At 70.4% G+C, this 55,315-nt stretch carries 52 protein-coding genes (2 of these 52 only partly in view); 31 read left to right on the top strand and 21 right to left on the bottom strand.

What is annotated here, in order from left to right; translation table 11 throughout:
- Nucleotides 1-1,096, bottom strand: partial view of a xanthine dehydrogenase small subunit gene (xdhA, locus tag NYP07_RS14410; protein WP_268151615.1) — the 5' portion only. It extends 383 nt beyond the left edge of the window; the window shows 1,096 of its 1,479 coding nt (coding positions 1-1,096); it begins with the start codon at nt 1,094-1,096; its stop codon lies beyond the left edge, outside the window.
- Between the two features lie 39 nt (nt 1,097-1,135).
- Here xdhA and guaD point away from each other — a divergent pair, with 39 nt between their 5' ends.
- The gene (gene guaD, locus NYP07_RS14405; protein WP_268151613.1) at nt 1,136-2,455 is read left to right on the top strand and encodes a guanine deaminase; all 1,320 of its coding nucleotides are present in this window, start codon (nt 1,136-1,138) and stop codon (nt 2,453-2,455) included.
- A 99-nt stretch (nt 2,456-2,554) separates the two neighbouring features.
- Complete coding sequence (locus NYP07_RS14400; RefSeq protein ID WP_268151611.1) at nt 2,555-2,752, top strand: hypothetical protein; 198 nt, start codon at nt 2,555-2,557, stop codon at nt 2,750-2,752.
- On the opposite strand, the gene NYP07_RS14395 is transcribed toward NYP07_RS14400, so the two are convergent.
- Complete coding sequence (locus NYP07_RS14395; protein ID WP_268151609.1) at nt 2,749-3,519, bottom strand: substrate-binding periplasmic protein; 771 nt, start codon at nt 3,517-3,519, stop codon at nt 2,749-2,751. The genes NYP07_RS14400 and NYP07_RS14395 overlap by 4 nt on opposite strands.
- Nucleotides 3,520-3,575: 56 nt before the next feature.
- On the bottom strand, nt 3,576-4,124 hold the full coding sequence (locus NYP07_RS14390) for an NUDIX hydrolase (protein WP_268151607.1): 549 nt from the start codon (nt 4,122-4,124) through the stop codon (nt 3,576-3,578).
- Between the two features lie 31 nt (nt 4,125-4,155).
- Between NYP07_RS14390 and maiA the strand changes: the two genes are divergently transcribed.
- On the top strand, nt 4,156-4,791 hold the full coding sequence (gene maiA / locus NYP07_RS14385; RefSeq protein WP_268151751.1) for a maleylacetoacetate isomerase: 636 nt from the start codon (nt 4,156-4,158) through the stop codon (nt 4,789-4,791).
- A complete protein-coding gene (locus NYP07_RS14380) occupies nt 4,781-5,509 on the top strand; it encodes a purine nucleoside phosphorylase YfiH/LACC1 family protein (RefSeq protein ID WP_268151605.1) in 729 nt (242 codons plus the stop codon). The genes maiA and NYP07_RS14380 overlap by 11 nt, the downstream gene beginning before the upstream one ends.
- Here the strand turns inward: NYP07_RS14380 and NYP07_RS14375 are convergent.
- Nucleotides 5,429-5,695 carry a hypothetical protein gene (locus tag NYP07_RS14375; protein ID WP_268151603.1) on the bottom strand — a complete coding sequence of 89 codons (267 nt, stop codon included), beginning with the start codon at nt 5,693-5,695 and terminating at the stop codon, nt 5,429-5,431. The two genes, NYP07_RS14380 and NYP07_RS14375, sit on opposite strands and share 81 nt — an antisense overlap.
- Nucleotides 5,696-5,821: 126 nt before the next feature.
- On the opposite strand from NYP07_RS14375, the gene phaC reads away from it, so the two are divergent.
- The 4 genes from phaC to NYP07_RS14355 all read left to right on the top strand — a co-directional run bounded on the left by phaC (nt 5,822) and on the right by NYP07_RS14355 (nt 10,070).
- A complete protein-coding gene (gene phaC / locus NYP07_RS14370) occupies nt 5,822-7,507 on the top strand; it encodes a class I poly(R)-hydroxyalkanoic acid synthase (RefSeq protein WP_378990090.1) in 1,686 nt (561 codons plus the stop codon).
- 14 nt (nt 7,508-7,521) lie between these two features.
- Entirely contained in the window at nt 7,522-8,706 is a 1,185-nt protein-coding gene (locus NYP07_RS14365) for an acetyl-CoA C-acetyltransferase (protein WP_268151601.1), read from the top strand.
- 31 nt (nt 8,707-8,737) lie between these two features.
- Nucleotides 8,738-9,475: an acetoacetyl-CoA reductase gene (phbB, locus tag NYP07_RS14360; RefSeq protein WP_268151599.1), complete on the top strand. Its 738-nt coding sequence runs from the start codon at nt 8,738-8,740 to the stop codon at nt 9,473-9,475.
- A 136-nt stretch (nt 9,476-9,611) separates the two neighbouring features.
- Nucleotides 9,612-10,070 (top strand): hypothetical protein, encoded by a 459-nt coding sequence (locus NYP07_RS14355; RefSeq protein ID WP_268151597.1) that lies wholly within the window; start codon nt 9,612-9,614, stop codon nt 10,068-10,070.
- 28 nt (nt 10,071-10,098) lie between these two features.
- Here NYP07_RS14355 and NYP07_RS14350 read toward each other — a convergent pair whose 3' ends face one another.
- Nucleotides 10,099-10,707 carry a helix-turn-helix transcriptional regulator gene (locus NYP07_RS14350; protein ID WP_268151595.1) on the bottom strand — a complete coding sequence of 203 codons (609 nt, stop codon included), beginning with the start codon at nt 10,705-10,707 and terminating at the stop codon, nt 10,099-10,101.
- 104 nt (nt 10,708-10,811) lie between these two features.
- Here NYP07_RS14350 and NYP07_RS14345 point away from each other — a divergent pair, with 104 nt between their 5' ends.
- Nucleotides 10,812-13,523, top strand: coding sequence for an ATP-binding protein (locus NYP07_RS14345; RefSeq protein WP_268151593.1), 2,712 nt, complete (start codon nt 10,812-10,814; stop codon nt 13,521-13,523).
- A gap of 11 nt (nt 13,524-13,534) precedes the next feature.
- On the opposite strand, the gene NYP07_RS14340 is transcribed toward NYP07_RS14345, so the two are convergent.
- Entirely contained in the window at nt 13,535-16,204 is a 2,670-nt protein-coding gene (locus NYP07_RS14340) for a tetratricopeptide repeat-containing sensor histidine kinase (RefSeq protein ID WP_268151591.1), read from the bottom strand.
- Between the two features lie 218 nt (nt 16,205-16,422).
- On the opposite strand from NYP07_RS14340, the gene NYP07_RS14335 reads away from it, so the two are divergent.
- From NYP07_RS14335 to ntrC, 9 genes are all read left to right on the top strand, one after another.
- Nucleotides 16,423-17,409 (top strand): YncE family protein, encoded by a 987-nt coding sequence (locus NYP07_RS14335; RefSeq protein ID WP_268151589.1) that lies wholly within the window; start codon nt 16,423-16,425, stop codon nt 17,407-17,409.
- The gene (locus NYP07_RS14330; RefSeq protein ID WP_268151587.1) at nt 17,406-18,197 is read left to right on the top strand and encodes a polysaccharide deacetylase family protein; all 792 of its coding nucleotides are present in this window, start codon (nt 17,406-17,408) and stop codon (nt 18,195-18,197) included. Before NYP07_RS14335 ends, NYP07_RS14330 begins: the two co-directional genes overlap by 4 nt.
- On the top strand, nt 18,194-19,171 hold the full coding sequence (locus NYP07_RS14325; RefSeq protein ID WP_268151585.1) for a sterol desaturase family protein: 978 nt from the start codon (nt 18,194-18,196) through the stop codon (nt 19,169-19,171). Before NYP07_RS14330 ends, NYP07_RS14325 begins: the two co-directional genes overlap by 4 nt.
- The gene (locus tag NYP07_RS14320) at nt 19,171-20,001 is read left to right on the top strand and encodes an EI24 domain-containing protein (RefSeq protein ID WP_268151583.1); all 831 of its coding nucleotides are present in this window, start codon (nt 19,171-19,173) and stop codon (nt 19,999-20,001) included. The genes NYP07_RS14325 and NYP07_RS14320 overlap by 1 nt, the downstream gene beginning before the upstream one ends.
- A gap of 3 nt (nt 20,002-20,004) precedes the next feature.
- Nucleotides 20,005-20,796, top strand: a complete 792-nt coding sequence (locus tag NYP07_RS14315) for a competence/damage-inducible protein A (protein ID WP_268151581.1) — start codon at nt 20,005-20,007, stop codon at nt 20,794-20,796.
- A gap of 165 nt (nt 20,797-20,961) precedes the next feature.
- Nucleotides 20,962-22,377 carry a type I glutamate--ammonia ligase gene (gene glnA, locus NYP07_RS14310; RefSeq protein WP_268151579.1) on the top strand — a complete coding sequence of 472 codons (1,416 nt, stop codon included), beginning with the start codon at nt 20,962-20,964 and terminating at the stop codon, nt 22,375-22,377.
- Between the two features lie 99 nt (nt 22,378-22,476).
- Nucleotides 22,477-22,965, top strand: a complete 489-nt coding sequence (locus NYP07_RS14305) for a hypothetical protein (RefSeq protein WP_268151577.1) — start codon at nt 22,477-22,479, stop codon at nt 22,963-22,965.
- A 26-nt stretch (nt 22,966-22,991) separates the two neighbouring features.
- Nucleotides 22,992-24,098 (top strand): nitrogen regulation protein NR(II), encoded by a 1,107-nt coding sequence (gene glnL / locus NYP07_RS14300; RefSeq protein WP_268151575.1) that lies wholly within the window; start codon nt 22,992-22,994, stop codon nt 24,096-24,098.
- A 33-nt stretch (nt 24,099-24,131) separates the two neighbouring features.
- Nucleotides 24,132-25,613, top strand: coding sequence for a nitrogen regulation protein NR(I) (ntrC, locus tag NYP07_RS14295; protein ID WP_268151573.1), 1,482 nt, complete (start codon nt 24,132-24,134; stop codon nt 25,611-25,613).
- An 81-nt stretch (nt 25,614-25,694) separates the two neighbouring features.
- Here ntrC and NYP07_RS14290 read toward each other — a convergent pair whose 3' ends face one another.
- The 5 genes from NYP07_RS14290 to NYP07_RS14270 form a co-directional block, all read right to left on the bottom strand.
- Nucleotides 25,695-26,921 carry a PP2C family protein-serine/threonine phosphatase gene (locus tag NYP07_RS14290; protein WP_268151572.1) on the bottom strand — a complete coding sequence of 409 codons (1,227 nt, stop codon included), beginning with the start codon at nt 26,919-26,921 and terminating at the stop codon, nt 25,695-25,697.
- 130 nt (nt 26,922-27,051) lie between these two features.
- Nucleotides 27,052-27,483, bottom strand: coding sequence for a formate/nitrite transporter family protein (locus NYP07_RS14285; RefSeq protein WP_268151570.1), 432 nt, complete (start codon nt 27,481-27,483; stop codon nt 27,052-27,054).
- Nucleotides 27,484-27,502: 19 nt separating this feature from the next.
- Entirely contained in the window at nt 27,503-27,826 is a 324-nt protein-coding gene (gene nirD / locus NYP07_RS14280; RefSeq protein ID WP_268151568.1) for a nitrite reductase small subunit NirD, read from the bottom strand.
- A 14-nt stretch (nt 27,827-27,840) separates the two neighbouring features.
- Nucleotides 27,841-30,360 carry a nitrite reductase large subunit NirB gene (nirB, locus tag NYP07_RS14275; protein WP_268151566.1) on the bottom strand — a complete coding sequence of 840 codons (2,520 nt, stop codon included), beginning with the start codon at nt 30,358-30,360 and terminating at the stop codon, nt 27,841-27,843.
- Between the two features lie 267 nt (nt 30,361-30,627).
- The gene (locus tag NYP07_RS14270) at nt 30,628-31,584 is read right to left on the bottom strand and encodes an MBL fold metallo-hydrolase (protein WP_268151564.1); all 957 of its coding nucleotides are present in this window, start codon (nt 31,582-31,584) and stop codon (nt 30,628-30,630) included.
- Nucleotides 31,585-31,632: 48 nt separating this feature from the next.
- Between NYP07_RS14270 and def the strand changes: the two genes are divergently transcribed.
- Together def and NYP07_RS14260 are read left to right on the top strand one after the other, a co-directional pair.
- Nucleotides 31,633-32,169 (top strand): peptide deformylase, encoded by a 537-nt coding sequence (gene def, locus NYP07_RS14265; RefSeq protein WP_268151562.1) that lies wholly within the window; start codon nt 31,633-31,635, stop codon nt 32,167-32,169.
- 69 nt (nt 32,170-32,238) lie between these two features.
- Nucleotides 32,239-34,128, top strand: a complete 1,890-nt coding sequence (locus NYP07_RS14260; protein WP_268151560.1) for a DUF6600 domain-containing protein — start codon at nt 32,239-32,241, stop codon at nt 34,126-34,128.
- A 3-nt stretch (nt 34,129-34,131) separates the two neighbouring features.
- Here the strand turns inward: NYP07_RS14260 and NYP07_RS14255 are convergent, their stop codons facing one another.
- Nucleotides 34,132-34,779: an arylesterase gene (locus NYP07_RS14255; RefSeq protein WP_268151558.1), complete on the bottom strand. Its 648-nt coding sequence runs from the start codon at nt 34,777-34,779 to the stop codon at nt 34,132-34,134.
- On the opposite strand from NYP07_RS14255, the gene NYP07_RS14250 reads away from it, so the two are divergent.
- Nucleotides 34,778-35,449 (top strand): ABC transporter ATP-binding protein, encoded by a 672-nt coding sequence (locus NYP07_RS14250; protein ID WP_268151556.1) that lies wholly within the window; start codon nt 34,778-34,780, stop codon nt 35,447-35,449. The genes NYP07_RS14255 and NYP07_RS14250 overlap by 2 nt on opposite strands.
- 152 nt (nt 35,450-35,601) lie before the next feature.
- Here the strand turns inward: NYP07_RS14250 and NYP07_RS14245 are convergent, their stop codons facing one another.
- From NYP07_RS14245 to NYP07_RS14225, 5 genes are all read right to left on the bottom strand, one after another.
- Nucleotides 35,602-36,405: a foldase protein PrsA gene (locus tag NYP07_RS14245; RefSeq protein WP_268151554.1), complete on the bottom strand. Its 804-nt coding sequence runs from the start codon at nt 36,403-36,405 to the stop codon at nt 35,602-35,604.
- 67 nt (nt 36,406-36,472) lie between these two features.
- On the bottom strand, nt 36,473-36,733 hold the full coding sequence (locus NYP07_RS14240) for a BolA family protein (protein ID WP_268151552.1): 261 nt from the start codon (nt 36,731-36,733) through the stop codon (nt 36,473-36,475).
- Entirely contained in the window at nt 36,730-37,368 is a 639-nt protein-coding gene (locus NYP07_RS14235) for a septation protein A (protein ID WP_268151550.1), read from the bottom strand. The genes NYP07_RS14240 and NYP07_RS14235 overlap by 4 nt, the downstream gene beginning before the upstream one ends.
- Nucleotides 37,369-37,483: 115 nt before the next feature.
- A complete protein-coding gene (gene msrB, locus NYP07_RS14230; RefSeq protein ID WP_268151548.1) occupies nt 37,484-37,900 on the bottom strand; it encodes a peptide-methionine (R)-S-oxide reductase MsrB in 417 nt (138 codons plus the stop codon).
- A complete protein-coding gene (locus NYP07_RS14225; RefSeq protein WP_268151546.1) occupies nt 37,897-39,357 on the bottom strand; it encodes a protein adenylyltransferase SelO in 1,461 nt (486 codons plus the stop codon). The genes msrB and NYP07_RS14225 overlap by 4 nt, the downstream gene beginning before the upstream one ends.
- A gap of 135 nt (nt 39,358-39,492) precedes the next feature.
- On the opposite strand from NYP07_RS14225, the gene NYP07_RS14220 reads away from it, so the two are divergent.
- The 6 genes from NYP07_RS14220 (at nt 39,493) to NYP07_RS14195 (ending at nt 46,344) form a co-directional block, all read left to right on the top strand.
- Complete coding sequence (locus NYP07_RS14220; protein ID WP_268151544.1) at nt 39,493-41,139, top strand: 3-(methylthio)propionyl-CoA ligase; 1,647 nt, start codon at nt 39,493-39,495, stop codon at nt 41,137-41,139.
- Nucleotides 41,140-41,225: 86 nt separating this feature from the next.
- Entirely contained in the window at nt 41,226-42,479 is a 1,254-nt protein-coding gene (locus NYP07_RS14215; RefSeq protein ID WP_268151542.1) for a branched-chain amino acid ABC transporter substrate-binding protein, read from the top strand.
- A gap of 130 nt (nt 42,480-42,609) precedes the next feature.
- Nucleotides 42,610-43,569, top strand: coding sequence for a branched-chain amino acid ABC transporter permease (locus NYP07_RS14210; protein ID WP_378990124.1), 960 nt, complete (start codon nt 42,610-42,612; stop codon nt 43,567-43,569).
- Nucleotides 43,569-44,864 carry a branched-chain amino acid ABC transporter permease gene (locus tag NYP07_RS14205; RefSeq protein ID WP_268151538.1) on the top strand — a complete coding sequence of 432 codons (1,296 nt, stop codon included), beginning with the start codon at nt 43,569-43,571 and terminating at the stop codon, nt 44,862-44,864. Before NYP07_RS14210 ends, NYP07_RS14205 begins: the two co-directional genes overlap by 1 nt.
- Nucleotides 44,861-45,637: an ABC transporter ATP-binding protein gene (locus NYP07_RS14200; RefSeq protein WP_268151536.1), complete on the top strand. Its 777-nt coding sequence runs from the start codon at nt 44,861-44,863 to the stop codon at nt 45,635-45,637. The genes NYP07_RS14205 and NYP07_RS14200 overlap by 4 nt, the downstream gene beginning before the upstream one ends.
- A complete protein-coding gene (locus NYP07_RS14195) occupies nt 45,634-46,344 on the top strand; it encodes an ABC transporter ATP-binding protein (RefSeq protein WP_268151534.1) in 711 nt (236 codons plus the stop codon). Before NYP07_RS14200 ends, NYP07_RS14195 begins: the two co-directional genes overlap by 4 nt.
- On the opposite strand, the gene NYP07_RS14190 is transcribed toward NYP07_RS14195, so the two are convergent.
- The gene (locus NYP07_RS14190) at nt 46,341-46,895 is read right to left on the bottom strand and encodes a diguanylate cyclase domain-containing protein (protein WP_268151532.1); all 555 of its coding nucleotides are present in this window, start codon (nt 46,893-46,895) and stop codon (nt 46,341-46,343) included. The two genes, NYP07_RS14195 and NYP07_RS14190, sit on opposite strands and share 4 nt — an antisense overlap.
- Before the next feature lie 228 nt (nt 46,896-47,123).
- On the opposite strand from NYP07_RS14190, the gene NYP07_RS14185 reads away from it, so the two are divergent.
- Genes NYP07_RS14185 through NYP07_RS14175 form a run of 3 tightly spaced genes read left to right on the top strand, consistent with a single transcriptional unit; the run spans nt 47,124 to nt 50,763 of the window.
- Complete coding sequence (locus tag NYP07_RS14185; protein ID WP_268151530.1) at nt 47,124-47,678, top strand: ECF-type sigma factor; 555 nt, start codon at nt 47,124-47,126, stop codon at nt 47,676-47,678.
- A gap of 13 nt (nt 47,679-47,691) precedes the next feature.
- Nucleotides 47,692-50,319 (top strand): serine/threonine-protein kinase, encoded by a 2,628-nt coding sequence (locus tag NYP07_RS14180; protein ID WP_268151528.1) that lies wholly within the window; start codon nt 47,692-47,694, stop codon nt 50,317-50,319.
- A 30-nt stretch (nt 50,320-50,349) separates the two neighbouring features.
- Nucleotides 50,350-50,763 carry a hypothetical protein gene (locus NYP07_RS14175; RefSeq protein WP_268151526.1) on the top strand — a complete coding sequence of 138 codons (414 nt, stop codon included), beginning with the start codon at nt 50,350-50,352 and terminating at the stop codon, nt 50,761-50,763.
- 7 nt (nt 50,764-50,770) lie between these two features.
- Here NYP07_RS14175 and NYP07_RS14170 read toward each other — a convergent pair whose 3' ends face one another.
- Together NYP07_RS14170 and NYP07_RS14165 are read right to left on the bottom strand one after the other, a co-directional pair.
- On the bottom strand, nt 50,771-51,607 hold the full coding sequence (locus NYP07_RS14170) for a J domain-containing protein (protein ID WP_268151524.1): 837 nt from the start codon (nt 51,605-51,607) through the stop codon (nt 50,771-50,773).
- 84 nt (nt 51,608-51,691) lie between these two features.
- Entirely contained in the window at nt 51,692-53,872 is a 2,181-nt protein-coding gene (locus NYP07_RS14165) for a sodium-translocating pyrophosphatase (protein ID WP_268151522.1), read from the bottom strand.
- A 150-nt stretch (nt 53,873-54,022) separates the two neighbouring features.
- Here NYP07_RS14165 and ppa point away from each other — a divergent pair, with 150 nt between their 5' ends.
- Nucleotides 54,023-54,553, top strand: coding sequence for an inorganic diphosphatase (ppa, locus tag NYP07_RS14160; RefSeq protein WP_268151520.1), 531 nt, complete (start codon nt 54,023-54,025; stop codon nt 54,551-54,553).
- Nucleotides 54,554-54,571: 18 nt separating this feature from the next.
- On the opposite strand, the gene NYP07_RS14155 is transcribed toward ppa, so the two are convergent.
- A protein-coding gene (locus NYP07_RS14155) for a GNAT family N-acetyltransferase (RefSeq protein ID WP_277583801.1) crosses the window boundary here: on the bottom strand, nt 54,572-55,315 show its 3' portion. Its footprint extends 462 nt past the window's final position; only the last 744 of its 1,206 coding nucleotides appear in the window; its start codon lies beyond the right edge, outside the window; the stop codon is at nt 54,572-54,574.

The following is a 55,315-nucleotide window of genomic DNA, read 5'->3' as shown; positions in this document are numbered from 1 at the left end:
GCACGTGCATCGCCTCGACGAACTCGCCGGGCTGCAGATCCTTCTTCATGTAGTCCAGATAGAAGTCCTGCAGCGGCAGGCGGCGCTGTCGGGCGCCGCGGCGCAGCACGAGCTCGGCGCCCAGCGCGATCAGGGCCGGCGCGCCGTCGCCGATGGGCGAGCCGTTGGCGATATTGCCGCCGAGCGTGCCGGCATGCCGCACCGGCGGCGCCGCGAAGCGCCGCCACAGCTCGGCCAGCGACGGCGCCAGCGCGGCGAGCGCGGCCCAGGCCTCCTCCAGCGACGCCGCGGCGCCTATCCACAGGCCGGGCTGGCCGCCCAGCGGCTCGGGCCGGATCTCGCGCAGCGCGGCGACGCGGCCGGTGTAGATCAGCCGGGGCAGCACGCGGAACTGCTTGTTGACCCACAGGCCGATGTCGGTGGAGCCGGCCAGCAGCGTCGCATCCGGGTGGGCCTCAAGCAGCCGGGCCAGCTCGGCCAGGGTCTGCGGCGCATGGAAGTGCTGGCCGGCGTGCTCATAGGCCAGTGCCGCGTCGGCGGCCAGAGCGCGCAGCGCGGCGGCGATGGGCTCGCGGTCCAGCGGGCGGGCCGGCGCGTCGAACATCTGCTCGCCGGCATCCAGGATGGGGCGGTAGCCGGTGCAGCGGCACAGGTTGCCGGCGAGCTCGTCGGCCAGCTGCTGGCGGTCGGGCCGCGTGCCGGCCTGCTGGTGGCGCTCGTAGCAGGCGGTCAGCGTCATGACGAAGCCAGGCGTGCAGAAACCGCATTGCGAGCCGTGGCAGGCCACCAGGGCCTGCTGCACGGGGCTGAGCCGCGCGGGGCCGCCGAGGTCTTCCACGGTCAGCAGCGCGCGGCCGTCCAGCGTCGGCAGGAACTGGGTGCAGGCGTTGACGTTGCGCAGCTGCAGCTGGCCGCTGGCATCCAGCTCGCCCTGGATGACCGTGCAGGCGCCGCAGTCGCCCTCGGCGCAGCCTTCCTTGGTGCCGGTGCAGCCGGCATGCTCGCGCAGGTATTGCAGCACCGTCGTGGTCGGCGGCAGGCCGGCCACCGCCACGACCGCGCCGCGGTGGAAGAAACGGATGGGGCGGGTATTCATGCTGGCCTCGATTGTCCGACCTTGCCTCAGAATTGCCATATGAGTTTTACTAACAAGGAAAAATTCTCGGATGCCCCGCGCCGATGGGCGCTGCGTGGCGACCTGCTCGATTTCACGGCCGCACCGGCCTGGGGCGATGCCGAGTCGCCGGCGGTGCGTTTCGACCGCGACCACTGGCTGCTGATCGAGGACGGCCGCATCGTCGGCCGCCAGGCCGCCGAGCCCGACGAGAGCTGGGCGCGCGACGACCATGCCGGCCGGCTCGTGCTGCCGGGCTTCATCGACACCCATGTCCATTGCCCGCAGCTGGAGGTCATCGCCTCCTATGGCAGCGAGCTGCTGGACTGGCTCGAGCGCTACACCTTCCCGGCCGAGGCGGCCTTTGCCGACCCGGCGCGCAGCCGTGCGGGGGCCGAGGTCTTCCTGGATGCGCTGCTGGCCAGCGGCACGACCTCGGCCGTCGTCTTCCCGACGGTGCACAAGGTCTCGGCCGAGGCGCTGTTCGAGGGCGCCGCGGCGCGCGGCATGCGCCTGGTCACCGGCAAGGTGCTGATGGACCGTCATGCGCCCGACGGGCTGCGCGACGACGTCGAACAGGCCGAGCGCGACTGCGTCGACCTGATCGACCGCTTTCACGGCCAGGGCGGCCCGTACCAGCGCCTGGCCTATGCGGTGACGGTGCGCTTCGCGCCCACCAGCACGCCGGCCCAACTGGCGATGGCCGGCGCGCTGTGCCGCGCCGACGCCAGCCTCTATATGCAGACCCACGTCGCCGAGAACCGCGCCGAGGTCGACTGGGTGGCCCGGCTCTTTCCCGAGGCGCGCAGCTATCTCGACGTCTACGAGCGCGTCGGCCTCGTGCACGAGCGCGCCGTGCTGGCCCACGGCATCTGGCTGGACGATGCCGACAGGCGCCTTCTCGCCGCGCGCGGCGCCCAGGTGGCGCATTGCCCGTCGAGCAATCTCTTCCTGGGCAGCGGGCTGTTCGACTGGCCGGGCGCGGGTTTCAACGTCAGCCTCGCGTCCGACGTCGGCGGCGGCACCTCGCTGAGCCTGCCGCGCAACCTGCTCGACGCCTACAAGATCCAGGCCCTGCGCGGCGCGCGCCTGACGGCCTGGGTGGCCCTGCACGCGGCCACGCGCGGCGCGGCCGGGGCGCTGCGCCTGGGCGGCGAGATCGGCGGGCTGTCGGCCGGCCAGGCGGCCGACATCTGCGTCTGGGACTGGGCCCGGGGGCCGGTCGCGCAGGCGCGTGACGCGGTGGCCCGCGAGTTGCACGAGCGCGTCTTCGCGTGGATGACGCTGGCCGACGAGCGCAATCTCGCGGCCTGCTACGTCGCCGGCCGGCGGCGCGTATGAACCGCCGGCCCCGCGAATCCATCGTTTCGTCGCAAGCCGGATGAATGGCGACCTGGGTCTGGCTAGAGTCGGCCGTGTTCCCTCCGAGGAGTGCTTGCGATGCTGACCTTCCTGCTCTGGATTGCCCTGTTCCCGATCTGCTGGCCGCTGGCGCTGCTGGCCCTGGTGGCCTGGCCGCTGGTCTGGCTGATCACGCTGCCCTTCAGGCTGCTGGGCATCGCGGTCGAGGGCGTCTTCGAGCTGCTGCGCGCCATCGTCATGCTGCCGGCGCGCGTGCTCGGCGGCGGACGGCGCTAGGCGGCCGTGACCGGGCGGTCCACGCCCCAGCGCCGGTACAGCTCGGCCGCCGAGCCCGTGCGCAGCCACTGCTCGAAGGCCTGGTCGTAGCGCTGCGACAGCGCCTCGCCGCCGGCGCTGCGGGCGAAGGCCATGTGGCCGTGCAGCACGTCCAGCGGCGGCGAGCAGCGCACCACGGCATCCGCCAGGTTCAGCCTCTGCAGCACCGGCTGGCAGTTGCGGTCGTTAGCCGCGAACAGCTCGACGCGGCGCTTCATCAGCATCTGCAGGCCGGCGTCCACGCTCTGCACCCAGGTCAGCTGGCCCAGCAGGGGCTTCATGCGTTCGAAGCGGCTGCCATAGGCCCAGCCGCGCACGGCGGCCACGGGCGTCTGGGCGAGCCCGGAGATTTCGCCCGTCCAGCGGGCCTCCTCGCCGCGGCGGGCATACCAGACCATGGCGTCCGAATAGAAGGAGCGCACGCTGAACAGCATGCGCGTCTCGCGCTCCGGTGTGCGGTAGGGGCCGATGAGGATGTCGGCCTCGCCCTGTTCCAGCGTCAGTTGGGCGCGCGACCAGGGCATCCATTCGCAGCGCACGCCGTCGCCGAAAAGCTGGCCCAGCAGGTCCACGGCCAGGCCCCGCGGCGCCTGGCCCTCGCCGCCCTCGAAGATGCGCGCGAACTGTGAGCCCACCGCGCGCAGCAGCGTCGCGCGGGCCGGCTGCGCCAGCGCCAGCCCGCCCGTCCAGCCCAGCCCCGCCTTGCACCACGAGCGTCGTGTCGGCATGCCCAGCTCCCTGTATTCGGAGGGTTCGGCGATGATGCGCGAGCCGCCCGCCGCGATCAAGGGATGTCGATGTCGTGCAGGCCGTAGCCGCTGCCGCGGCGGCGGTCCTCGAAGAAGCAGCGCAGCGTCTCGCGCGTCGTCTTGAAGGCGATCTCGTCCCAGGGGATCTCGCTCTCGGCGAAGAGGCGCGCCTCCAGCGATTCCGGCCCCGGGTTGAAGGCCGGCGAGCGCAGCCGCGCGCGGTAGAAGACGTGGACCTGGCCCACGCGCACGACGTTGAGCACGGTGTAGAGCGGCCCCATCTCGACGTCGGCGCCGGCCTCCTCCTGCGTCTCGCGCAGCGCGCCCTCGGCCGTCGTCTCGCCCAGCTCCATGAAGCCGGCCGGCAGCGTCCACAGGCCGTAGCGCGGCTCGATCGCGCGGCGGCACAGCAGCACGCGGCCATCGGCCTCCCAGACCGGCAGCGTGCCGACCACGTTCAGCGGGTTCTGGTAGTGGACGCTGCCGCAGGCCGGGCAGACGGCGCGCTCGCGGTTGTCGTCGGGCGGGATGCGGTAGTCCACGGTGGTGCCGCAGTTCGGGCAATGCTTGAAGCGCGTCAACATCGGGCCAGTTTAGAGGGCCAAAATGAAGACCATGAAGCTCTACAACTACTTCCGTTCGTCGGCCTCCTGGCGCGTGCGCATCGGCCTCGCGATGAAGGGCCTGGACTACGACTACCTGCCCATCCACCTCGCGAAGAACGAGCAGTTCGCCGGGCCGTTCGCGAACCAGCAGGTGTCCCACCTCGTCCCCGCGCTGGTGCTGGACGACGGCCGCTGGCTGAGCCAGTCCATGGCCATCCTGGAATACCTGGAAGAGACCCATGCCGAGCCGCCGCTGCTGCCGCGCGACCCGGTCGCGCGGGCGCAGGTCAGGGCGCTGGCCCAGGACATCGGCTGCGACATCCACCCGGTCAACAACCTGCGCGTGCTGCGCTACCTGAAGAACGACCTCGGCCATCCGCAGGACGAGGTGGACCGCTGGTACCGCCACTGGATCGCGACGGGCCTGGGCATCGTCGAGCAGCGCCTGGCGGCGACGGCCGGCCGCTTCAGCTTCGGCGACGCGCCCGGGCTGGCCGACTGTCTGCTCGTGCCCCAGGTCTACAACGCGCAGCGTTTCGAATGCCCGCTGGAGGCCTACCCGACGGTGATGCGCGTCAACGCCGCCTGCCTGGAGCTGCCGGCCTTCGCGAACACGCATCCGAGCGCCTGCCCCGATGCGGCCTGACGCGGGCTGGCTGAGGCCGGACTGGCCTGGCGTGACCGCCTTCATGACGACGCGCGGGCTCAATTTCGGCCGCAGGTCCGGCGACCCCGACGAGGTGCGCGCCAACCGCGCGAGCCTGGCCGGGCTGCTCGGTGCGCGACCCGTCTTCCTGGACCAGGTGCATGGCGCCGAGGTCGTGCGCCTGCGCGCCGACTGGCATGACGACAACGCGCCGCAGGCGGACGCCGCCGTGTCCACCGACCGCGGGCTGGCCGTGGCCATCCTCGTGGCCGACTGCCTGCCGGTGCTGTTGGCCGCGCCGGGCGGCGTGGCCGGCGCCCATGCGGGCTGGCGCGGCCTGGCCGCGGGCGTGCTGGAGAACACCGTGGCCGAGCTGTGCAGCGCGGCTTGCTGCGGGCCCGGCGAGGTCAGGGCCTGGCTCGGCGCCTGCATCGGCCCCGAGGCCTTCGAGGTCGGCCCCGAGGTCGTGCGGGCCTTCGGGCGGGAGCCGCTTGACCGTGACCAGCCCGGCTTCCTCTACCGCCCCAACCCCGAGCCGCGCTGGCGTGCAGACCTCGCTCTGCTGGCCCGCGATCGCCTGCGGGCCGCCGGCGTGGGCGAGGTCAGCGGCGGCGGCTGGTGCACGCTGACCGAGGACTCACGCTTCTTCTCGTTCCGCGGCGAGGCCCTCGGCCGGCCCCGTGGGCGGATGGCCGCCTGCATCGCCCTCGGCCGCTAGTTCCGCGGCGCGCCGGCGCCGCCGGCGGCCCGGCGTGCCGAGGATGTAGAGCAGCAGGCCCAGCGGCAGCACGCCGTAGAGCATCAGCGTGACGAAGGCGCCCAGCAGCGTGCCCTGCGGGCTCAGCGCTTCGGCGGCGGCCATCAGCAGCGCGACGTAGGCCCAGGCAAGGGCGACGAGGTACATGGCGGCGAGAGTGTCATGGGCGCGTCAGCGCACGGGGTTACAAAGCCGTGTCGGCAAGATGTGGCAAGCTTATTGCAGCGGCCAATGCAAGACCGCTTGCGGCGATGACGGAGATCCGAGGAATACATGGCCACTCGCAAGAAGAACGACGCCCTGCCCCCGATGGAGGGCCAGGCCTTTGCGGAGCTGATGCAGCAGATGGCGCAGCTGCCGCAGATCTCGCCGGCCACGCTGGCCGAGCTGCAGGCCGGCTACATGCAGCAGGCCACGGCGCTTTGGAATGCGTCGCTCGGCCAGGGCGAGGCCCCGGCCGTCAGCGACCGGCGCTTCGCGGCGCCCGAATGGCGCGCCAACCCGGCCGCCAGCTTCATGACCCAGCTCTATCTGCTCAACGGCCGCACGCTGCAGCAGATGGCCGGCGCCGTCGAGGCCGACGACAAGACCAAGGCGCGCATCCGCTTTGCCGTGCAGCAGTTCGTCGATGCCGCGTCGCCGAGCAACTTCCTGGCGCTGAACCCCGAGGCGCAGAAGCTCGCGCTGGACAGCAGTGGCGAGACGCTGTCGCGCGGCCTGCAGAACCTGTGGGGCGACGTGCAGCGCGGCCATGTGTCGCAGACCGACGAGAGCGCCTTCGAGGTCGGCAGGAACGTCGCCACGACGGCCGGCAGCATCGTCTACGAGAACGAGCTCTTCCAGCTCATCGAATACGCGCCGCTGACGGCCGAGGTCAAGGCCCGGCCGCTGCTGATGGTGCCGCCCTGCATCAACAAGTTCTACATCCTCGACCTGCAGCCCGACAACTCGCTGATCCGCTATGCGGTGGCCGAGGGCAACCGCGTCTTCGTCGTCAGCTGGCGCAACCCGGACGAATCGGTCAGGCACCTGGGCTGGGACGACTACATCGAGCAGGGCGCCATCCAGGCCATCCGCGTCGCGCAGGAGATTTCGGGCCAGGACAGGATCAACACGCTGGGCTTCTGCGTCGGCGGCACCATCCTCGCCACCGGCCTGGCCGTGCTGGCCGCGCGCGGCGAACAGCCGGCCGCCAGCGTCACGCTGCTGACCACGCTGCTGGACTTCGCCGACAACGGCATCCTGGACATCTTCGTCGACGAGGCCAGCGTGCGCCTGCGCGAGGCCACGCTCGGCCCCGACTCGCCCAAGGGCCCGCAGTTGCTGCACGGCCAGGAGCTGGCCACGACCTTCAGCTTCCTGCGGCCCAACGACCTGGTCTGGAACTATGTCGTCGGCAACTACCTGAAGGGCGAGGCGCCGCCGCCCTTCGACCTGCTGTACTGGAACGGCGACTCGACCAACCTGCCCGGCCCGATGTACTGCTGGTATCTGCGCCACACCTATCTGCAGAACGAGCTGAAGGAGCCGGGCCGGCTGACCGTCTGCGGCGAGAAGCTCGACCTCGGCGCCATCGACGCCCCCGTCTACATCTACGGCTCGCGCGAGGACCACATCGTGCCCTGGCACGCGGCCTACCGCAGCACGCAGATCTTGAAGGGCAGGAAGCGCTTCGTGATGGGCGCGTCGGGCCATATCGCCGGCGTCATCAACCCGCCGCCCAAGCCCGGCAAGCCGGCCAGGCGCAGCCACTGGATCGCCAAGGGTGCGGCCCTGCCGGCCGACCCCGAGGCCTGGTTCAAGAGCGCGACCGAACACGCCGGCAGCTGGTGGCCAGACTGGTCCGCTTGGCTGGCCTCGCATGCCGGCACGCCCCAGCCTGCGCCCAAGGCGCCGGGCAACCGCAAATACAAATCCATCGAGCCGGCGCCGGGCCGGTACGTCAAGGTCAAAGCCTGAAAGGAAGTGGAACCATGAGCAAGCAAGACATCGTCATCGTCGCCGCCGCGCGCACCGCCATCGGCAAGTTCGGCGGCACCCTCGCCAAGACGCCCGCCAGCGAGCTTGGGGCTGCCGTCATCCAGGACCTGCTGCGCCGCACCGGCCTGCAGGGCGACCAGATCAACGAGGTCATCCTCGGCCAGGTGCTGACGGCCGGCGTGGGCCAGAACCCGGCCCGTCAGGCCGTCATCAAGTCCGGCCTGCCCCAGGCCGTGCCGGCCATGACCATCAACAAGGTCTGCGGCTCGGGCCTGAAGGCCGTCATGCTGGCAGCCCAGGCCATCCGCGACGGCGACAGCGAGATCGTCATCGCCGGCGGCCAGGAGAGCATGAGCATGAGCCCGCACGTGCTCAACGGCTCGCGCGACGGCCAGCGCATGGGCGACTGGAAGATGGTGGACACCATGATCGTCGACGGCCTGTGGGACGTGTACAACCAGTACCACATGGGCATCACCGCCGAGAACGTCGCGAAGAAGTACGGCATCGGCCGCGAGCAGCAGGACGCGCTCGCGCTGGCCAGCCAGCAGAAGGCCGCCGCGGCCCAGGACGCCGGCCGCTTCAAGGACGAGATCGTGCCGTTCAGCATCGCGCAGAAGAAGGGCGACCCCATCGTCTTCGCCGCTGACGAGTTCATCAACCGCAAGTCCACCGCCGACGCGCTGGCGGGCCTGCGTCCGGCCTTCGACAAGGCCGGCAGCGTGACGGCCGGCAATGCCTCGGGCCTGAACGACGGCGCGGCCGGCGTGGTCGTCATGACCGCCGCCAAGGCCGCAGCGCTCGGCCTGAAGCCGCTGGCGCGCATCGCCTCCTATGCCTCGGCCGGTCTGGATCCGGCCTACATGGGCATGGGCCCGGTGCCTGCCGCCCGCAAGGCCCTGGAGCGCGCCGGCTGGAAACCCGCCGACCTGGACCTGCTCGAGATCAACGAAGCCTTCGCGGCCCAGGCCTGTGCCGTGCACAACGAGATGGGCTGGGACACCAGCAAGGTCAACGTCAACGGCGGCGCCATCGCGCTGGGCCACCCCATCGGCGCCAGCGGCTGCCGCGTGCTCGTCACGCTGTTGCACGAGATGGCCAAGCGCGATGCCAAGAAGGGCATCGCTTCCCTGTGCATCGGCGGCGGCATGGGCGTCGCCCTGACCGTCGAACGTTGATACCCTCACCCACCACAACAGGAGACATTCAATGAGCCAGAAGATTGCCTACGTCACCGGGGGCATGGGCGGTATCGGTACCGCCATTTGTCAGAAGCTGGCCAAGGCCGGCTTCAAGGTCATCGCCGGTTGTGGCCCCAGCCGTGACTACCAGAAGTGGCTGGATGAGCAGAAGGCCCTGGGCTTTGCATTCCACGCCTCGGTCGGCAATGTGGCCGACTGGGACTCGACGGTCGAGGCCTTCCAGAAGGCCATCTCCGAGCATGGCGCCATCGACGTGCTGGTCAACAACGCCGGCATCACGCGCGACCGCATGTTCCTGAAGATGAGCCCCGACGACTGGAAGGCCGTCATCGACACCAACCTGAACTCCATGTTCAACGTGACCAAGCAGGTCGTGCCCGGCATGGTGGAAAAGGGCTGGGGCCGCATCATCCAGATCAGCTCGGTCAACGGCGAGAAGGGCCAGGCCGGCCAGACCAACTACTCGGCCGCCAAGGCCGGCATGCACGGCTTCACGATGGCCCTGGCCCAGGAGCTGGCGAGCAAGGGCGTGACGGTCAACACCGTCAGCCCCGGCTATATCGGCACCGACATGGTCAAGGCCATCAAGCCCGAGATCCTGGAGAAGATCGTCGCGACCATCCCGGTCAGGCGCCTGGGCACGCCGGAGGAGATCGGCTCCGTCGTGACCTGGCTGGCCGGCGAGGACAGCGGCTTCACGACCGGCGCGGACTTCTCCTGCAACGGCGGCCTGCACATGGGGTGATGCTGGGGCACTCCCCAGTCTTGCGTAGTCAACACTACCTGGCCTGAGGAACGAGGCCCTGGGCCGGGGCAGTGGGGCGACCTATCTTGAAGTCGAGCGCGCCATAGCGCTCGACATTCAACACAAGGAGGTCGCCATGTTCCATCGCATCATTCCGCTGCTGGCCCTCGGTGCCGGCCTGGCTTGCCTGCCGGCGGCCCGCGCCCAGACCAGCCTGCCCCTCGTGGGCATCAGCGCCCAGCGTGCCGCCGAACCGGCCGCGCCGCGTGCCGACGTCTCCCGCGTCTGCCCCGGCTACGGCGAGGTGCTGCGCGAGCGCCTGCAGCTGCCGTCGGTCGAGCAGCCCACCGACATGGTGGTGCGCTTCCGTCTCGACGAAGGCGCGGTCGACCAGGTCAGGTTCCGCCGCGCGCCGCCCGAACTGCGCAACGCCATCCGCCGCGTCATCTATGACCTCAAGTGCACGGGCGACGGCCAGGCCAACCAGCAGTTCGCCTTCGTGCTGAGCGTGCTGCCCGAGGGCGACGAGGCGACCCAGCGGCTGGCGCTCAAGCCCGAGTCCGAGGTGCTGGCCGCCGTCAGGGCGGCCGACTGAGACCGGGGCCGCCAGGCGCGGCCCCAGCTCAACCGGGCAGGGCCTCCGCACTGCCCAGCCAGCGCAGCAACTGGGCCAGCGACGGCGCATGGCTTTTCAGCAGCAGCCGCCTTACATGACCGCGGGCCGTGCTCAGCGTGATGTCGAGCTGGCGCGCGACGGCCTCGGGCATCTGGCCGTCGGCCAGCAGCAGCAGCACGCAGCGCTCGGCGGGGCTGAGCCGGAATTGCTCGCTGAGGGCGTCGATGCGGGCGCGCTGCGTCAGCTCGGGCCGGTCCAGGTGCAGGCTGAGCAGCCGCGTGTCGGCCGGCCAGGCCGTCATGCGCGCCACGAGCTCGGGCAGGGGCATGGCCTGCAGCCATCCGGTGCGCCGGCTGGCCGGCAGCCACAGCGCCATCTGCGGCGGGCTCAGCCGCAGCAGCGCCTCCAGCGTCAGGGCCGGCAGCGAACCCAGCTGCATCAGCCGGCCGGCGGCCTGGCCGACTTCGGTTCGAAGCGCTTCGGCCGCCGCATTCGCGAAGACCAGTTCGCGCGTCGGCCGCAGCACCCAGATCGGCAGCGGCAGCTGGGCCCAGAGCTGGAGCGCCGACGGCGGCGCGGCCGTGGACCGCGAGGGCCAGACAGTCGGTGCATTCAAGGGCGGTGACTCCCGATTTTGAGGATGTGATGACGGCGGTGCCTCGACAGAATGCCTGGGCGCGAGCCGCGGGCCCAGGGGCGGGACCGCCAGATTTCGCCGTCGTGCGGCCCTTCAGCCTAGGGGGCGTCATGGAGCTGCTGGAAAGAGCCGAGGCCCTGGAGCAGGCCCAGGCATCGCTGACGCGGGCGCGGGCCGGCCGGGGCGGCGTGCTGCTGCTCAGCGGCGAGGCTGGCATCGGCAAGACCAGCGTCGTGGCGGCCCTGGCCACCCAGGCCGTCGGGCTGACCGGCCTGCGCCTGCTGCGCGGCGGCTGCGAGGACCTGGGCTCCGCGCGGCCCCTCGGCCCGCTGCACGAGATGGCCCGCGGGCTGGCGCACGGCGAGGCCGCCGGCGCCCTGCTGGCCCTGCTGGCCGGCAATGCGCCGGCCGGCGAGGTCGGCGCCGCGCTGGTCGAGCTGCTCGACGATGCCCACGACCCCAGCCTGCTCGTCTTCGAGGACCTGCACTGGGCGGACGAGGCCACGCTGGACCTGATCAAGCATCTGGGGCGGCGCATCGCCCAGTTGCCGGCGCTGCTGCTGCTGAGCTACCGCAGCGACGAGGTGCATGCCGAGCATCCGCTGGGGCGGCTGCTCGGCGACCTGCCCGCGTCCTGCTGCACGCGGCTGGCGCTGGCGCCGCTGTCCGTGGGCGCCGTGGCCACGCTGTGCACGGCCGCCGGCCGCCCCGCCTCGACGGCACCCGCGCTGCATGCGGCCACGGCAGGCAATCCCTTCTTCGTCACCGAGGTGCTGGCCAGCGGCGTTGTCGATCTCGACCCGGGCGCCCCCGCTGCCGTGCCCAGCGGCGTGCGCGACGCGGTGCTGACGCGCATCCGCCGGCTGGCGCCCGAATTGCGCGAGGTGCTGAGCACGCTGTGCGTCGTGCCCGGCGGCGCCAGCCTGGCCCTGGCGCAGGCCCTGCTGCCCGACGCCGCGCCGGCCGTCGACGACTGCATCGCCCGGGGCCTGCTGGTGGCCCGCGGCGAGCTGCTGGCCTTTCGCCACGAGCTGGCGCGCCTGGCCGTGGCCGACCTGCTCGCGCCGATGCAGCGCCGCAGCCGCCATGCGGCCGTGCTGCAGGCCCTGCGCGGCCGGGTGTCGGGCGAGGCCACGCTGGCCCGGCTGGCCCACCATGCCAGCGCGGCCGGCGATGCCGCAGCGGTGCTGGAGTTCGCGCCCGCCGCCGCGGCCCAGGCCGCCGCCGTCGGCGCCCACCGCCAGGCCGCGCTGCTGCTGGCCATGGCCCTGCGCGTGGCCGATGCCGCGCCGCTGGCGCTGCGCGCCCAGCTGCATGAGAGCTGGTCCTACGAAGCCGGTCTGGCCCTGCGCATCGACGCCGAAGTCGTGCAGGCCCGCCACCGCGCGCTGGCGCTGTGGCGGCAACTGGGCCGTATCGACAAGATCGGCCTCAACCTGCGCTGGCTGTCGCGGCTGCACTGGTACCAGGGCGATGCGGCCGAGGCCGAGCGCTATGCGGCCGAGGCCGTCGAGGTGCTGCAGGCCCACCCGCCGGGGGCCGAACTGGCCTGGGCCTATGCGACCCGGGCCCAGCTGCACATGCTGCGGGACCGCGTCGAGCCGGCGCGGCTCTGGGGCGAGCGCGCGATGAGCCTGGCCAGGCGGCTCGGCGAGCGCGAGGTGCTGTGCCATGCGCTGAACTCGGTCGGCACGGCGACGCTGTTCGCCGGCCATGCCGAGGGCGCCGCGCTGCTCGAACGCAGCCTGGCCCTGGCGCGCGAGAGCGGCTTCCACGAGCAGGCCGCGCGGGCCTACAGCAACATCGCCGAGCATGCGGTCGTGTCCAAGGACTTCGCCCGCGCCGAGGTCTGGCTGGCCGAAGGCATCGCCTTCAACCGCCGCTTCGACCTCGATGCCTGGCGGCCCTATCTGGTCGGCTGGCAGGCCCAGCTGCGGCTGGAGCAGGGGCGCTACGAGGAGGCCCTGGCCATCGCCGCCGAGGTGCTGGCGATGTCGCGGCTGACCACCATCATGAAGCTGCCCGCGCTGACCGTGCGCGCCTGGACCTTGCTGCGCTGCGGCGCGCCCGAGGCCCGCGGAGTGCTGGACGAGGCGCTGGCCATCGCGCGGCCGACCCGGGAAGGGCACCGCATCCTGCCGCTGCTGCAGGCGCAGGCCGAGAGCCGCTGGCTGGCCGGCGACGAGGCCGGCGCCGCCGCCGCGCTGCAGACGCTGGGCGAGCTGCCCGAGCAGCAGTCCAGCCCCTGGGCGGCCGGCGCCCTCGCCACCTGGCTGCGGCGTTGCGGCCGTTCCGCGGCGCTGCCGGCGCGGCCGGCGGAGCCCTGGGCGCTGGAGCTGGCGGGCCGCCCCGACCTGGCCGCCGAGGCCTGGGCCCGGCTGGGCCTGCCCTTCGAGGCCGGCGTCGCGCGCCTGCAGCAGGCCCTGGCGGGCGACGCGCCCGAAGCGGCCCTGGCCGACGCGCAGCGCCTGCTCGCCCCGCTGGGCGCGGCGCCGGCGCTGGCCCGGCTGCAGGTGCTGGCGCGGCGGCACGGCCTGGCCCTGCAGCGCCGCCGCGGCCCCTATGCGCGGTCGCGGCAGCACCCCAACGGGCTGACCGGCCGCGAGCAGCAGGTGCTGGCCCTGCTGGCCGAGGGCCGCGCCAATGCCGACATCGCGGGCCGGCTGGGCCTGAGCTTGCGCACCGTCGAGCACCATGTGTCGGCCGTGCTGGCCAAGCTCGGCACCGAGGGCCGCGCCGAGGCCATTGCCAAGGCCTGGCGCGAAGGGCTGGTGCCCGGGGCCGCCCAGCGCTGATCCAGCTCCCGTCAGGGCGCCACGCGCGGCAGGTCCAGCACGAAGCGGCTGCCCTGGCCGGCGATGCTGTGGGCCAGGATGTGGCCGCCCAGCACCTGCTCGACGAGGCTGTGGCAGATGGCCAGGCCCAGGCCGTTGCCGCCCTGGCCGAAGCGGGTCGAGAAGAAGGGCTCGAAGACGCGGCGCAGCACGTCCGCCGTCATGCCGCGGCCGTCGTCGGCGACCTGCAGGCGGATCAGGTCGCCGGGCAGGGACAGCGCGCTGACCGAGATGCGCCCGGGCCGGCCGGGCAGCATGCCGTGCAGCAGCGCGTTGTTGACGAGGATGTCCAGCGCCTGGCCGAGCTGGTCGGCGTAGCTGTCGATGAGCAGGTCGGGCGGGATGTCGATGTCCAGCGCATGGCCGGCCTGCTCGGCGCGCTGCACCAGCGGGCGCAGGTGCAGCCGGCACCAGGTCGCCAGCTCGAACTGCAGGCGCTCGTGGCTGGCGCGCCGCTGGGCCATCTGCTTGAAGTTGCCGACCAGGCTGGCCGCCGTCTGCATGCTGCGCTCGATCAGGGCCAGCCCGTCCAGCGTGACCCGCGTCTGCTGCATCAGCTCCGAGCGGCGCAGAGGCGGCCCGCCGTCCAGGCGCGACTCCAGCTCGCGGTTGGCGGCCAGCAGCGTCGTCGCGGCCAGCAGGCTGTTGCCGATGGGCGTGTTCAGCTCATGGGCCACGCCGGCCACCATGGCGCCCAGCGCGGCGAGGCGCTCCTGGGCGATGACCTGGCGCTGCAGCACGGCCACGCGCTGGTAGGCGCGCGCGTTCTCGAGCGCGATGGCCGCATAGGCGGCGAGGTTGCGCAGGATCAGCAGCTCGCGCTCGCCATAGGCGCCGGCCGCGCGCGACCGCAGGCGCAGCACACCGACGAGCTGGCTGCCGACGGCCAGCGGCATCAGCAGCAGGTCGGTGCCGTCGCGCAGCAGCAGTTCGCGGCGCTCGCGGGCGCAGCGCGCGAGCTCGGGGTCCGGCGCGTCGCTGGGCAGCAGCAGCGTGCCCGCGGCCGGCGCCGGGCGCATCTGCTGGCCCTCGTCGAGCAGGAAGACGCCGAACTCGGCCACCTCCACCATCGCGCCGACGCGCTCGCGCAGCAGGCCCAGCACGCGCTCCGCATCGAGCTCGGCCGTCAGCTCCTGGCCCATCGCGCTGAGCTGCTGCAGCACCGCGTGGGCGTCCTCCAGCGCGGCCGAGCGGGCCGCCTCGGCGGCGGCCAGGCGGCGCAGGTGCTCGCTCTCGGTGCGCGCGCGGTCGACCTGGTGCTGCAGGTGGATGGCGCGCGAGCGCCGCCGGGCCTGCTCGCTCTGGCTGGACTCGCGCAGCGCGATCGCGCGCCGCGCCATGTCGAAGGCGGGCTGGTAGTGGCCCAGCATCGCGTGGGCGCGGGCCGCGCCGTCGAGCAGGGCCGGCGGCGGGCGGTAGCCGGGCAGGGCTTCGGCCTCGGCCAGGGCCTGCTCGTACAGCTGCAGCGCCTGGCCGGCATCGCCCCGGGCGAGGCGGATCTCGGCCAGCAGGCCCAGCACCTCCAGGCTCTGGCCGCGTTCCTGCTGGCGGCGCGCGGCGTCGAGGGCGCGGCACGCGGCGGCCTCGGCCTCGTCCAGCCGCTGCAGGCCCAGCAGCGCCCGGGCCAGGCCTTGGTCGGCGTCGATCTGCAGATCCACCGAGGCCTGCACGGCGGGGTGACGGGCCAGGCCCTCGAAGGCGGCCAGGCCGGCGGCGGCGTCGCCGACGTCCATCTCCAGGTGGGCGAGGTATTTGCGGGCCAGCGCGACGACGCGGGCGCCGGGTTCGCCGGCATGCGTCTGCAGGCATTCGGTCAGCAGCTCGCGGGCCTCGTCCAGCTCGCCCAGGCGGCGCAGCGCCTCGCCGGTCTGGGCCAGGCACAGGCCGTAAAGCCGCGGCCAGCCGGCCGCGCGGGCCAGGGCCAGCGCGCGGCGCTGCCAGTCGATGGCGCTCTCGAAGTCGTGGGCGCGCGTGAACGCGAAGCCGAGGTTGGTGGCCAGCACGATCGCGCGGCGGCGCTGGCCGGTCTGCAGTGCGAGCTCGAAGGCGGCCGTGAAGTCGGCGATGGCCTGCGGGAAGTTGGAGCCCATCGCCTCCAGGCAGCCGCGGAAGTCGCGCAGCGCGACCTCGCAGACCGGGTCGGCGCTGTGCGCGGGCAGGCGGCCAGCCCAATGGGCCTTGGCGGCACTGCGGTCGCGCAGCAGTTCGGCGCGCGCCGTGGAGGCCTGCATGAAGAGCAGGCGCCCTGCGTCGCCTGACTGGGCGGCCAGCGCGATGGCCGCATGCGTGGCGGCCTGCAGGGCGGCCTGGTCGCCGCGGTCCAGCGCGAGCTGGTAGCCCAGCCATTGGGCGTCGGCCTGGCCGACCGCATCGGCCGCGTCGGCAAAGGCCGCCAGGGCTTGGCGGCGCAGCGCCTCGGCCGCATCGAGCTGGCCGTCCAGGGCCTGGCATTCGGCCTCCACCAGCCAGCGCCGCGGGCCTTCGGTGGCGCGCGGCAGCAGCTCGCGCGCCCGCGCACCGTCACGCTGGCGCAGCGCCCAGGCCAGGGCCAGCGCCGCGTCGCCGCCGCCGCCCCGGGCCTGCGTCTCCAGCAGCGCGAGCTCGGCATCGGTCACGAACAGGGGCAGGGCGGGCAGCGGCATGTCGGCAATCCCCGGGGGCGCCTCACTATGATCCGCGCCGGTTTTTTCTGCCAGGGGCTTCGCGGCGGCCGCAGCGAAGAGGGCTCGGTGGCGGGTGGCGTGCCCGGGGGCGGCGACGAAGGCGCCGGCTTGACGCAGGTCAGAGCCCCGCAAACACCCCCGGGTAAACTCGATGCACAGGGCGGCGGCGTGCCGCCCTTTGCATTGGAGTGATCGGGATGTTGCGCAGTTGGGCCTTGGCCTTGGGTTGGGTGGTGGCGTTCGGGGCGCAGGCCCAGCAGGGGCGCCCGCCGGTCTTCGTGCTGAACTCGCTGGATGCCGACATCTCCGTCGTCGACCCGGCCAGCTTCAAGGTCATCAGGCGCATCCCGACGGGCAAGGAGCCGCATCACCTCTATCTGTCGCCGGACGAGAAGAGCCTCATCGTCGCCAACGCGCTGGGCGACTCGCTGACCTTCCTGAACCCGCGCACGGCCGAGGTGCAGCGCGTCGTGCGCGGCATCTCCGACCCCTACCACCTGCGCTTCTCGCCGGACATGAAGTGGTTCGTCACGGCCTCCAACCGGCTGGACTACGTCAGCCTCTACCGCTGGCAGGGCAGCGAGGCCAAGGAGCCGCTGCAGCTGGTCAAGCAGATCCCGGCGCCCAGGACGCCCAGCCACCTGAACATCGACAGCAGGAGCACGGTGGTCTACGCCAGCCTGCAGGACAGCAGCGAGCTGCTGGCCATCGACCTGGCCACGCAGACGGTGCGCTGGAAGCAGCCGGTGGGCCAGCTGCCGGCCGACATCTTCCTGACGCCCGACGACAAATTCCTGCTCGTCGCGCTGACCGGCGACCGCTTCGTCGAGGTCTGGGACGTGTCGGGCAAGGCGCCCCGGCTCGTCAAGCGCCTCCCCACCGGCGACGGCACGCATTCCTTCCGCGGCTGGGGTGACAAGCGCCACGTCCTCGTCAGCAACCGCGCCGGCAACACGATCAGCAAGATCGACTACGACAACTTCACGGTCGTCGACCAGTTTCCCGGCCCCGCCGGCCCGGACGACATGGAGGTGCTGGGCGACGGCAAGACCCTGCTCGTGACCTCGCGCTGGGCCGGCAAGCTGACCGAGATCGACACGACGACGCGCCGGGTCGTGCGCCAGGTCAAGGTCGGCAAGTCGCCGCACGGCATCTGGACGCTGGACCACCAGCCGCGCCAATGAAGGCCTTGCTCCTGGCGCTGGTGGCCACCGCGGCCGCTGCGCAGCCGGCTTGCGACAAGCCGGTCTACCTGAGCTTCGATACCGGCCATATGGGCGTCGCGCCGCTGATCGCGGAGACGCTGAAGAAGCACAACGCCAAGGCGACCTTCTTCCTCGCCAACGAGCCCACGCAGACCGGCGGCACGACGCTGGACGAGACCTGGGCGCCCTGGTGGCGCGAGCGCGCGGCCGAGGGCCATGACTTCGGTGCCCACACCTGGGACCACGATGTCTTCCTGGAGGATGTGGCGGACGCCGACGGCAGGGTCGTGCGCTTCAAGGTGCGCACCCAGGCCGGCATCAACCCGCCCGTCCTGCGCGAGCTGACGCCCGAGCAGTATTGCGACAGCCTGAAGAGGGTCGGCGAGCGCTTCACCGCGATGACGGGCAAGGCGCTGGCGCCCATCTTCCGCGCGCCCGCGGGGCGCACGTCCCCGGCGCTGCTGAACGCGGCCAAGGCCTGCGGCTTCACGCATGTCGGCTGGAGCCGCGCGGGCTTCCTGGGCGACGAGCTGCCCAGCCAGGCCTACCCGAACGCGCAGTTGCTGGAGAAGGCGCTGCGCGACATCCGGCCCGGCGACATCCTGATCGCCCACCTCGGCATCTGGCAGCGCCAGGACGCCTGGGCGCCGGCCGTGCTGGAGCCGCTGATGACCGGGCTGGAGCAGCGGGGCCTATGCTTCGCGCCGCTGCGCGAGCACCCGCGTTACGCGACACTGTTCAAGCCACCCGACCCCAGGAAACCGTGATCGACTGGATCAGCAACGCCTTCGACGCCGCGCAGCTCGCGCTGTACGAGTCCTTCGTGCAGCCCATCGTCTTCGGGCTGGGCTTCGGCAACCTGCTGGAGGACGCCTTCGACGCGACAGGCTGGCTGCTCTGGGGACTGATCCAGGTGGCGGTGCTGCTGCTGGGCATCGGCCTGCTGGAGCGGCGCTGGCCGGTCGAGCCGGTGACCGACCGCGGCGCCGTGCGCACCGACGTGCTCTACACGCTGATCCACCGCCTCGGCCTCGTGCGCCTGGCGATGTTCTTCGCCGTGCAGCCGGCCTGGGACGGCGTCGCCGGCCAGTTGCGCCTGGCCGGCCTGCCCACCTGGCAGCTCGACGCGCTGTGGCCCGGCGTGACCGACATCGCCTGGGTCAGTCTGGTGCTCTACCTTGTCGTCTTCGATTTCGTCGGCTACTGGCTGCACCGCTGGCAGCACCAGTTCAACTGGTGGTGGGCGCTGCACAGCCTGCACCACAGCCAGCGCCAGATGACGATGTGGAGCGACGACCGCAACCACCTGCTGGACGACGTCCTCATCGCCACCGCGTTCGCGCTGCTGGCCCGCCTCATCGGCGTCGAGCCGGGGCAGTTCGTCGCCATCACCGTCGTCACCCAGCTGCTGCAGAGCCTGCAGCACGCCAATGCGCGCATCGGCTTCGGCGCTTTCGGCGAGCGGCTGCTGATCAGCCCGCGCTTTCACCGCCGCCACCACAGCATCGGCATTGGCCACGAGAGCGAGGGCCGCGGCACGCTGGGCGGCCACAACTTCGGCGTGCTGCTGCCCTGGTGGGACATGCTGTTCCGCACGGCCGACTTCGAGCCCCGCTTCGACGCCACCGGCGTGCGCGACCAGCTGCCCGAGGAGGGCGCGCACGACTACGGCCACGGCTTCTGGCACCAGCAGTGGCTGGGCCTGAGCCGCCTCTTCGCCTCGTTTGGAAAGACCGCCTGATGCAGGGCCTCGTCGATGCCTTCTGGCGCGCCGCCGCCTACTGCCTGCACCCGCGCGTCATCGCGCTGTCGCTGCTGCCCCTCGTCATCTCCGGCGTGCTGGTGTTCGGCTTCATGTATTTCTTCTGGGAAGGCGCCATCGCCGGCGTGCGCGCGACGCTGGAAAGCTGGCGCCTCGTCGAAAGCCTGCTGCAATGGCTGGATGCCTGGGGCCTGCAGTCCCTGCGCAGCGCGCTGGCGGCGGTCGTCGTGCTGGCGGGCGTGGTGCCCGTCGTGCTGCTGCTGAGCCTGCTCCTCGTCGCGCTGTGCATGACGCCGGCCATCGTGCGCCTGGTGGCCGAGCGGCGCTTCCCGCTGCTCGAGAAGAAGCGCGGCGGCACGCTGCTGCAGAGCGTCGCGGCCTCGCTGGGCGCCACGCTGGTGGCCCTGGTGCTCATCGTGCTGTCCATCCCGCTGTGGCTGATCCCGCCGCTGGTCATGGTGCTGCCGCCGCTGATCTGGGGCTGGTTGACCTACCGCGTGTTCGGCTACGACGTGCTGGCCGAGCATGCTTCGGCGGAAGAGCGCCGGGCCCTGCTGCGCGAGCACCGCATCCCCATGCTGGCCATGGGTGTCGTCTGCGGCTACCTCGGCGCGGCGCCGTCGCTGATCTGGGCCTTCGGTGCGATGGCCATCGTCTTCGCGCCCTTCCTCGTGCTGCTGGCGATCTGGCTCTACACGCTGGTGTTCGCCTTCTCCACCGCCTGGTTCGCGCACTATGCGCTCGCGGCCCTGCAGGCGCGGCGCGCGGCGGAACCGGTGGCCGAGTCCGCCGTCCTTCTGGAAGCCTGAAACATGCAGATCGGCCTGCTCATCATTGGCGACGAGATCCTTTCGGCCAAGCGCCAGGACTCGCACCTGGCCAAGTTCATCGAGCTGCTCGCGCAGCGCGGCATGCAACTCGCGTGGGCCCAGTACCTGGGCGACGACCGCGAGCTGTTGACGGCTCGGCTGCGCGAGGCCTTCGCCAGCGGCGACCTCGTCGTGAGCTGCGGCGGCATCGGCGCCACGCCCGACGACCACACGCGCCAGGCCGCCGCCGCCGCGCTCGGCCGGCCGCTGGCCCTGCACCCCGAGGCGCGCGAGCTGATCTGGCAGCGCATCCGGCAGATGGCCCGGGAGCAGGGCAAGACCGTCACGGCCGACGAGCCGGACAGCCTGCGCCGCTTCGAGATGGGCGTCTTCCCCGACGGCGCCGGCATCGTCCCCAACCCCTTCAACAGGATCCCCGGCTTCTTCGTCGGCAACGTGCACTTCCTGCCCGGCTTCCCGGTCATGGCCCATCCGATGATGGCCTGGGTGCTGGACCGCTACCCGCAGCTGCACCGCGAGGTCGGCGTCACCGAGCGCTCGCTGATCGTGCAGGGCGCGATGGAGGCCAGCCTGACGCCGCTGATGGAGGCCATCGAGGCCGGGTTCGCCGGCATCAAGGTCTTCAGCCTGCCCAGCGTCGACCATCCGCAGTGGGGGCGCTGCATCGAGCTGGGTGTGAAGGGCGACGCGCAACGCCTTTCTCCGGCCTACGACGCCCTCAAACAGGGCGTGATCCAGTTTGGTGCGTCCATCAGCACTGAGCTGGTGCGATAGTCCTCGCGCCGTCACTGACGCCGTCACATAATGCCCGGCGCTGCCTCGCGACAACCCATGTCGGTGCACTCTGGCATGCAACCTGCTTTGATTTCCTCCGTGGCCGCTGGCGCGTGTGCGCTGGCGGCGGCAACCCACCCCTCTCGATCCCGCTAGGAGCTATTGATGGCCAAGACCGTCGCCGATGTGATGAACATGGTGAAGGAAAACGAAGTCAAGTTCGTCGACTTCCGCTTCACCGACACCCGTGGCAAGGAGCAGCACGTCTCCGTGCCCGTCTCCCATTTCGATGAAGACAAGTTCACGTCGGGTCACGCCTTCGACGGCTCCTCGATCGCCGGCTGGAAGGGCATCGAGGCTTCGGACATGCTGCTGATGCCCGATCCCAACACGGCCAACATCGACCCCTTCTTCGAAGAGCCGACGCTGATCCTGTCCTGCGACGTCGTCGACCCCGCCGACGGCAAGGCCTATGAGCGCGACCCGCGCTCGCTGGCCAAGCGCGCCGAGGCCTATCTGAAGGCCTCCGGCCTGGGCGACACCGCCTACTTCGGCCCCGAGCCCGAGTTCTTCATCTTCGACAGCGTGCGCTGGGGCAATGAGATGTCCGGCTCCTTCTTCAAGATCGAATCGGAAGAGGGCGCCTGGAACTCGTCCAAGGAATACGAGCACGGCAACAGCGGCTACCGCCCCACCGTCAAGGGCGGCTACTTCCCCGTGCCCCCGGTCGACAGCGGCCAGGACATGCGCTCGGAGATGTGCCTGATCCTCGAACAGATGGGCATCCCGGTCGAAGTGCACCACCACGAAGTGGCGAACGCCGGCCAGATGGAGATCGGCACCAAGTTCAGCTCGCTGGTCGAGCGCGCCGACTGGCTGCAGCTGCAGAAGTACATCATCACCAACGTCGCCCACGCCTACGGCAAGACCGCGACCTTCATGCCCAAGCCCCTGGTCGGCGACAACGGCAGCGGCATGCACGTGCATCAGTCCGTGTGGAAGGACGGCAAGAACCTGTTCGCCGGCGACGGCTATGCCGGCCTGAGCGAATTCGCGCTGTACTACATCGGCGGCATCATCAAGCACGCCCGCGCGCTGAACGCCATCACCAACCCCGGCACGAACTCGTACAAGCGCCTGGTGCCCGGCTTCGAAGCCCCGGTGAAGCTGGCCTACTCGGCCAAGAACCGCTCGGCCTCGATCCGCATCCCCTACGTCGGCAACCCCAAGGGCCGCCGCATCGAAGCGCGCTTCCCGGACCCCTCCGCCAACCCCTACCTGGCCTTCGCAGCCCTGCTGATGGCCGGCCTGGACGGCGTGGAGAACAAGATCCACCCGGGCGAAGCCGCCACCAAGGACCTCTACCACCTGCCGCCGGAAGAAGACGCGAAGATCCCGACCGTCTGCCACAGCCTCGACCAGGCGCTGGACTACCTGGACAAGGACCGTGCCTTCCTGACCAAGGGCGGCGTGTTCACCGACTCCTACATCGACGCCTACATCGAGCTGAAGATGCAGGAAGTGACCCGCTTCCGCATGGCCACGCACCCGGTCGAGTTCGACATGTACTACGCGCTGTGATGGCCATGGGCAGCCACTCCGCTGCCGCTGCCATCCCCACCGAAGGGGGCCGCTCGCGCGGCCCCTTTTTTGTTGCACTCCTTCGTACACAATGCCGGCATGCCGAATCGACTTCCTGCCGTCCTGCTCGCGCTGGTGGCTCTGGGCGCGCAAGCCGAGGGCACGGTCTACCGCTGCCCCGGGCCGCCGGTGCTCTACACCGATGCGCTGAGCGCCAAGGAGGCCAGCGAGAAAGGCTGCCGCACCATCGAGGGCACGCCCATCACCGTCATGCAGATGGCCAGGCCGCGCGCCGCCAGCACATCGCCGTCGTCTGCGGAGGGCCGCGGTGCTGAAGGCCGCGTCGACGCCCAGCAGCAGCGCATGCGCGACGACGAGCGCCGCCGCGTGCTGCAGACCGAGCTGCGCTCGGCCGAAGACCGCCTGGCCAGCGCGCAGAAGGAATTCAGCAACGGCCAGGGCGAGCGCCGCGGCGACGAGCGCAACTACCAGAAGTACCTGGACCGCATGGCCGAGCTCAAGGACAACATCACCCGCTACGAGGCCGACGTGCAGGCCCTCAAGCGGGAGATCGCCAAACTCCCCTGAACGTCGGCATGGCGCCGACGTGCGCTATGACTGACATCTCCTTGCTGCCACCCGAGTTCGCCGGACTGGACCTCCTCGCGACCATGGTCGTCGTCGCCCGCGCCGACGGCGAATGCCTGTTCGCCAACGCGGCCTTCGAGAACGTCATGCGGCTGTCGCGCCGCGCCGTGCAGAAGGCCCAGCTGCCCGACTGGTTCGACGACGCCCAGCGCCTGACCGAGACGCTGGACGGCGTGGCCGCCAACCACTACTCCAGCAGCCGCTTCGACGCGCTGCTGCGCCGCGGCGCCTGGGCCCATGAGGACGGCCTGCCGGTGCACGTCATCGTGTCGCAGATGGATGCCGGCGAAGACGGCGAGCCGCGCGTCCTCGTCGAGCTCATCGAGATCGCCCAGCAGGCCCGCCAGGACCGCGACGAGCGCAAGCTCGACCAGGTGCAGGCCACCAAGGAGCTGACGCGCAACCTCGCCCACGAGATCAAGAACCCGCTCGGCGGCATCCGCGGCGCGGCCCAGCTGCTGTCCATGGAGTTGCAGGGCGACAGCGCCGAGCTGCTGGAGTACACCCAGGTCATCGTGCACGAGGTGGACCGCCTGCAGAGCCTCGTCGACCGGCTGCTGGCGCCGCACCGCAAGGCCCAGGTGGTCGGCGACGTCAACATCCACGAGATCTGCGAGCGCGTGCGCTCGCTGGTGCTCATCGAGCATCAGAACTCGAAAGGAGGCCTGCGCATCCTGCGCGACTATGACACTTCGCTGCCCGACTTCCGCGGCGACCGCGAGCAGCTGATCCAGATGGTGCTCAACATCGTGCAGAACGCCGCCCAGGTGCTCGGCCCGCGCATCGCGGCCGGCGACGCCCGCATCACGCTGCGCACCCGCGTCGCGCGGCAGGTCACCATCGGCAAGCAGCGCTGGCGCTTGGCATTGGAATTGCATATCGAGGACAACGGTCCCGGCGTCCCCGCCGAGATCCGGGATCGCATCTTCTTCCCTCTGGTCTCGGGGCGGGAGGGCGGCTCCGGCCTCGGCCTCACGCTCGCGCAGACGATCGCCCAACAGCACCAGGGCATGATCGATTGCGAGAGCGAACCGGGCCTGACGAATTTCCGAATCACGCTGCCGTTGCCCTAACCCACAAAGTCAGGGGCGCGGCCGAGGTACCGCATGAAATCCATCTGGGTTGTTGACGACGACCACTCGATCCGCTTCGTGCTCGAGAAGGCCCTGGCCCGCGAGGGCCTGCCGGTGCGCAGCTTCAGCAATGCGCGCGACATGCTCGCCGCGCTGGACGACGACTCGCCGCAGGTGCTGGTCTCCGACATCCGCATGCCGGGCGGCTCCGGGCTGGAGCTGCTGGCCAAGGTCAAGGCGCGGCTGCCGGCCCTGCCCGTCATCATCATGACGGCCTACTCCGACCTCGACAGCGCCGTGTCGGCCTTCCAGGGCGGTGCCTTCGAATACCTGCCCAAGCCCTTCGACCTGCCGCGCGCCGTCGAGCTGATCCGCCGCGCGCAGGAGGAGAGCCAGCGCGAGGCCGGCGAGCAGGAGGCCGCGGCGCAGGTGCCCGAGATGCTCGGCCAGGCGCCGGCCATGCAGGACGTGTTCCGCGCCATCGGCCGGCTGTCGCAGAGCAATGTCACCGTGCTCATCACCGGCGAAAGCGGCTCGGGCAAGGAGCTGGTCGCGCGCGCTCTGCACAAGCACAGCCCGCGCGGCGAAGGCCCCTTCGTGGCCATCAACACCGCGGCCATCCCCAAGGACCTGCTGGAGAGCGAACTCTTTGGCCACGAGCGCGGCGCCTTCACCGGCGCCCAGGCCTCGCGGCGCGGCCGCTTCGAGCAGGCCGACGGCGGCACCCTCTTCCTCGACGAAATCGGCGACATGCCCTTCGAGCTGCAGACGCGGCTGCTGCGCGTGCTGTCCGACGGCCAGTTCTATCGCGTCGGCGGCCACAGCCCGCTGCGCAGCAATGTGCGCGTCATCGCCGCCACGCACCAGAACCTGGAAGAGCGCGTGCGCCTGGGCGCCTTCCGCGAAGACCTCTTCCACCGCCTCAACGTCATCCGCCTGCGCCTGCCGCCGCTGCGCGAGCGCCGGGAGGACGTGCCCTCGCTGGCCCGCCACTTTCTGCAGCGCAGCGCGACCGAGCTCGGCGTCGAGCCCAAGCGCCTGAGCGACGCGGCGCTGGCCGTGCTGACCCATTTCGAGTTCCCCGGCAACGTTCGCCAACTGGAGAACATCTGCCACTGGCTCAGCGTGATGGCGCCCAGCCAGGTCGTCGAGCCCAAGGACCTGCCGGACGAACTGCAGCCGGGCTATGTCGCCGCGCCGCCCGCCGTGGCCCAGGCCCTGTCGCCTCAGCCGGGGCTGGCCGTGGCGGCACCGGCCGCAGTGCCGACACCTGCCGCGCCCGCCAGCACGAGCAGCGGCGAGGGCTGGCTGGCCGACATGGCCGCCGACGCGCGCGCCCGACTGCTGGCGGGTGAGCCCGACGTCTGGGACGCGCTGACCAAGCGCTTCGAGGCCCAGCTCATCCTGACCGCCCTCGACGTCACCCGCGGTCGCCGCATCGAGGCCGCGCAGAAGCTCGGCATCGGGCGGAACACGATCACGCGCAAGATTCAGGAGCTGGGGCTGGACGTCTGAGTGAGGACCGAGCAGAGGCCCTGCGGACTCTGCGACGCCTCACGAAGGCCGGCCGGCATGCAGGCCGGTTGGCATAACGGCCTATCTGCCAGTTAGGCGCAAGCCAAGCAGCAGCAGCGTCGACAACCCGAACAGCAGCGTCAGCCCGCGCCAGAACAGCAGCGGGTGGCGCTGCTGCAGCGGTGTGCGGCGATGGCGTGTGAATTCGGCGCCCGGCGCTTCGAGGTCGTGCACGAACTCCGACAGCGCCTGCTGGCGCCGCGCGGCGGGCAGGAATTCCATCGCGGTGAACAGGTGCTCGCGGCTCGCCGTTGCCGGCGCGGCCCTGAGCGCATGCGGGCTGTCGACGCGGCGCGCCACCCACTCTTCAAGCGCGAAGCGGTCCAGCTCGCACGCCTGGCCGGCCAGCTCGGCCGACGGCAGCTTGAGCGCCCACTCGCGGCCGCCCGCGTCGACGGCGAGCACGACTTGGCTGCGCGCGCCCACATGCAGCTCACGCACGACGCGATAGCCCTCGAAGTCCTGGCGCGCGGCCAGGTGTGGTGGCAGCTTCAGGCCGTCGCGGCTGACCGCCGGGGCCAGCGCCGTGGGCAGGGCTTCGACGCGGGCCAGCATCACGGTCGCGTTGTCGGGGCTGCCGGCCGCTAGCGCCGCGGCGACGAGGGCCTCGGATGCCGCCTGCAGGCCGGCGCCGCAGCGGGCCAGCACCTCGTGCACGAGGGCCGCGTCCAGGTGTTCGTAGGCGCCGTCGCTGGCCAGCAGGAAGGTCTCGCCGACTTCGGTGGGCCAGCAGGCGTGGTCGACCTCCACATGCGGGCTCACGCCCAGCGCACGGCCCAGACAGGTCTGCCCGTCCATGCGCACGCGGTGGTCCAGGCTGAGCTGTTCCAGCGCGCCGGGATGCAGGCGGTAGACGCGGGTGTCGCCCACATGCAGCAGATGCACCTCGCGGCCCTTGAAGACCAGCGCGCTGAAGCAGCAGACATGGCCGCGGTCCCGGTCGAAGCGGCCGTCGCCGCGCTGGCTCTGGGCATGCAGCCAGGCATTGGTCGCGGCCAGCACGCACTGGGCCGCGCGGTGCACCGTCCAGGCCTCGGAGGTGCCGTAGTAGTCCTCCAGGAAGCCGCGCACGGCGGCGGCGCTGGCGACCTGGCCGACCGCGCTGCTGCTGATGCCGTCGGCAATCGCCAGCGCGATGCCGCGCGAGCGGCGCTGCGCGACGCCGGGCTGCGCGACGCCGTGGAAGTCCTGGTTCAGCGGCTTGCGGCCGGCCTCGGAATGCTGGCCGACCGCGATCCGTAGCGTCATGTCAGTGGCTTTGCCGTGTTGCGGGCCGAGCGCCGGGCCGCTCCCAAGCCGGCCCGCTCTGGCGATGTGTTTGCGGCTCAATGCCGCAAACATCGCCGTCCCCGCGGGGGACCGGCTGGGTGCGCCGCGTTCAGCGAGCGCGACCGGACGAGGGGCTCAGATTCGGTGCGGTCTTGTAGTGCGTCGAGTACAGCGTCAGGCCGACGAAGGTCAGGCCGCCGACGAGGTTGCCGAGCACGGTGGGGATCTCGTTCCAGATCATGTAGTCGGCGATCGTGAACTTGCCGCCCAGCATCAGGCCCGACGGGAACAGGAACGTGTTGACGATGCTGTGCTCGAAGCCCATCAGGTAGAGCAGGATGAAGCCGACCGGGAAGAGCAGGGCGCCGAGCAGCGGGTTGCCGGAGTTGACGTTGACCGACACCGCGAAGGCCGCGGCCAGCGCCAGGATGGCGCCGGCCATGTAGGCGCGGATCAGCGTGTCGCGGGTGGACATCAGCAGCTTGGATTCACCTGCGTCCACCATCCTGGTGACGAACTCGGTGGGGACGACGTAGGCCATGGTTTGCTCCTCTCGCTTTTCAGTTCAAGGCCACCAGCACGCGGCCGTCCCGCACCTGCACGGCATGGGCGCGCACCGACTGCTCGGGCGCCTCCAGGCACTCGCCGGTGCTGAGGTCGAAGTGGTTCTTGTAGAGCGGCGACGCGACGACGATGCGCTCGCCCAGGTTGCCCACGAGGCCGCGGGCCAGCACGCTGGCGCCGGAGCGCGGGTCGATGTTGTCGATGGCGTGGAAGCGTTCGGCGCCGATGCGGAACACGGCCACATGGCGGTCGTCGACGCGGGCCGCGACGCCGGTGTCGGGCAGGATGTCGTCGATGCGGCAGACGGGGGTGTAGGTCATGGTTGCTGCTCCATTCAAACGGTGGCTTCGTCGCGTTCCTCGGCGCGCGCGGGCCGGATCTGGCCGCGCTCCTTCACGAACACGATCTGCTCGTCGGGCGTCTCGCTGTTGACGAAGGAACGGAAGCGTTGGCGCACCTCGGGCGTCGTGACGGCGGTCTTCCATTCGCACTGGTAGCTGTCGACGACGGCCTGCATCTGCGCCTCCAGCTCGGCGGCGAGGCCCAGGCTGTCCTGGATCAGCACGTCCTTCAGATAGCCCAGGCCGCCTTCGAGGTTGTCGCGCCAGGTGCTGGTGCGCTGCAGGCGGTCGGCCGTGCGCACATAGAACATCAGGAAGCGGTCGATGGTGCGGATCAGGTCGGCCTTGCTCAGGTCGCCGGCGATCAGCTCGGCGTGGCGGGGCTTCATGCCGCCGTTGCCGCAGACGTAGAGGTTCCAGCCCTTGTCGGTCGCGATGACGCCGACGTCCTTGCCCTGGGCCTCGGCGCATTCGCGCGTGCAGCCGGACACGCCGAACTTGATCTTGTGCGGCGCGCGCAGGCCCTTGTAGCGGTTCTCCAGCTCGACGGCCAGGCCCACCGAGTCGTCCACGCCGTAGCGGCACCAGGTGCTGCCCACGCAGCTCTTCACGGTGCGCAGCGCCTTGCCATAGGCATGGCCGCTCTCGAAGCCGGCCGCGATCAGCTCTTCCCAGATGAAGGGCAACTGCTCGACGCGGGCACCGAACATGTCCACGCGCGCGCCGCCGGTGATCTTGGTGTAGAGGCCGTACTTCTTCGCGACCTGGCCGACCGCGATCAGGCCCTCGGGCGTGACCTCGCCGCCCGGCATGCGCGGCACGACGGAGTAGCTGCCGTCCTTCTGGATGTTGCCGAGGTAGTAGTCGTTGCTGTCCTGCAGGCTGGCCAGCTCGGGTTCCAGCACGAAGGCGTTCCAGCAGGACGCGAAGATGCTGGCGGCCGCCGGCTTGCAGATGTCGCAGCCCAGGCCCTTGCCGTGCTTGCCGAGCAGCTCGCCGAAGGTCTTGATGCCGCCGACGCGCACGAGGTGGTAGAGCTGCTGGCGCGAATGCGGGAAATGCTCGCAGAGGTGGTTGTTCACCGCCATGCCGCGCTTGGACATTTCCAGCTTCATGACCTGGGTCACCAGGGGCACGCAGCCGCCGCAGGTGGCGCCCGCCTTGGTGCAGGCCTTGATGTCGCCGATGCTGGCGCAGCCTTCGCCCACGGCCGCGCAGATCTGGCCCTTGGTGACGTTGTTGCAGGAACAGAGCTGGGCGGTGTCGGGCAGCGCGTCGGGGCCGATGGCGGCCTTGGCCTTGCCGTCGCTGCTCGGCAGGATCAGGAACTCGGGGTCGGCCGGCAGCCTGATGCCGTTCAGCGCCATCTGCAGCAGCGTGCCGTACTCGGCCGCGTCGCCCACCAGCACGGCGCCGAGCAGCTTCCCGCCGTCCTCGCTGACGACGATCTTCTTGTAGACCTGCTTGCGCTCGTCGACGTACTGGTAGCTGCGGCACTTGGGCGTCTTGCCGTGGGCGTCGCCGATGCTGGCCACGTCCACGCCCATGAGCTTGAGCTTGGTGCTGAGGTCGGCGCCGGGGAAGGCGGCCTCGGCCTCGCCGGCGATGTGGCGGGCGGCCACGCGCGCCATCTCGTAGCCGGGCGCGACGAGGCCATAGGTCTGCTCGTTCCACGACGCGACCTCGCCGATGGCGTAGACGTTGCGGTCGCTCGTGCGGCAGTGGTCGTCGATGACGACGCCGCCGCGCGGGCCCGTGGCCAGCACGCACTGGCGGGCCAGCTCGTCGCGCGGGCGGATGCCGGCGGAGAACACCAGCATGTCGGTCTCCAGCCAGCTGCCGTCGGTGAAGACGAGGCGGTGGCGGGCCGCCGCGCCGTCGGTGATCTCGACCGTGTTGCGGCTGGTGTGGACCTGGACGCTGAGCGCCTCGATCTTCTCGCGCAGCACGCGGCCGCCGGTCTCGTCGATCTGCACCGCCATCAGCCGCGGCGCGAACTCGACGACGTGGGTCTGCAGGCCCATGTCGCGCAGCGCCTTCGCGCATTCCAGCCCCAGCAGGCCGCCGCCGATGACGACGCCGCTCTTGGAGACCTTGCCGCTGGCCTGCATGCCCTCCAGGTCCTCGATGGTGCGGTAGACGTGGCAGTGCGGCCGGTCGCGCCCCGGCACGGACGGCACGAAGGGGTAGGAGCCGGTGGCGATGACCAGCTTGTCGTAGGGGATGACCTCGCCGTCGGCGAGCTTGAGCGTGTGGTCGCGCCTCTCGATGGACACGACCTTGGCGCCCAGGCGCAGCCTGAAGCCGGTCTTCTCGAAGAAGCCGGCGGGCACCAGGGACAGGTCCTCGGCCGACTTGCCCGAGAAGAACTCGGACAGGTGCACGCGGTCGTAGGCCGGGCGCGGCTCCTCGCACAGCACGGTCACCTGCACGTCGGCGGCGGCCGGGCCGTCCGCGAGGGATTCGAGAAATTTCTGGCCCACCATTCCGTGGCCGATGAGGACGATGTGCATGGTCAGTTTGGCTAGGCAGGCCGGAGCCACCAGTAGGAAGGCCCCGTCGGCAGCTGTCTGCTCGCGGGGCCTGAGAGGAGTCGCGCCGTTGCGCTGGGTCGCCGCCGTTGGCGATGGGATCGGATGGGCGGCGGCTCGCGCGCGCCGCCCAACCCAGGCAGCGCAAGAGGCGTGCCAGCGTCCCGCCACGGCATGGGGCGGGTCAGGGTGGGTTTGCGGCACTGCGGCGGTGCGGCGGCGCGCACCGGGGCGGGGCGGGGCGCCCCGTCAGCGGGCTGGACGATCCAACCAGACTTCCAGGCCTTGCGCGTTCAGCTCGGCGTCCAGCGCCAGCCAATCCGCGGCATCGGCACCGGCCGCATGGCCGTGGGCGCGCAGCCGCGCGAGATAGTCGTCCAGCAGCCCGGCCTTCAGCCGTTCGTGCCGGTCCGGTGCGGCGCGCAGCGATTCGGCCAGCGCGACCATTTCGTCCACCTGGTCCAGCATCAGGGCGGCCAGGCGCTTCACTTCGTCCACGCTGCAGCCGATGCGGCCGTAGTGCGTGACCTGCATGGCCACCGGCCCGGCGGCCAGCAGCCGCGCGACGGTGGCCTTGAGCGCGTCGGGTTCGAACTGCACCGGCGTGCTGGTCGGCAGCACCCACGCGCGGCCGTCGACGTCGAAGGCGCGGTAGGACAGGCCGAAGGTGTCGCCCGTGAACCAGCTGCGGCTGCGTTCGTCCCAGATCGCGTGGTGGTGCCTGGCGTGGCCGGGGCTGTCGATGAGGCGCAGCGGCCGGCCGGCCAGCATCAGCAGCTGTTCGTCGTGGCTGGCCTCGGCGCGTTCGGCCGGCACCGGCACCAGCTTGCCGTAGCTGCGCTGCATCTCCTCCTCGCCGTAGACGGCCAGCGCGCCCAGCCACAGCGCCTTGGGGTCGACCATATGGCGCAGGCCGCGCGGGTGGACCAGCGCGCGGGCCTTGGGCAGGGACTGCATCAGCAGGCCCACGCCGCCGGCATGGTCCAGGTGCACATGGGTCGGGATGACCCAGTCGACCGCCTCGGGCGCCAGGCCCAGCGCGGCCAGGGCGGCCAGCAGGCGCGGCACCGCGTGGTTGGTGCCGGTGTCGACGAAGGCTGCGCGGCCGTTCTCGACGATCAGATAGGCCGCGTCGAAGCGCGGGCGCTGGAAGCCGGTGTCGATGGCGTAGATGCCGTGGCCGAGGTCTTCGAGAAAGTCGGGCATAGGGAGGATTTCTAGAATCGGCCCGCACGATAGCCGAAGGAGGCCCGCTTGGCCGTTCACGAGATTCTGAAGATGGGCGACCCGCGCCTGCTGCGCGTCGCCCAGCCGGTGGCCGAGTTCGGCACGCCCGGGCTGAAGGCGCTGATCGCCGACATGTTCGAAACCATGGCCGCCGCCAGCGGCGCCGGCCTCGCGGCGCCGCAGATCGGCGTGGACCTGCGCCTGGTCATCTTCGGCTACGCGAAGAACCCGCGCTACCCGGATGCGCCGCCGGTGCCGCCGACCGTGCTGATCAACCCGGTCATCGAGGTGCTGGAGGGCGGTCGCAGCGAGGGCTGGGAGGGCTGCCTGTCGGTGCCGGGCCTGCGCGGCGTCGTCGAGCGCGACGAGCGCATCCGCTACACCGGCTTCGACGCCGACGGCCAGCCCATAGCCCGCATCGCCGAGGGCTTCCATGCCCGCGTCGTGCAGCACGAGTGCGACCACCTGGACGGCATCCTCTACCCGATGCGCGTCACCGACTTCAGCCGCTTCGGCTACACGTCCGTGCTGTTTCCCGAACTCGATCCCGCCGCGGACGACTGACTTTGTAAGCGGCGTCCACCGACCGGGCGCCCCGCGCGTTAGCGTGCGGTAAAGGAGCATCGGCTCATCATGAACACGTCCACCGAATCCAGGCTCGTGCTGACCCGCCGCCACTGGCGCGTGCTGGCGCTGGCCCTGCTGGTCGCCATCGCGCCGGCCGCCAAGGCCCAGGACGCCGACCGCGACCCGCCCGCGCGCGCCGCGCGCGTCGTCAGCGTCGTCGGCGATGCCTGGCTGTTCGACCACGAGAACCGCGAATGGACGCGGCTGGCGCGCAACCAGACGGTGGCCGAGGGCGACCGCGTGCGCACCGACGACCGCGCCCGCCTCCGCCTGCGCGTCGGCTCGACGACGATCTGGGTCGACGAGCGCAGCGACCTGGCGCTGAGCCAGCTCGACGAGGGCCAGACCCTGCTGGACATCGACCGGGGCGAGGTCGCCGTGCGGCTGCGCAGCGTCGAGAACGCGATGGAGACGCGGCTGCGCACCCGCGAGGGCACGGCCCGGCCCGAGCGCGAGGGCCTGTACCGCGTGGAGCAGCTCGACCGCGGCAGCAAGGCCTATGTCTGGCAGGGGCGGCTGCGCTTCGACTGGGCGCGCGGCGCCGACCCGGTCTGGGTTGGCACCGGCGAGCAGATCGAGTTCTGGTGGCCCGACGGCCCGCGCGCCGAGCGTGGCCCGTTGTACGGCGACGGCTTCGGCGACTGGGTGTTGGGCGAGAGCCGCGACGAGGGCGACCGGCCCGTGGCCCGCTATGTGTCGCCTGAGATGACGGGCGCCGAGGACCTGGACCGCTACGGCCGCTGGGAGGCCTCGCCCGACTACGGCACCGTCTGGATCCCGACCACCCTCATCGTCGCCGACTGGGCGCCCTACCGCTATGGCCACTGGGTCTGGTCGCGCCACTGGGGCTGGACCTGGGTGGACGACGCACCCTGGGGCTTCGCGCCCTTCCACTACGGCCGCTGGGTCAGCTGGGGCGGGCACTGGTGCTGGGCGCCGGGGCCCTATGTGCACCGCCCGGTCTACGCGCCGGCCCTGGTCGGCTGGGTGGGTGGGCCGACGGTCAGCGTCGGCATCAGCATCGGCTTTGGCGGCCCCCCAGCGCCGCCGAGCTATGGCTGGTATCCGCTGGCGCCGCGCGAGGTCTACATGCCCTCCTACTACCACAGCCCGCGCTATGTGAGCCGCATCAACGACCCGCGCGATCTGCGCGACCCCGTCACCGTGCAGCGCCCCAACCGCTACCGCGACGTGCCGATGGCCGTCAGCATGCTGCCAGGGCCGGGCGCGGCCATCCAGCCCATGCCCGTGCGCGGCCCCGATCGCAAGGCCGAGCCCGGCTGGGCCCGGCCGCTGCCGGCCGCGCCCGGCCGCGGCGACCTGGCGGCCATGCTGCCCGTGGCGCCGACACGCCCGGCCGAGCCCGAGCGGCGTGCATGGCCGCGCGGCCCCGAGGCCGGCGCGGCGGGCCAGACGCCGCTGCGCCGCGACAACAACAACCCGCACGGGTTCGAGCCACGGCTGCCCGCGCCGGCCGTCGTGCCGCAGCCCCAGCAGCCCGTGCAGCCGGCCCAGCCGCGCCCGAGCATCGAGCAGCCGCAGCGCGGCGACGGCAACCTGCCGTGGCGGGCCCAGCAGCAGCGCGAGGAGCAGCAACGACGCGAGGACGTGCAGCAGCGCCAGCAGGAGCAGCAGCAGCGTCGCGACGAGATGCAGCAACGCCAGCGTTGGGAAGAACAGCAGCGCCAGCAGGAGACGCAGCGTCGCGTGCCGCAGATGGAGCCCCAGCGCATGCCCGAGCCGCCGCGGGTTCAGGTGCCTGCACCCCAGCCGCAACCGCAGCAGCCCCAGGTCCAGCAGCGTGCCCAGCAGCGCGACGAAGGCCCGCAGCGCGGCCGGCAGGACGGCCCGCATCAGGACCGGCGCGACGACCGGCAGAAGCAGAACGACAGGTGAGGCTTACAGCAGCGGCCTGAGCGCCGGCCAGACGTTGTCCAGCATCAGCGGGTGGGCCTTGGCCAGTGGGTGGATGCGGTCCGGCTGGAACCAGTCCATCGCGTCCGCGCGGTCGGCCACGCCCTTCAGCAGGAAGGGCACGAGGCCGGCATGGGCCTGCCGCGCGACCTGCTCGAACAGGCCGACGAACTCCTTGCCGTAGGCCGCGCCGTAGTTGGGCGGCACCTGCATGCCGACGACGACCAGCCGGGCCGCGGCGTCCTGCACCGCGCGGGCCATGGCGAGCAGGTTGTCGCGCGTGCTGGCCAGCGGCAGGCCGCGCAGCGCGTCGTTGCCCCCCAGCTCGACGATGACGATGGCCGGCCGGTGCGCGCGCAGCGCCGCGGGCAGGCGGCTGCGGCCGCCGGCCGTCGTGTCGCCGCTGATGCTGGCGTTGACGACGCGATGCGGCTTCTTCTGCTCGGCCAGGCGCTTCTGCAGCAGGGCCACCCAGCCGTCGCCGGGCTTCAGGCCGTACTCGGCCGACAGGCTGTCGCCGACGACGAGGACGACCGGTGCGTCGGCCGCAGCCGCGGCAGGCCCCGCGCTCCAGGCGGCGGCGACCCCCAGGCTAAAGTGCGCCACCCAAGTCCGCCGCCGCAGTCCCGACATGCCCGAAGCCCTTGTCCAAGTTGATCGAATCACCAAGCGCGTGCGCGACGCCACCGGGGAGCTGACGATTCTGCATGACATCGGCTTCGAGCTGACCGCGCGCGAGCCGGTCGCCATCGTCGGCGCCTCGGGCTCGGGCAAGAGCACGCTGCTGGCCATCCTGGCGGGCCTGGACACGCCCAGCGACGGCACGGTCAGGCTGCGCGGCCAGGACCTGTTCGCGCTCGACGAGGACGAGCGCGCGGCCGTGCGGGCGCGCGAGCTGGGCTTCGTGTTCCAGAGCTTCCAGCTGCTGCCCAACCTGACGGCGCTGGAGAACGTGATGCTGCCGCTGGAGCTGCGCGGCACGCGCGACGCGCGCGAGCAGGCCAGTGCGATGCTGGCCTGCGTGGGCCTGGGCGAGCGCCTCGGCCACTACCCGCGCGTGCTGTCCGGCGGCGAGCAGCAGCGCGTGGCGCTGGCGCGTGCCTTCGTGCTGCGCCCGGCCCTGCTGCTGGCCGACGAACCCACCGGCAGCCTCGACTTCGCGACCGGCGCCGCCGTGATGGAACTGATGTTCGAGCTCAACCGCGAGGCCGGCACGACGCTGGTGCTGGTCACCCACGACCGCGAGATCGCGGCGCGCTGCGAGCGGCAGCTGCGCATCGAGGCCGGGCAGTTGGTGGCATGAAGCAAAAAAGCCTGTCGGCATGACCCGACAGGCTTGATAGGTGCTGCCATCAGGCAGCCACCGCCCCTCCAGCGGCAGCCGTGGAACTGGCTCTGCCAGGCCACTGGCTGCGCCCCCTTGAGGGGGAGGCGCGAAGCGCCTTCGGGGGGGGCTTATTTCGCGAAGGTGTAGTCGGTCTTGGCCTTCTTGATCAGGCCTTCCTGGAACTCGGCCATCTTCTGCTGCTCGATGCGCTGCTTGATCTGGGCCTTGACGTCGTCGAAGGCCGGGAAGGTGGCGGCGCGGATGTCTTCGAGCTTGATGATGTGGTAGCCGAACTGGCTCTTCACCGGCTCCTGCGTCATCTCGCCCTTCTGCAGCGCGGTCATGGCCTTGCTGAACTCGGGCACGAAGTTGTTCGGGTTGGCGAAGTCCAGGTCGCCACCGTTGGCGGCGGAGCCGGTGTCCTTGGAGTTCTTCTTGGCCAGTTCCTCGAAGCTGGCGCCGCCCTTGATCTGGGCGATCAGGGCCTTGGCGTCTTCTTCCTTCTCGACCAGGATGTGGCGGGCGCGGTATTCGTTGGTCGGGTTGCTGGCCTTGAACTTGTCGTACTCGGCCTGGGCGTCGGCGTCGGAGACGGGGTTCTTGGCGCGGAAGTCTTCCATCAGGCCGCGGATCAGCAGCATCTGGCGGGCCAGTTCCATCTGGGCCTTGAAGTCGGCGGTCTGGGGCACGCCTCGCTGCTCGGCGGCCTGCATGAAGATCTCGCGGCGGACGACCTCGTCCTTGACCTGGGCTTCCAGTTCGGGCGAGCGCTGCTGCTGGCCGCTCTTGGTGACCTGCTGGATCAGCGTCTCGACGCGCGCCTTGGGCACGGGCTTGCCGTTGACGGTGGCGACGTTCTGCGCAGTTGCGGCAGCCGGCAGCAGGGCCGAGATGGTGGCCGCGACGACGGCGGCGAGCGCAAACTTCTTCATGGAGTGGGGTATGGCAGGTAAAAAAATCGCGCCCGGAACGGGGCGCGCGGTTCGGTTGCGCTTGACCTCAGGGTTCGCCCGGGGCTCGCGCATCGATGGTCAGCGCATGAATGCCGCGCTGCATCAGGTCGGACAAACAATGATAAACGAGGCGGTGGCGGGCCAAGCGTTGCAGGCCAGTAAAGCGCGCGGAGACGACAAGCACATGAAAATGCCCGCCCTCGCGGGCGCCGGCGTGGCCGGCATGCTGGGCGCTGTCGTCGCGCAGGCTGAAGGCCAGCGGTGCCAGTTCGGCACGCAGCCGCGCCTCGATCTCGGTGGCGATCATGATTCCCTGCTGCTCTCGTCGGCCTCGGGCAGGTGCTTGCCCAGGTAGAGGCCCTGGGCCAGCGTGAACAGCACGATGAGGCCGGTCACGCCGAAGACCTTGAAATTGGCCCAGGCCGAGGTCGAGAAGTTGTAGGCCACGTAGAGGTTGAGCACGCCCATGGCCGCGAAGAACAGCACCCAGGCGCGGTTGAGCTTGAGCCAGACGGCGTCGGGCAGCTGCAACTCGGCGCCCAGCATGGACTGGATCAGGTTCTTGCCGAACCAGGCCTGCGACACCCACAGCGCCAGCGCCATCGCCCAGTACAGGCCGGTGGGCTTCCACTTGATGAAGGTCTCGTTGTGGAACCAGACCGTGGCCGCGCCGAGGGTGACGACGAGCACGAGGCTGATCCACAGCATCAGGTCGATCTTCCTGCCGCGCAGCTTCAGCAAGGCGGCCTGGGCCAGCGTGGCCACCATGACGACCAGCGTCGCCAGCAGCACCGGCGCCTCCTGGGCGCCGACGACGCCGCCGGAAACGAGGAAGCCGAAGTGCTCGGTCGCGAACGCGGCCGCCGCGTCGGCATGCCCTTCGGCGCCCTTGAAGACGACGAAGAAAAGAATCAGCGGCAGGAAATCGAGCAGGAGTTTCATTTCACGGGCGTTGCCGAAGCGGAGTGCATTTCCGAGCAACTGCCGCGGAACCGGCTTTGCCGGGCCGCTGGCAGTGCCCCCTTGAGGGGGCCGGCGAAGCCGCTAGGGGGGTGGGCTAATTCTCGCCGACGAAGTCGATGGCCGCCGAGTTGATGCAATAGCGCTCGCCGGTGGGCTCGGGGCCGTCGGGGAAGACATGGCCCAGATGGCTGCCGCATTTGTTGCAGCGCACCTCGATGCGCACCATGCCGTGGCTGCGGTCGACGATGCGTTCGATGACCTCGCTGTTGACCGGCGCCCAGTAGCTGGGCCAGCCGCAGCCGGCGTCGAACTTGGTGGCGGACTCGAACAGCGGCGTGCCGCAGCCGATGCAGTGGTAGCGGCCGTCCTTGAAATGGTCCCAGTATTTGCCGGTGAAGGCGCGCTCGGTGGCGGCGTGCCGCGCGACCTGGTATTGCATCGCGTCCAGCTGTTCGCGCCATTCGGCGTCGGTCTTCTGGACGGGGTAGGGCTTGGAGGTGTCGTGGCTCATGATGAACAGGAGACTTCGAGGGCTTGAGCCCAGTCGGGCGGCAGGGCCGCGTCGCCGGGGAGAGCAGGTTCGTCGAACGGGCGGCCCAGAACTTTCAGCAGCCGCTCGATCTCCGTGAAATCGCCGTCCCGGGCCGCGCGGATCGCGCCCTCGGCGAGATGGTTGCGCAGCACGACGGCCGGGTTGACGGCCAGCATGCGGGCCTCGGCATCGGGCGCCGTGCGCGCGCGCCAGCGCGCCAGCCAAGCGTCCAGCGCCTCGCGGTCGATGAAGAGGTCGCGCAGCGGCTCGGGTGTCGACAAGGCCCGCGACAGGCGGCGAAAGCTGAGCGTGAAGTCGGCGCGTGAGGCCGCCATCAGCTTCAGGAAGTCGTCGGCCAGCGCCTGGTCGCCCTGCTGCTCGCCGTCCAGGCCGAGCTTGGCGCGCATGCGGCCGAGCATCTGGCCGGCGAAGCGCTCGCGGTAGGCCTCGACGGCCTCCAGCAGCCTCTCGGTCGAGGCCTCGGTGTCCTTCTCTGAATCGATGGGCAGCAGCGGCAGCAGGGCCTGCGCGAGCGCATGCAGGTTCCAGAACGCGACGGCCGGCTGGCGGGCATAGGCATAGCGGCCGCGGTCATCGCTGTGGTTGCAGACATGGCCGGGGTCGAAGCCGTCCATGAAGCCGAAGGGGCCGTAGTCCAGCGTCAGGCCGAGCATGGACATGTTGTCGGTGTTCATCACGCCGTGGCAGAAGCCGACGGCCTGCCAGTGTGCGATCAGGTCGGCCGTCTGCAGCGCGACCTTGCGCAGCAGCGCCACGGCGGGTTCGGGGGCGTCGGCGCATTCGGGCGCATGGTGGGCGATGAACCAGTCGGTCAGGCGGCGCAGCGCATCGAGCTGCTGGTGGTGGGCGAAGTGCTCGAAATGGCCGAAGCGGACGAAGCTGGGCGCGACGCGCGTGACGATGGCTGCCGTTTCCACGCTCTCGCGGATGACGGGCAGGCGCGAGCCGGTGATGCACAGCGCCCGCGTCGTCGGCACGCCGAGCGCCGCCATCGCCTCCGAGCACAGGAACTCGCGGATGGACGAGCGCAGCACCGCGCGGCCGTCGCCGCGGCGGGAGTAGGGCGTCAGGCCGCCGCCCTTGATCTGCAGCTCCTGCGGGCCGGCGGGGCTGTCGACCTCGCCCAGCCACAGCGCGCGGCCGTCGCCCAGCTGGCCGGCCCAGACGCCGAACTGGTGGCCGCTGTAGACGCCCGCAAGCGGCCGCATGCCGGGCCAGGCCGCATTGCCGGCAAAGACATCGAGGGCCGTTGGCCACTGCGGCCATTCGGCCGGCCAGCCCAGCATTTCGGCACAGGCCGGGCTGCGCGCCACCCAGTGCGGGTCGGGCAGGCCCTGGGCCGGCAGTTCGGTGAAGAAGTCCGGCCCCAGCGACGCGAAGCGGTTGGCCCAGGCGAGGCCGTCGAGCGGTGTCATCGCAGCAGTTTAGTGAGGGGGTCTTGCACCCTGCTCGCCTGGGTGTTTCCCCGGGGGAGAAGGGTCGCGGTTGTGACGCACGGGCCTGCAGCGCGAGGACTAGACTGGTTCGATAAGACCCGCAGGAGACAAACCATGGCATTGATGGGCCGGATGATGTCGGAGCCCTTGCTGATCTCGTCGTTGCTGAAGCACGCCGAGCGGCATTCGGGCGATACCGAGATCGTCAGCAAACGGGTCGAGGGCGACCTGCATCGCAGCAACTGGCGCGAGGTCGCGCAGCGCTCGCGCCAGGCCGCGCAGGCCTTCGCGCGGCTGGGTTGCCGGAGTGGCGACCGCATCGGCACGCTGGCCTGGAACGGCCACCGTCACCTCGAGATCTACTACGGCGCCTCGGGCTCGGCCCTGGTCTGCCACACGATCAATCCGCGCCTGTTCCCCGAGCAGATCGTCTGGATCGCCAACGACGCCGAGGACCGCGTGCTCTGCTTCGACGCGAGCTTCCTGCCGCTGGTCGAGAAGATCGCGCCGCTGCTGAAGAGCGTGCAGCACTTCGTGATGATGACGTCGCGCGCCTACATGCCCGCGAGCTCGCCCATCCCCAACCTGCTGTGCTTCGACGAGCTGCTGGCCGCCGAGACCGGCGACTACGCCTGGCCCTCGTTCGACGAGAACACCGCGTCCAGCATCTGCTACACCTCGGGCACCACCGGCAACCCCAAGGGCGCCGTCTACAGCCACCGCTCGACGCTGCTGCACGCCTACGCCGCGGCGCTGCCGGACGCGATGGACTGCTCCAGCCGCGACGTCATCCTGCCGGTCGTGCCGATGTTCCACGTCAACGCCTGGGGCCTGCCCTACAGCGCGGCCATCGTCGGTTGCAAGTTCGTGCTGCCCGGGCCGCATCTGGACGGCAAGAGCCTGTACGAGCTCTTCGAGGCCGAGCAGGTCAACTTCAGCGCCGGCGTGCCCACCGTCTGGCTGGGCCTGCTGAACTATGTGAAGGCCAACGGGCTGAAGTTCTCGAGCTTCAAGCGCACCGTCATCGGCGGCTCGGCCTGCCCGCCGGCGATGATGAAGTCGCTGCAGCAGGACTACGGCATCGAAGTCATCCATGCCTGGGGGATGACGGAGATGTCGCCGCTGGGCACGCTGTCCCGGCTGACGACGCGCCAGCTGGCGCTGCCGGCCGACGCGCAGCAGCACTTGCTGGAGAAGCAGGGCCGTGCCATCTACGGCGTGGACATGGCCGTCATCGACGACGAGGGCCGCTCGCTGCCCTGGGACGGGCAGAGCTCCGGCAACCTCGTCGTGCGCGGCCACTGGGTCATCTCGCAATACTTCAAGAACGACGCCTCGCCGCTGATCAGCGTCGACGGCGAGCCCGGCTGGTTCCCCACCGGCGACGTGGCCACCATCGACGCCGACGGCTTCATGCAGATCACCGACCGCAGCAAGGACGTCATCAAGTCCGGCGGCGAATGGATCAGCTCCATCGACCTCGAGAACATCGCGATGGCCCATCCGGCCGTGCACGAGGCCGCCGTCATCGCGGCCCGCCACCCCAAGTGGGACGAGCGCCCGCTGCTCGTCGTCGTGAAGAAGCCTGATGCGGCGCTGACGCGCGAGGATCTGCTGGCCTTCTACGACGGCCGCATCGCCAAGTGGCAGATCCCCGACGACGTCGTCTTCGTCGCCGAGCTGCCGCACACGGCCACGGGCAAGCTGCAGAAGCTCAAGCTGCGCGACCAGTTCAAGGACCACAGGCTGCCGACCGCCTGAGCCTTGCGTCGGGTAAGCCCGGGCCATCGGCGGCGGCGGGCTGGATTAACTTTCGTTCACATTCAGAGCCACAACAGGAGACCGGCATGTTCGACATCACTTCGACTCGCTTCCCCTTGCGAGCCATGACTGCGGCAGCCGCGCTGGCGCTCGCGGCCGGCGCCGTGCAGGCGCAGAAGGGCGAGACGGTCAAGCTGGCCTATATCGACGCGCTCTCCGGCCTGATGGGCCCGGTCGGCCAGAACCAGGTCAAGACCTTCCAGTTCCTGGCCGAGAAGTTCAACAAGAGCAACCCGGCCGGCGTGAAGTTCGAGATCGTCACCTTCGACAACAAGCTCAGCCCCGCCGAGACGCTGAACCTGCTGAAAGCCGCCACCGACCAGGGCATCCGCTATGTCATGCAGGGCAACGGCTCCAGCGTCGCGCTGGCGCTGAGCGACGCGGTCGGCAAATACAACGAGCGCAACCCTGGCAAGGAAGTCGTCTACCTGAACTATTCGGCGGTGGACCCCGACCTGACCAACAGCAAGTGCAGCTACTGGCACTTCCGCTTCGACGCCGACACCTCGATGAAGATGGAGGCTCTGACCACCTTCATGAAAGACCAGCCCGACGTCAAGAAGGTCTTCCTGCTGAACCAGAACTACGCCCACGGCCACCAGGTCGCCAAGTACGCCAAGGAGATGCTGGCGCGCAAGCGCCCCGACATCCAGGTCGTCGGCGAGGACCTGCACCCGCTGGCCCAGGTGCGCGACTTCGCGCCCTATGTCGCCAAGATCAAGGCCAGCGGCGCCGACACCGTCATTACCGGCAACTGGGGCTCGGACCTGGCCCTGCTCGTCAAGGCCGCCAACGAGGCCGGCTACAACGGCAAGTTCTACACCTACTACACCGGCGTCACCGGCACGCCGACGGCCCTGGGCCAGGGCGGCGCGGGCCGCGTCTACCAGGTGGCCTACAGCCACTACAACCTGGGTGGAGAGACGCAGAAGCTGGCCAACGAGTTCAAGGCCAAATTCAACGACGACATGTACACGCTCAGCGCCGACCACATCCTGCTGATGCTGAGCCAGGCCATGGCCAACGCCAAGTCCACCGATCCGGTCAAGGTCGCGAAGGCGCTGGAGGGGCTGACCGTCAAGAGCTTCAACGGCGACGTGACGATGCGCAAGTCCGACCACCAGCTGCAGCAGGCCCTCTACATCTCGGTCTGGCAGAAGGCCGACGCGAAGTATCCCTACAGCCCCGAGAACACCGGCATGACGCTGGCGCCGGTGAAGCAGTTCGAGTCGTATGTGTCGTCGACTCCGACTTCCTGCCAGATGAAGCGACCGGGCTGACCGCCTGAGCGCCTGACTCGACCGCGCCGCCCGCTTGCGGCGGCGCGATCCCTGGACCCTGCCGGCTGCTGTCTTGGATCAAGTCTTCATCAACCTGCTGAACGGCCTGTCGTCCGGCCTGCTGCTGTTCATGCTCAGCTCCGGGCTGACGCTGATCTTCAGCATGATGGGCGTGCTGAACTTCGCGCACGCGAGCTTCTACATGGTGGGCGCCTATGTCGCCTACTCGCTGGTGGGCGTCGTCGGCTTCTGGCCGGCGCTGCTGCTGGCGCCGCTGGTCGTCGGCGCGATGGGCGCGGCCTTCGAGCGTCTGGCGCTGCGGCGCGTGCACAAGTTCGGCCATGTGCCCGAGCTGCTCATCACCTTCGGCCTGTCCTACGTCATCCTGGAGCTGGTGCAGCTGGTCTGGGGCCGCACGGCCGTGCCCTTCACGCCGCCGCCGGAGCTGCAGGGCTCGGCCTTCACCCTCATCTCGGCGCCGGGCCGGGGCCTGTCCTTCGCGCTCGGCAAGGCGGCGCCCGAGCTGTGCGCGGCGGCGCTGTGCTCGACCTTCCCGCTGACGCGCGCCTTCATGATGCTGGTCGCGCTGCTGATGCTCGTGGGCCTGTGGCTGCTGCTGACGCGCACCCGCGTCGGCCTCGTCATCCAGGCCTCGCTGACCCATCCCGAGATGGTCGAGGCCCTGGGCCACAACGTGCCGCGCGTGCTGATGCTGGTGTTCGGCAGCGGCTGCGCGCTGGCGGCGCTGGCCGGCGTCATCGGCGGCATCACCTTCGTGACCGAGCCGAACATGGCCGTCATCGTCGGCTCCATCATCTTCGTCGTCGTGGTCGTCGGCGGCATCGGCTCGCTGGCCGGCGCCTTCGTCGGTTCGCTCGTCATCGGCCTGCTGCAGACCCTGCCGCTGACGGTGGACGCATCGCTGGCCTCCGCGTTGACGGCGCTGGGCGTGACGGTCACGCCCGACACGCCCGGCTACCCGGTGCTGCGCCTGGCGCTGAAGGACGTCGCCCAGATCCTGCCCTATCTGCTGATGGTGCTGATCCTGATCTTCCGGCCCAAGGGCCTCTTGGGAACCCGGGAGGACTGATGAGCCAGGCCAAGGAATTCCACTTCAAGCCCTACAACGTCGGGCGCTGGGCCATCTGGAGCCTGTTCGCGCTGGCGCTCTTCGTCGCGCCGCGCATCTGGACCAGCGGCCTCGCGCAGACCATGCTCACGCAGATGGGCATCGGCGTCATTGCCTGCCTGGCCTACAACATGCTGCTCGGCCAGGGCGGCATGCTGAGCTTCGGCCACGCGGTCTACAGCGGCATGGGCGCCTTCCTCTCCATCCATGCGCTGAACATGGCCGGCGCCGGCACGCTGGGTCTGCCGGTCGGCCTGATCCCTCTCGTCGGCGGCGTGGCAGGCTTGTCCTGCGCTGCGTTGCTGGGTTATGTGTCGACGAAGAAGGCCGGCACGCCGTTCGCGATGATCACGCTGGGCATCGGCGAGCTGGTGTTCGCGCTGGCGCTGATGCTGCCGGAGTTCTCCGGCGGCGAGGGCGGCGTGTCCAGCAACCGCGTCATCGGCAAGCCGCTGCTGGGCATCACGTTCGGGCCGCAGATCCAGGTCTACTACCTGGTCGCCGTCTACTGCTTCGTCTGCACGGCCGCGATGTTCGCGCTGACGCGCACGCCGCTGGGCCGCATGCTGAACGCGGTGCGCGACAACCCCGAGCGCGTCGAGTTCGTCGGCTACGACACGCACTGGGTGCGCTTCATGGCCTTCACGATCTCGGGCTTCTTCGCCGGCATCGCCGGGGGCCTGGGCGCCATCAACACCGAGATCGTCAACGGCGAGGTGCTGCATGCGACGCGCTCCGGCGCCTATCTGCTGTTCACCTTCCTGGGCGGCGCCACGGTCTTCTTCGGCCCCATCATCGGCGCGGTGCTGATGGTCATCTGCGGCGTGCTGCTGTCGGAGCTGACCCAGGCCTGGCTGCTCTACCTGGGCCTGATCTTCCTGTTCATGGTCATGTACGCGCCGGGCGGCCTGGCCAGCCTGATCCTGATGAACCTGCGCGTCGCGGCCTTCGGCAAGCTGAAGAAGCTGTGGACCTCGTATCTCGCGCTGGCCGGTACCGGCCTCGCGGCGCTGCTCGGCGCGGCGACCATGATCGAGATGGTCTACCACCGCCAGCTCAACGAGGCCCTGGGACCGGAGCTGCGCTTCATGGGTGCGACGCTGAACAGCGCCGGCCTGGATGCCTGGTTCGGCGCCAGCTTGCTGCTCGTCGTCGGCGCGGCGCTGTTCGAGCTGGTGCGCCGCCAGTACGTGCACGAGTGGAGCGAGATCCAGGAAGACATCGAGAAGGAAATCAAGCGGAGGGAAGCGCTTTGACCACGTCCTATGCGCTGGAGCTGCGCGACGTGCGCAAGAGCTTCGGCAAGAGCGAGATCATCCGCGGCGCCAACCTGGCCGTGCGGCCCGGCGAGCGCGTCGCCATCATCGGCCCCAACGGCGCCGGCAAGAGCACGCTGTTCAACCTCATCAGCGGCCGCTTCGCGCCGACCTCGGGCGAGATCCATCTGCACGGCCGGCGCATCGACGGCCACAGGCCCTACGAGATCAACCGCCAGGGCCTGTCGCGCAGCTTCCAGGTCTCCAACCTGTTCACGCGGCTGTCGGTGTTCGAGAACATCCGCTGTGCCGTGCTGTGGAGCCTGGGCCACCGCTATGCGTTCTGGAAGTTCCTGGCCGACCTCGACGACGCCAACGACCGCACCGAGCAGATCCTGGAAATGATCAAGCTCGACCGGCGCCGCGACGTGCTGGCCATGAACCTCACCTATGCCGAGGCGCGCGCGCTGGAGATCGGCATCACCATCGCCGGTGGCTCCAGCGTGATCCTGCTCGACGAGCCCACGGCCGGCATGAGCAAGAGCGAGACCAAGCGCTTCATCCAGCTGATCCGCGACGTCACCGAGGGCAAGACCCTGCTGACCGTGGAGCACGACATGGGCGTGGTGTTCGGCCTCGCGGACAAGATCGCCGTGCTGGTCTATGGCGAGGTCATCGCCTTCGACACGCCGGATGCCGTGCGGGCGAATGCGCGCGTGCAGGAGGCCTATCTGGGCTCGGTGCTCGCAGAAACACAGGCAGCGGCAGCATGAGCGAAGCGCGCACCCTCAAACTCGACAACCTCCACGCCTTCTACGGCAAGAGCCATGTGCTGCACGGCGTCAGCCTGCAGGTGAACCCGGGCGAGATCGTCAGCCTGTTGGGCCGTAACGGCGCGGGCCGCTCGACGATGGTCAAAACCATCATGGGCCAGGTCGACGCCAAGGGCTCCGTCAAGTTCGGCGACGCGGAACTGGTGGGCCGCAAGGCCTACGAGATCGCCCACCTCGGCATCGGCTACGTGCCGGAGAACCGCGACATCTTCCCCAAGCTCACCGTGCACCAGAACCTGTTGCTGGGCGAGAAGCATGGGAAGAAGAACCCGCGCTGGGGCTTCGACGACATGTATCGCATGTTCCCGCGGCTGAAGGAGCGCCAGCACACCGAGGCCGGCGTGCTGTCGGGCGGCGAGCAGCAGATGCTGACGCTCTGCCGCACGCTGATGGGCGACCCCGACCTCATCATGATCGACGAGCCCACCGAGGGTCTGGCGCCCAAGATCGTCGAGCTGGTGGCCGAATACCTGAAGGAGCTCAGGAAGCGCGGCCTGGGCGTGCTGCTCGTCGAGCAGAAGCTGGCCATCGCGCTGGAGATCTCCGAGCGCTGCTATGTGATGGGCCACGGCCGCATCGTCTTCGAAGGCAGCCCGGCGGAGTTGCGCGCCAACGCCTACATCCGCAAGGAGTGGCTGGAGGTCTAGACGCTGTTGGCCGCGTCAGCGACCGCCAGCGGCGCGGGGGCGGGCGGCGTTGGCCGGTGGGTGTAGACGTCGTCCATCGCGCATTGCACGAGGCCGCTGCCCTGGCGGCAGGCCTCCGAGGAAATGGCCAGGCCGATGCTGATGTGGACATGGGCTTGGCTGCGGCCCATGCCGTAGGGGCCGCGCAGCTGCTCGGACAGGCGCTTCTCCACGAGTTCGGCGCCGGCCTTGTCGGCGTCCAGCAGCACGGCGAAGCCCGTGTCGCCGACCTGGAAGACGAGGTCGGTGCGGCGCACGCGGTGCTGCAGCCGCGCGCCCAGCGCCTGGGCCACGGCCTCGCGCATGCCGCCGTCCGGCGCGGGGCCGAGATGCGTCAGCAGCTCGACCTCGATCCACAGCAGGGCCATCAGGTCGCCCTGGCGGCGGCTGCGGGCCAGATGGCGGATGAGGGCGATCTCGAGCTGCATCGTGGATTCGACGCGCTGCGGCGGCGTGGGCGCCGCACGAGGCGTCGCCGGGGCGCTGTCGGGGGGGCTGCTGGCCAGGGGCATGGGGGGGCTGCGGGTGGTTGGGGAGTTGAGGGCCTGGTCCGCCGGCTGCATCCGATCCTTGCCGGCCTCCCTGGCGTTCGGCGGACTGGGCCCTCATTCCGTTAAAACGCCGTGCCGGCACGAAACCCGACATGGCCCGCAAAAAAACTTCGCGACAAGGCCGCCGGCCCGGGGTTTCCCGGGTGCCGGCAGGTTAGGCCGGCACGATCAGCGGCTAGAGTGCGCGCCATGCAGGACATCACCCAAATGCTGAAGGCCGCGTCGCAGGGCGACCGGGCCGCCGGCGACCGGGTGGTGGCGGCCCTGTACGACGACCTGCGCCGGCAGGCGCGGCGCCACCTGCGCCAGTCCGGCGGCATGACGCTGCTGGACACCACGGCCCTGGTGCACGAGGTCTGGCTGCGTCTGGCCGACCTGCAGGGCCAGGACTACCCCGATCGCCGGCATTTCCTGGCCTACGCCGCCCGTGCGATGCGCAGTGTCGTCGTCGACCTCGTGCGGGCCCGTCAGGCCGACCGGCGAGGTGGCGGCCAGCAGATGCTGACGCTCGATACCGCGGTGGCCGAGCACACGCCGCAGGCCGACGACGACGTGCTGAAGGTGCACGAAGCGCTGGACGAGCTGGGCCAGGCCGAGCCGCGCCTGGCCCAGGTCGTGGAGATGCGCTACTTCGCCGGCCTGGCCGAGCGCGACATCGCCGAGGCCCTGGGCGTCACCGAGCGCACCGTGCAGCGCGACTGGCAGAAGGCGCGCCTCTTCCTGGCCGCGAGCCTGCGCGGCTGATGCGGGCAGCTCCATGACAGCCATCGACAAGCAGCAGTGGGCCGTGCTGAGCCCCCTGCTCGACGAACTGCTCGACCTGGCCGAGCCCGCACGCAGCCGGCGCCTGGCCGAGCTGCGCACGCAGGACGCGGCGCTGGCCGACAGGCTCGCCGCCATGCTCGCGCAGGACGCGTCGCTGGACCTGCAGGGCTTCCTGGACATGCCAGCGGCCCGCGCGGTCATCGACACGCTGGCGTCCCCCGACGAGCCGCCCGACCTGGCCGGCCAGCACATCGGGCCCTATGTGCTGCAGCGCGAGCTGGGCCGGGGTGGCATGGGCACGGTCTGGCTGGCGCACCGGGCCGACGGCCGCTTCGAGGGCGACGTTGCCATCAAGTTCCTGCAGTCCGGCCTGTTCGGCAGCAGTGGCGGCGCGGCCCGCTTCGCGCGCGAAGGCCAGATCCTCGGCCGCCTCTCGCACCCGCACATCGCGCGGCTGCTGGACGCCGGCGTGCACGAGGGCAGCCAGCCCTATCTGGTGCTGGAGTACGTCGAAGGACTGCCCATCGACCGCCATTGCCAGCAGCAGGGCCTGGACGTCGCGGCGCGCATCCGGCTCTTCCTCGACGTGCTGGCGGCCGTGGCCCATGCGCACTCGCGCCTGATCCTGCACCGCGACCTCAAGCCCAGCAACATCCTGGTGAGCGCCGATGGCCAGGTCAAGCTGCTGGACTTCGGCATTGCCAAGCTGCTGGACGACGCCGCCCAGGCCCAGGACGGCGCCGCCGCGACCGAGATCACCCAGCGCGCCGGCAGCGCCTACACGCCGCAGTTCGCCGCACCCGAGCAGGTGCAGCAGACCGACGTGACCACGGCCACCGACGTCTATGCGCTGGGCGTGCTGCTCTATCTGCTGCTTGGCGGCCGCCACCCGACGGCGGAAGGCACGCAGTCCCAGCTCGACCACCTGAAGGCCGTCGTCGAGCTGCAGCCGCGGCGGCTCTCCAGCGTCGCTGCCGAGTCCGGCGACCTCGCGCTGGCTCGCCAGGCCAGGCTGCTCAAGGGTGACCTGGACACCATCCTCGCCAAGGCGCTGAAGAAGAAGCCCGCCGAGCGCTATGCCAACGCCCAGGCCCTGGCCGACGACCTGGGCCGCTGGCTCGCTCACGAGCCCATCGCCGCGCGGCCGGATAGCCGGGTCTATGTGCTGGGGCGGTTTGTGCGGCGGCATCGGCTTGCGGTGGGTTTTGGCGCGCTGGCGGTGCTGGCGTTGGCCGGGTTGACGGGCGTCAGCGTCTGGCAGGCGCAGCGGGCCAAAGTGGCCGAGCAGCAGGCACAGGCGCGGCGCGGCCAGGCGGAGGCCTTGCTGTCCTATCTACTCGGGGAGATGGCCAATGAGCTGAGGCCGGTGGGGAGGCTGTCGCTGCTCGAGAGCATTGGCCAGCAGGCCTTGCAGGTGCTGGGCGATCCGGACCCCAGGCAGGCGGTGTCCATCGACGACCTGCTCAAGCGTGTCAAGGCGCTTCTGATCCTGGCCGAGGTCCAATTGCAGAAAGAGCGCTTCGGTCTGGCATCTGAAGCGCTGACGTCGGCCGAGCGCTGGCTGCAGCAGGCCCAGCGGCAGTCGCCCGCAGACGAGGCCGTGCTGCGTCAAGGCACGCAGTTGGCATTTTGGATGGGCGAGTTGGCCTTGCAGCGGGGCCGATCCGCCGATGCCGCACAGCATTGGAGTCGTTACCGGGAGATTGCTCAGCAATGGGTTGACCGGATGCCCGGCGCCGAGGAACCGGTGCTGGAGTTGTCACACGCCCGGCTGAATTTGGGTGTCCTGGCCTTGCTCTCGCTGTCGCTCGATGAAGCCCGACGGCAGTTCGACGCCGCGTTAGAGGCTTCGCGCAGCCTCCATGCACGGCATCCCGATACCGAGGAGTACCAGAAGAAGCTCAACGACGACTTGGTCTGGGCCGTCGAGACGGCTGTGGCCGGTGGGCGCGCGGCCGATGCACTGGCACTCGGAGATGAGCTCCTGGCGCTTCAGGCCCGCCGTAGCGCGGCGCATCCGCGCGATTTGCTGCCCAAGGTAGACCAGGCCCTCGCGCTCGGCTGGCGCGCCTATGCGCTGAATGCTCTGGCCCGCCCCGGCGAGGCCGTTGCCGCCGATCGAGAGGCCAGGGCCTTGCTGCGCGAGGCGGTGGCTGGGGATGGAAGCAACCAGCGCTGGCGCCGTCTGCTGCTGGATCGAGAGGCTCTCGGGCTGTTGTCTGCGCTGCAGGCCCCGGCAACGCCTTTGCCCGAGCAGCGGGCGAGGGCGCAGGCCTTGCAAGGTTTGTTGGCCTCGGTGAAGGCGCCTTCGGCCGTCGTCCGGTATGTGCTGGCCCTGTGGGAGGCGAGGCAAATGGCACCGGAGCGCGCCATGGCGCGGCTCGATGAGGCCCTTCTACTGCCAGCCAACTGGAATCCGGCCAGCCAGCGCCCGCGATTCAGCGAATTGCGGGCACGGGCTGCGTTGGAGCTGGAGCGTCGGCAACTTGTGCATCAGCACGGCCTCCGAATGCCCGCCGAGACCTGTCGCACCGCACGGGCCTTCTGGGAGCCCGTCGCCCGCGCAGGGCTTGCAAGTCCGGTCCCCGAGCTGTGGCGCCAGCTCGGGGATTGCCAGTAACGCGCTGCTGTAGCTTTCAAAGGATCACTGATGTCCAACGACGATTTGCTCGGATCGACCAAGAACCCTTATCCGGTCACCGTGACCGCCGGGGTCGACGGCAACAACCGGCCCTATTTCCTCTACGCCAATCCGCAGGGTCAGGCGATGCGATCGCCGCTGGTCATTCCCGCGGCCCAGCCTGCCTACGACAGCATCCGCTTCACGCAGACCGGCGACAAGTCGGTGTTGCGCCTGTGGGCGGCCGTCACCCACACCCTCAATGGCAGCTCGCCGGTGCCGCAGGGCGACAACCTGCTGCTGGCGCCGGGCAACACCGTGGCCATCACGGTGAACGGTGGCACCTGGCGTGGCACCGTGCTCGTCTTCGAGCAACTGGACGCGAGCGGCGTTGTCGTCAATCTGGTGCCCACGCCCGACCCGTCGACGCAGAACAACGGCTGAACCGACGTTATCTGATTCGGGCCTGGCGCTGCCTGACGAAGCTCGCTGCCAGGTCCGAATCCGGCTGCAGGCGCTGGCCGATATAGAGCTCCTGGCGCCGCTCCGCGATCTGCGCGCGTAGCCGCGCGGCCATGATGTCCAGCGGGCGCATGCCGCCCGCCTCGGCGCGTTCGATGGCGATGCGCAACTGGTGCATCTGCAGGTTCTGCAGCACCAGCGTCTGGGCCTGCACGACGCGGATGCGGCCCTGCACGAGGTGCTCGCACAGGCCCAGCCAGGCGCGCACCGCGTCGGCCGGGCCGCCGATGACCTTCTCGGGCAGTTCGCCGGCCGCCAGCAGCAGGGTTTCGAGCTTGTGGCGGTCGCCGCCGGCATAGGCCTCGTTGACGACCATCATGCGCTGCTCGCAGACCGCGCGCTCGGGGCCCGAGGGCGCCAGGTCGGGGTGGAAGCGCATGGCCGCGCGCCGGTACAGCGTCTTCAGGCTGGGCGGCGGCAGGTCGGTCATCGGCCCGGTGGGTTCGGGCGGCAGCGGCACGGCTTCGGGCAGGGCCGGGACGTCGGGCCAGGCCTTGGCGCGCGGCGTGGCCAACACGGGGGCGTCGACGCCCTGGCGCAGCAGCGCCTCGGACAGCAGGGCGGTGGCCGAGTGGAGCTGGGCCTCGAGCTCGTCGAGCTCGCGCATCAGCGGGCCCAGGGCTTCGAGGTAGCGCAGGCGGAAGCCCAGCAGCTTGGCGCGGGCGCCGTCGTGGTCGGCTTCCAGCACGGCGAGGTAGCGCCGCAGATCCTGCAATTGCTCGCGTCGCCGCGTCAGTTCGTGTCGGGTGATCGCCGTGCTCGCCATGGGGCGATTTTGCCGTGGCGCGGCAATGAAAACGGCCCGAGAAGTCTGATTTCTCGGGGCGTGATGCCGGGGTTTACCAGCGAACTACTGAGACGCTGCCGAGGCCGGCATCTCCGCCATGCTGGCGGCCGGCGCTGGCTCGCTGGCCGCGACGGCGGCGACCGGTGCGGGCAGGGGCTCGGGCGCCTTGCTGCCGGCCGCCATCGGCAGCAGCGGCACGATGAGCAGGGCCACGATGTTGATGATCTTGATCAGCGGGTTCACGGCCGGGCCGGCGGTGTCCTTGTAGGGGTCGCCCACGGTGTCGCCGGTGACGGCGGCCTTGTGCGCCTCGGAGCCCTTCTTGTGGACCACGCCCTTGTCGTCCTTGAAGCCTTCCTCGATCAGCTTCTTGGCGTTGTCCCAGGCGCCGCCGCCGGTGCACATCGAGATGCCGACGAAGAGGCCGGTCACGATGGTGCCCATCAACAGGCCGCCCAGGGCCGCCGGGCCCAGCACCATGCCCACGATGATGGGCGCGGCCACGGGCAGCAGGGACGGCACGATCATTTCCTTGATGGCGGCGGTGGTCAGCATGTCGACCGCGGCGCCGTACTCGGGCTTGCGCAGGCCGGCCATGATGGCGCCGTCGGCGAACTGCTTGCGCACCTCCACGACGACCGCACCGGCCGCGCGGCCCACGGCTTCCATTGCCATCGCGCCGAACAGGTAGGGGATCAGGCCGCCGATGAAGAGGCCCAGGATGACCTGGTGGTCGGACAGGTCGAAGCTGACATGCATGCCGCGCGACTCCAGCGCATGCGTGTAGTCGGCGAACAGCACCAGCGCCGCGAGGCCGGCCGAGCCGATGGCATAGCCCTTGGTGACGGCCTTGGTGGTGTTGCCCACGGCGTCCAGCGGGTCGGTGATGTCGCGCACGGCGGCGGGCAGTTCGGCCATCTCGGCGATGCCGCCGGCGTTGTCGGTGATGGGGCCGTAGGCGTCCAGCGCAACGATGATGCCGGCCATGCTGAGCATGGATGTGGCCGCGACGGCGATGCCGTAGAGGCCCGCCAGCATGTAGGCCGAGTAGATGGCCGCGCAGACGAAGAGCACCGGGAAGGCGGTGGACTTCATCGACACGCCCAGGCCGGCGATGACGTTGGTGCCGTGGCCGGTGGTGGAGGCCTGGGCGACGTGCTGCACCGGGTGGTATTGCGTGCCGGTGTAGTACTCGGTGATCCAGACCATGGCGGCCGTCAGCACCAGGCCGACGGCGCAGGCGCCGAACAGGGCCATCGCATTCGTCGTGGCGCCGTTGGCGAGCTGGACTTCGCCCGGGAACATGGCGCGGGTGACGAAGAAGAAGGCCACCAGGCTCAGCACGCCGGCCACGATCAGGCCCTTGTAGAGCGCCGGCATCACGTTCTTCATGCCGTCGCTGGCCTTGACGAAGTAGCAGCCGATGATGGACGCGATGATGGACACGCCGCCCAGGGCCAGCGGGTAGACGACGCCGGCCTGCGCGCTGCTGCCGACCACCATCAAGGCGCCCAGCGCCATCGCGGCGATCAGCGTGACGGCATAGGTCTCGAACAGGTCGGCGGCCATGCCGGCGCAGTCGCCGACGTTGTCGCCCACGTTGTCGGCGATGACCGCGGGGTTGCGCGGGTCGTCCTCGGGGATGCCGGCCTCGACCTTGCCCACCAGGTCGGCGCCCACGTCCGCGCCCTTGGTGAAGATGCCGCCGCCCAGGCGCGCGAAGATGGAGATCAGCGAGGAGCCGAAGGCCAGGCCCAGCATGGGCTTGAGCGCCGCGCTGTCATGCCCGCCGCCGATGGCCATGTAGAAGCCGCCGACGCCCAGCAGGCCCAGGCCGACGACCAGCATGCCGGTGATGGCGCCGCCCTTGAAGGCGACGTCCAGCGCCGCGCCGATGCCTTTGGTGGCGGCCTGCGCGGTGCGCACATTGGCGCGCACCGAGATGTTCATGCCGATAAAGCCGCAGATGCCCGACAGCACCGCGCCGATGACGAAGCCGATGGCCGTCGTCTGCCCCAGGCCCGACACCGCGATGGCGATGGCCAGCACGACGCCGACCATGGCGATGGTGCGGTACTGCCGGCCCAGGTAGGCGGCGGCGCCCTGCTGGATCGCCGTCGCGATCTCCTGCATGCGGGCATTGCCGGCGTCCTGGCTCAGGATCCAGCTGCGTTGAATGAAACCATAAAGAACGGCCGCGAGGCCGCAGGCCAGCGCGAAATACAGCGCCATCTCCGTCGACATGAAAAAGTCTCCTCAGGTGCGTGCGATTGCTTCGGCCCAGCGGGCTGTCGGGCTTGCGCGGCGGAGCTTAAGGGCGGGGTCTGCGGCGTCAGCTGAGCGTTTACCAGCAAAACTAGAATGCGGGTTTTCCTTAGCACTACAACGACGACCATGAGCCTGCACAACGTGTCCCCCGGCGCCAAGGCGCCCGACGAGTTCAACGTCATCATCGAGATCCCGATGAATGCCGACCCGATCAAGTACGAGGTCGACAAGGAAACCGGCGCGCTGTTCGTCGACCGCTTCCTGACCACGCCGATGTACTACCCGTGCAACTACGGCTACATCCCGAAGACGCTGGCCGACGATGGCGACCCGGTGGACGTGCTGGTCATCACCCCGTTCGCGCTGACGCCCGGCGTCGTCGTGACCTGCCGCCCGCTGGGCGTGCTGATGATGGACGACGAAGCCGGCGGCGACGCCAAGCTGCTGGCCGTGCCGACCAACAAGATCCTGCCCATGTACAGCCACTGGGAAAAGATCGAGGACGTGAACCCGATGCGCCTGTCGGCCATCCAGCACTTCTTCGAGCACTACAAGGACCTGGAGAAGGGCAAGTGGGTCAAGGTCAAGGGCTGGGAAGGCCCGGACTCCGCCAAGCGCGAGATCACCGAAGGCATGGCGAACTTCGCCAAGGCCTGAACGGTCTTTTCGCCCTGCTCAAAACGCCGCATCCGCGGCGTTTTGTCTTTTGAACGGCGCATGCTCGTTCAGTTCGTCCAGATAGCCGCTCATCGCCGCGCCCTCGCGGGCCAGGAAGTCGTTGACCGCGTCGGCGAAGGTCGGGTGGGCCAGCCAGTGGCTGGAGGCGGTCGGCGTCGGCATCAGGCCGCGCGCCATCTTGTGCTCGCCCTGGGCGCCGCCCTCGAAGCGCTGGTAGCCGTTCGCGATGCACCAAGCCAGCGGCTGGTAGTAGCAGGCGTCGAAATGCAGGCAGGGGATGTGCTGGGTCGCGCCCCAGTAGCGGCCGAAGGCGGTGCGGCGCCCGGGGTCCAGCGCGATCAGCGACGCGGCCACGCGCTCGCTTCCTTCACCCATTCGGCGCCGTGCCGTGAACATCAGCCAGTGCGCGCGCATGTCGGCCGCCATGCGCGCGAAGAAGTCGCGGCTCAGATAGGGCCTGCTGTGGTGGGCCTGGTAGGTGAGCTGGTAGCAGCGGTAGAAGTAGTCCCAGTCCTCGGGGCTGATGTCCGCGCCCTCGCGGGCCTCGAAGACGACGCCGGCCTCGCGCACGCGGCGCTGCTCCTGCTGGATCTTCTTGCGCTTGTCGCGCTGCAGCCGGCCCAGGAAGGCGGCGAAGTCCGCGTCGCCCTCGGCCGTCCAGTGGAACTGCACGCCCTGCCGCGCCGTGCAGCCGGCGGCGGCCAGCGCGGCCTGGTCGGCCTCGTCGCCGAACAGCACATG

This window comes from Pelomonas aquatica (assembly GCF_026712205.1).
Taxonomy (GTDB): Bacteria; Pseudomonadota; Gammaproteobacteria; order Burkholderiales; family Burkholderiaceae_C; genus Pelomonas; species Pelomonas aquatica.
Note: the sequence above shows the minus strand (reverse complement) of the source record. Positions and strands in the feature narration are given on the sequence as shown.

Excerpts from the sequence above, each read along its gene's own strand:
- NYP07_RS14335 (WP_268151589.1), top strand. The coding sequence starts at position 16,423 with ATGTTGCGCAGTTGGGCCTTGGCCTTGGGTTGGGTGGTGGCGTTCGGG.
- NYP07_RS14400 (WP_268151611.1), top strand. The coding sequence starts at position 2,555 with ATGCTGACCTTCCTGCTCTGGATTGCCCTGTTCCCGATCTGCTGGCCG.
- NYP07_RS14170 (WP_268151524.1), bottom strand. The coding sequence starts at position 51,607 with ATGGCGAGCACGGCGATCACCCGACACGAACTGACGCGGCGACGCGAG.
- NYP07_RS14210 (WP_378990124.1), top strand. The coding sequence starts at position 42,610 with ATGCTCAGCTCCGGGCTGACGCTGATCTTCAGCATGATGGGCGTGCTG.
- NYP07_RS14315 (WP_268151581.1), top strand. The coding sequence starts at position 20,005 with ATGCAGATCGGCCTGCTCATCATTGGCGACGAGATCCTTTCGGCCAAG.
- NYP07_RS14250 (WP_268151556.1), top strand. The coding sequence starts at position 34,778 with ATGCCCGAAGCCCTTGTCCAAGTTGATCGAATCACCAAGCGCGTGCGC.
- NYP07_RS14305 (WP_268151577.1), top strand. The coding sequence starts at position 22,477 with ATGCCGAATCGACTTCCTGCCGTCCTGCTCGCGCTGGTGGCTCTGGGC.
- NYP07_RS14185 (WP_268151530.1), top strand. The coding sequence starts at position 47,124 with ATGCAGGACATCACCCAAATGCTGAAGGCCGCGTCGCAGGGCGACCGG.
- NYP07_RS14165 (WP_268151522.1), bottom strand. The coding sequence starts at position 53,872 with ATGTCGACGGAGATGGCGCTGTATTTCGCGCTGGCCTGCGGCCTCGCG.
- NYP07_RS14175 (WP_268151526.1), top strand. The coding sequence starts at position 50,350 with ATGTCCAACGACGATTTGCTCGGATCGACCAAGAACCCTTATCCGGTC.
- NYP07_RS14395 (WP_268151609.1), bottom strand. The coding sequence starts at position 3,519 with ATGCCGACACGACGCTCGTGGTGCAAGGCGGGGCTGGGCTGGACGGGC.
- NYP07_RS14220 (WP_268151544.1), top strand. The coding sequence starts at position 39,493 with ATGGCATTGATGGGCCGGATGATGTCGGAGCCCTTGCTGATCTCGTCG.
- ntrC (WP_268151573.1), top strand. The coding sequence starts at position 24,132 with ATGAAATCCATCTGGGTTGTTGACGACGACCACTCGATCCGCTTCGTG.
- NYP07_RS14390 (WP_268151607.1), bottom strand. The coding sequence starts at position 4,124 with ATGTTGACGCGCTTCAAGCATTGCCCGAACTGCGGCACCACCGTGGAC.
- NYP07_RS14235 (WP_268151550.1), bottom strand. The coding sequence starts at position 37,368 with ATGAAACTCCTGCTCGATTTCCTGCCGCTGATTCTTTTCTTCGTCGTC.
- ppa (WP_268151520.1), top strand. The coding sequence starts at position 54,023 with ATGAGCCTGCACAACGTGTCCCCCGGCGCCAAGGCGCCCGACGAGTTC.
- NYP07_RS14380 (WP_268151605.1), top strand. The coding sequence starts at position 4,781 with ATGCGGCCTGACGCGGGCTGGCTGAGGCCGGACTGGCCTGGCGTGACC.
- NYP07_RS14355 (WP_268151597.1), top strand. The coding sequence starts at position 9,612 with ATGTTCCATCGCATCATTCCGCTGCTGGCCCTCGGTGCCGGCCTGGCT.
- NYP07_RS14205 (WP_268151538.1), top strand. The coding sequence starts at position 43,569 with ATGAGCCAGGCCAAGGAATTCCACTTCAAGCCCTACAACGTCGGGCGC.
- nirB (WP_268151566.1), bottom strand. The coding sequence starts at position 30,360 with ATGCACATCGTCCTCATCGGCCACGGAATGGTGGGCCAGAAATTTCTC.
- NYP07_RS14190 (WP_268151532.1), bottom strand. The coding sequence starts at position 46,895 with ATGCCCCTGGCCAGCAGCCCCCCCGACAGCGCCCCGGCGACGCCTCGT.
- guaD (WP_268151613.1), top strand. The coding sequence starts at position 1,136 with ATGAGTTTTACTAACAAGGAAAAATTCTCGGATGCCCCGCGCCGATGG.
- phaC (WP_378990090.1), top strand. The coding sequence starts at position 5,822 with ATGGCCACTCGCAAGAAGAACGACGCCCTGCCCCCGATGGAGGGCCAG.
- NYP07_RS14255 (WP_268151558.1), bottom strand. The coding sequence starts at position 34,779 with ATGTCGGGACTGCGGCGGCGGACTTGGGTGGCGCACTTTAGCCTGGGG.
- msrB (WP_268151548.1), bottom strand. The coding sequence starts at position 37,900 with ATGAGCCACGACACCTCCAAGCCCTACCCCGTCCAGAAGACCGACGCC.
- glnA (WP_268151579.1), top strand. The coding sequence starts at position 20,962 with ATGGCCAAGACCGTCGCCGATGTGATGAACATGGTGAAGGAAAACGAA.
- NYP07_RS14225 (WP_268151546.1), bottom strand. The coding sequence starts at position 39,357 with ATGACACCGCTCGACGGCCTCGCCTGGGCCAACCGCTTCGCGTCGCTG.
- NYP07_RS14320 (WP_268151583.1), top strand. The coding sequence starts at position 19,171 with ATGCAGGGCCTCGTCGATGCCTTCTGGCGCGCCGCCGCCTACTGCCTG.
- NYP07_RS14260 (WP_268151560.1), top strand. The coding sequence starts at position 32,239 with ATGAACACGTCCACCGAATCCAGGCTCGTGCTGACCCGCCGCCACTGG.
- nirD (WP_268151568.1), bottom strand. The coding sequence starts at position 27,826 with ATGACCTACACCCCCGTCTGCCGCATCGACGACATCCTGCCCGACACC.
- NYP07_RS14240 (WP_268151552.1), bottom strand. The coding sequence starts at position 36,733 with ATGATCGCCACCGAGATCGAGGCGCGGCTGCGTGCCGAACTGGCACCG.
- NYP07_RS14285 (WP_268151570.1), bottom strand. The coding sequence starts at position 27,483 with ATGGCCTACGTCGTCCCCACCGAGTTCGTCACCAGGATGGTGGACGCA.
- glnL (WP_268151575.1), top strand. The coding sequence starts at position 22,992 with ATGACTGACATCTCCTTGCTGCCACCCGAGTTCGCCGGACTGGACCTC.
- phbB (WP_268151599.1), top strand. The coding sequence starts at position 8,738 with ATGAGCCAGAAGATTGCCTACGTCACCGGGGGCATGGGCGGTATCGGT.
- NYP07_RS14195 (WP_268151534.1), top strand. The coding sequence starts at position 45,634 with ATGAGCGAAGCGCGCACCCTCAAACTCGACAACCTCCACGCCTTCTAC.
- maiA (WP_268151751.1), top strand. The coding sequence starts at position 4,156 with ATGAAGCTCTACAACTACTTCCGTTCGTCGGCCTCCTGGCGCGTGCGC.
- NYP07_RS14215 (WP_268151542.1), top strand. The coding sequence starts at position 41,226 with ATGTTCGACATCACTTCGACTCGCTTCCCCTTGCGAGCCATGACTGCG.
- NYP07_RS14245 (WP_268151554.1), bottom strand. The coding sequence starts at position 36,405 with ATGAAGAAGTTTGCGCTCGCCGCCGTCGTCGCGGCCACCATCTCGGCC.
- NYP07_RS14290 (WP_268151572.1), bottom strand. The coding sequence starts at position 26,921 with ATGACGCTACGGATCGCGGTCGGCCAGCATTCCGAGGCCGGCCGCAAG.
- NYP07_RS14375 (WP_268151603.1), bottom strand. The coding sequence starts at position 5,695 with ATGTACCTCGTCGCCCTTGCCTGGGCCTACGTCGCGCTGCTGATGGCC.
- NYP07_RS14180 (WP_268151528.1), top strand. The coding sequence starts at position 47,692 with ATGACAGCCATCGACAAGCAGCAGTGGGCCGTGCTGAGCCCCCTGCTC.
- NYP07_RS14330 (WP_268151587.1), top strand. The coding sequence starts at position 17,406 with ATGAAGGCCTTGCTCCTGGCGCTGGTGGCCACCGCGGCCGCTGCGCAG.
- NYP07_RS14270 (WP_268151564.1), bottom strand. The coding sequence starts at position 31,584 with ATGCCCGACTTTCTCGAAGACCTCGGCCACGGCATCTACGCCATCGAC.
- NYP07_RS14340 (WP_268151591.1), bottom strand. The coding sequence starts at position 16,204 with ATGCCGCTGCCCGCCCTGCCCCTGTTCGTGACCGATGCCGAGCTCGCG.
- NYP07_RS14365 (WP_268151601.1), top strand. The coding sequence starts at position 7,522 with ATGAGCAAGCAAGACATCGTCATCGTCGCCGCCGCGCGCACCGCCATC.